Origin of the sequence: Chryseobacterium indologenes, assembly GCF_002025665.1 — a bacterium.
In the GTDB taxonomy this organism is placed as follows: domain Bacteria; phylum Bacteroidota; class Bacteroidia; order Flavobacteriales; family Weeksellaceae; genus Chryseobacterium; species Chryseobacterium metallicongregator.
Map to the genome: position 1 here is coordinate 634,386 of NZ_CP018786.1, position 57,390 is coordinate 691,775.

The window sequence follows — 57,390 nt, forward strand, 5'->3', positions numbered from 1 at the left end:
CAGACATCCTTTATTTTTCATAGTTTATTTTTTTAAATTTTTTGTGCTAACCAAATATACAAATTATGTGCTAATTTTGTAAAAAATTATTTGAATGACAACAATAGTGGTGGCAATGGGAGAGAAAAACGAAATTGGTTTTGAAAACCAGTTGCTTTGGCATCTTCCCAAAGATCTAAAACATTTTAAAGATATTACTTCAGGGCATCCGGTTATTATGGGGAGAAAGACCTATGAAAGTATTGGAAAAGCTCTTCCGAACCGTACCAACATTGTAGTGTCAAGAAAGAAAGACTGGTTTGAAGAAGGAATTCTTATTGTGGGAAGCATCAAAGAGGCTTTGAAATTTGCTAAAAAGATTGATGAGGAAGTTTTCGTTATCGGTGGCGGAAATATCTACGAACAGACTATGGATATGGTGGACAGGCTTGAAGTGACTTTAGTTAAAGCAGATCTTCAGGCGGATACATTCTTTCCGAAAATAGATCCGAAAATCTGGAAAAAGACCAACGAAATCTGCCATGAGAAAGATGAAAAGAATGGCTATGATTTCTGTTTCCAGACGTTTGAAAAAATTAAGAGTGAATAGTTATAGGAATTCTAGCCTTTAACTTCTAGCTTCTAATCTCTAATTTATTATCTTTGCACTTCTAAAATTTAATAATGAATAAATACATAAAAATTGCAGTAGCAGCACTTCTTATCCTGTTAGGACTTTATATGATGATTTTCACAAGAAATCTGGGATGGGGTATTGTTGTTTTTCTTTTGGCTGCATTTCCCATTTTACTATTCTTTAAAAATGAGTATATCTTATTGGCATTCTGGCAATTGAGAAAACAAAATATGGAGAAAGCTGGTGAGTGGTTATCAAAAATAACAGATTATAAAGGACAGCTTCATAAAACTCAATACGGATATTTTCACTATTTATCAGGACTGACACAAGCTCAGGATCACCCTGCTAAAGTAGAACCTTTCATGAAGAAAGCGTTGGAGTATGGTTTAAATATGAAACACGACAGAGCAATGGCTACGTTGAATCTTGCAGCAGCAGCTATTTCCAAAGGAAGAAAACAGGAAGGGCAGAAGTTGTTGGAAGAGGCAAAAAGATTAGACAGTGCAGGAATGATGACGGATCAGATCAAAATGATGAAAGATCAGTTGAAAATGCCGACTATGCAGAAGCACATGCATAACCCGAATATGAGAAACAGAGGGAAATTCTTCTAAAAAAAAAGCACCTGAAAAGGTGCTTTTTTTATGTCTTAAATATAAAATTTACATTTCCGAATTATTATGGTCATAACCATAAAATTTAGGCATCTGCCAGTGATATTTTACAGCAAGTGTCCGTATAGCAACAATAAGGAGAATAGTGAGAATCTGTACAAAAGTATAAGATAGTACAGAATATTTGGTCATCAACAGAAAAACTGCTCCGCCCACAATACATGCCGTGGCATAAATTTCCTTTCTGAAAATTAATGGAATTCTATTGAGTAATATATCCCGGATAATCCCTCCGAAACAGCCTGTAATAGTTCCTAATGCAATACAAATCATAGGATGAATTCCTGCATTTAATCCTTTCTGAACTCCGATAATAGTAAATAGTCCAAGCCCGAAGCTGTCGAAGATAAATAAAGTGACTTTAAAATTCTTTTCAAGAGATTTGAATATCATGGAAAAAATACTGGTCACCAGAATCAGGGTACACATCAGAATATCATGCATCCAGAATACAGGGATATCCAGCAACAGATCTCTTACAGTTCCTCCTCCCACAGAAGTTACAAATGCAATAATAAGCACTCCGAACGGATCAAGCCGTTTCTGCATTGCTGCAAAACTTCCGGACATGGAAAAGGCAATGGTCCCCAGGACTTCTATGGCAAAATTGAACTGTTCGTGCATATATGATGAGTATGAATGATAAGTAATGAGCAATGAGTAATAAAAATTATGCCATTTAAATTTGCGATAATTTAAACTTATACGTAGTCATAACTTTTACAAGTTCTTCACATTCTGTTTTTAAATGTAAAATTTTTTCCGGACTTACATATTCTAATTCTTCAATAATTTCAAGCCAAAGTTGAGTTTCATCAATTTCTTCGACTACTATGCACATTTTAGCAAATTTTTCTTTCTCCGATCTCGCTCTGGATACAGCTCTGTAATTGGCTGCCACAGAAGTTGCAGATCTGATAATTTGTTTCTTATTATTGAAATATCATCAGAATAGGGTAATGAAGAAAGTATTCTAATGATAGCAATAGAAAAGTTTTTCTTTCTTTCCCTGAAAATTTGATTAAAATCTACTCTATCAAAATTACTCATTACTTATTGCTCATTACTTATATTTACCTTTCCACTCTTACTGAGTCCGGAACCATCAGTTCGTATTCGCCACCGTGGTTAATAACTTCCCTTACAATGCTGCTGCTGATGAATGATTTTCCTGATGAAGTCAGTAAGAATACAGTTTCCAGTTTTTTGTGAGCTAACGTTCTGTTGGTATGGGCAATCGCTTTTTCAAATTCAAAATCTGCCGGGTTTCTCAATCCTCTGATGATGTACTGAGCATTTTTTTCAAAACAGTAATCTACCGTTAAGCCTTCGAAGGAGTCTACTTCCACATTGGGAAATTCTGCAACAGAGTTTTGAATAAATTCCATTCTTTTTTCAAGAGGGAACATATATTTTTTCTGAGAGTTTTGTCCGATAGCGATGATTAATTTATCAAATAGCGGTGCCGCTCTTTCTATAATGTCGTAATGTCCTAATGTAATCGGGTCAAAAGACCCTGGAAAAACAGCAATTTTCATGTTGTACGAGTTATGATTTTGAGTAGTGCATTATCAGTTAAAAGCTATATATTTCTTATTTCTAACCTCTAATTTCTAACTTCTATATTTACTTATTAAGTGCTTTTTCTACTTCATTTCCACAAAGATCCATGATGGAAATTCCATAATGTCTTGCCTGCTGAGGAAGGATACTTGCAGGAGAGAATCCTGGGTTGGTATTCATTTCAAGCATGTAAGGAATTCCGTTCATCAGAATATATTCACTTCTTGAAAAACCACTCATTCCTAATGAATTGTAAGCTCTTTTGGCAATTTCTTCCACTCTTTTGGTGGTTTCTTCGTCAATTCTTGCCGGTGTAATTTCTTCAGAAGCTCCTTCGTATTTTGCTTCATAATCGAAAAACTCATTAGTAGGAACAATTTCTGTAATTCCTAACACAATAGTTTCTCCTTTAAAATCAATAACGCCTACAGAAACTTCCATACCATCAAGGAAGCTTTCAATCAGGATTTCATTATCTTCTTTGAATGCAATTTCAGTAGCCGCAATCAGTTCTGATTTTTCTTTTACTTTGGAAATTCCCAGCGAAGATCCGGACTGATTAGGTTTTACAAACAGAGGAAGATTAAGTTCTGATACAATCTCATCCACATTGATGTCTTCACCTTTTCTTAAATAAATACTTTTTGCAGAAGGAATTCCATATTTAGATAATACGGCAAGAGTGTCTTTTTTATTGAAAGTAAGGGCACTCTGGTAAAAATCACAACCTGTATATTTTTGACCAATGGCATCCCAGTATGCCTGAAGAATTCCATTTTCCCCCGGAGTTCCGTGGATAATATTGAAACAAACATCAAATTTTAAGACTTCTCCATTATCTAAAGTCACAGAAAAATCTCCTCTGTTGATGGCATATTTTTTATCATTTTCTCCTAAAAAATACCATTCATCTTTAAGGACTACTACTTTATATACGTCATAGAGATTTCTGTCCAGAGAATCATAAATCAATTGTCCGCTTTTTAAAGAAACAACATATTCATCAGAATAGCCTCCCATTACTACGGCAACACTTTTTTTATTCATAACCATATAGTATCAATTAAGGCAAATTTAATCATTTTATACAATGCAATATGGGAAATCGGCAAATTTTAAAATCAAAAATGAATTGTGTTAAATAAAAAGTCCATTCTAAAATTATTAGCTATATTTGCGGTTATAATTAAAGTATTTTTAAGTATGCTTAAATCACTTTTCAATTGGAAAGTTTTACTGAATTTAGTAGTAGCCATCGGTGTTTTCGTGGGGCTTGTATGGCTTACATTTCGCTGGTTGGAGTACCATACTAACCACGGTCAGGAAATTCCTGTTCCCAATATTGTAAATAAATCGGTACATGATGCCGTTAAAATATTAGATGATACAGGACTGGAATATGAAGTAGACAGTGCCAATTACGACCCGAAATACAGACCATTCCAGGTGTTGCAGGTATATCCTGCACCAGGTTCCCGTGTGAAAGACGGAAGAACGGTAACGCTTAAAGTAAATCCGAGAACATGGGCTCCTATTGCAGTGCCAAATGTTATCAATAAATATTCAGGGCTGGCATTCCAGAGATTGGATCAGGTAGGTCTTAAAATTGGTGATACCATTTATGAGCCGAGTATTCAGAAAGATGCTCTTTTAAGAATATTATATAAAGGAAATGCTGTAAACCCGGGAACTCGTTTGCCAAGATTTTCTACGATTGATGTAGTGGTAGGATCCGGGCCCATGAGAAATATTTCTATTCCTAATGTAGTAGGACTTACGGTAAAAGAGGCGAGAGCTGTCATTGCCAAAAGTATGTTTGAAGTAGGATTGGTAGAACATGAAGATGGAAGTAAAGATGAGTCTGATATTATCTATTATCAGGATCCTGCTTCCGGAGATGTTCGTGATCAGGGAATGCAGATCGACCTTTGGGCAAGTAAGAAAACTCCGGCAGAATTAAGAGCAAAAGTAGAGCAGTTGAATTCTATTTATCGTATGAAAGTAGATACATCACTTCCTCCGGTTCGATATGAAGAAGTACACAGTGAGCCAAGTTATGAAGCTCCCGTAGTACCCGCTCCAGCGCCTAAAAGAGAAACTCCAAAGCCGGAAGTTCCGAAAACTGAAACTCCTAAAACTCAGACTACAGCAGCTAAACCAGTGGCTACCACTGTTGAAAAACCTAAAACGTCTGCAGGAAACGGTACTCATGCTACAGGAAGTACAGCCAAACCGGCTGCAACAACACAACAACCTGCGCAAAAGCCAAAAGCTAAGAAGGTTGTCGTAGAATAAAATCAGATTAATATCAAAAATACAGGCTTCAACTGCAAAATGTTGAGGCCTTTTGTGTAAAAAATATAAAACAATGTCAGAAGATAACGACGATTTTTTAGATGAAGAATTACTAGATTCCAACAGTATTGAAAACATCGATATTGATGAGGAAAATAAAGGTTTGTATGAACATCTTAATATCACTGTTGACAGCAAGCAGGAACCATTAAGAATTGATAAGTTCCTTTTAATTTACAGACAGAATTCTTCAAGGAATAAAATTTCACAGACCTGCAGAGCCGGAAATGTGATAGTGAACGGAACAGCGGTGAAGCAGAATTACCGTGTAAAACCGGGAGATCAGATCTCTGTACTGCTTACACATCCTCCGAGAGAAAATGTTATTATTCCGCAGGATATTCCTGTGAATATTATTTATGAAGATGATGACCTTGTTGTAGTGGATAAAGAAGCGGGAATGGTGGTACACCCAGGATTTGGAAACTGGGACGGAACATTGGTGAACGCACTGGCTTTCCACTTTGAAAAGAATGGTGAGAAATCCGATCTTGACAGAGTAGGGCTTGTTCACAGAATTGATAAAGATACATCAGGACTATTAGTAATTGCCAAGAATGAATATGCATTAAGCTTCCTGGCAAAACAATTCTTTAACCGAACTACGAAAAGGCTGTATTGGGCTTTTGTGTGGGGAAATATGCAGGATGAAGAGGGTACAATCAGAGGGCATATCGGAAGGCATCCTAAAAACAGAATGCAGATGTCTGTTTATGAAGACGGCAGCCAGGGAAAACATGCGGTGACCCACTATAAGGTCTTGGAAAGATTTAAATACATGACATGGGTAGAGTGTAAACTGGAGACGGGAAGAACACACCAGATCAGAGCGCATTTCAGACATGTAGGGCATACTTTGTTTAATGATGAAAGATATGAAGGACATACGCCTTTAAGAGGGGTAAATCTTCCAAAATACAAGCAATTTATTAAAAATGTTTTTGAAATTTTGCCAAGACATGCCCTTCATGCACATACCCTCGGATTTATACACCCAACAACAAAAAAGGAATTATATTTTGAGAGCCCAATGCCCAAAGATATGGCGGATGCTGTAAAAAAATGGAGAAATTATTTGGAAAACTAAAAATATATTGAGATTTTTTTTATATTTGTTGAATTGAAATCAAGATTTGTTATGAGAAAACTATATGCTATCGTATGTTTAGCTCTTTTGTCAAATGCATACAAAGCACAAGAATCACTACCATACTATCAGCAATATCTTTTGGATGGTGAGTTCCTGTTCAACCCAGCTCAATACGGAAAAACAGATTACGTACAGCTCAACGCCAATTATCAACAACAATTTTCAAAATTCAGTAATTCTCCGAATGTTCAGTCAATCGGGATGAATGCGAATATCTTTGATAGAGTAGGTGCTGGTATTTCCGTGTTCAGAGACAGTAATGGACCGATCTCTGCGGGTGGTATCACGGCTGGTGCTTCATATTTTATTCCGCTGAGTAGTGAAGGAGACAGAAAAGACCAGTTCTCTTTCGGTACAAGTGTTAACTTCTATAACATGAATTTTGATTATTCAAAAATTAATACTGAAGAAGGAGGTGACCCATTATTGAGAGGTGAAGAAAGTAACATCTTTATGGTGTATGCAAACTTTGGTTTGGCAGCTACCTACAGAGGTTTATTCGGGGGTGTTTCCGTAAATGATATCGCATTAAGTAATGATGCTTCTATCGTAAACAACTACGAACCTTCTCCAATTAAATTCTTCTTAAACTTAGGATATAACTGGAACATTGCTGATAACATTACATTAGCACCGTCAGCATTGATCAACCTTAATACCAATTCAACGAGAATGGTCGACTGGAACTTGATGGCGACATTCTCTAATGATATCAACGCATTCTCTTTCGGGGTGAGCTACAGAACGGTTCAGAACAGATTTGACAATCAGAACCTGAGTATCTCTCCAATTGTAAAAGTAAGATTCAACAAATTCATGATTGGAGCTACTTATAACCTTGGATTATCTGATATCCAGAGCTATGGTGGAAACAGCTTCATGATTGGTCTGGGTTATAACTTCGACAACTTCATTAATGCTAGAGGATTTAGATACTAATTAATTTAAATTAAATAAATTTGAGCTCTGAAATTTTTCAGAGCTTTTTTTATGATATATATTCACATTCCGTTCTGTAAACAAAAATGCAGTTATTGTAACTTTCATTTTTCAACATCCCTGAATTTCAAGGATGAAATGCTTCGTGCCATGAAAACTGAAATAGCCCTGAGAAAAGATGAGCTGCAGAACAGAACCCTGAAGTCCCTGTATTTTGGAGGAGGAACTCCCTCTATTCTTTCTGTAGATGAAATCAGTTCTTTAATAGATGAAGTATTACGGTATTTCAGTTTTGAAAAGGATATTGAAGTTACGCTGGAAGCCAATCCTGATGATTTAAATAAAAACTTTTTAAAACAACTTTCCGGAACCCCTGTGAACAGACTTTCCATTGGTACCCAAAGTTTTTTTGAAGAAGATTTAAAACTGATGAACAGGGCTCACTCTGCTTCCGAAGCAGAAAGTTCCATTAAACGAGCACAGGATTTCGGCTTTGAGAACCTTAGTATTGATCTGATCTATGGTTCACCCACTTCCAATCTTGAGATCTGGAAAGAAAACCTGAATAAGACAATTGCTTTAGAAGTTCCTCACATTTCATCTTATGCATTGACGGTAGAGCCTAAAACATCTCTGGAAAACTGGATTTCAAAAGGGAAAATAAAAAGTCCTATAGAAGAAGAGCAAAATAAAGAATTCTATTACCTGTCCGACTTTTTGAAAGACAATGGTTTTGAGCATTATGAAGTATCCAATTTTGCCAAACCTGGTTTCTACTCACGGCACAATTCTGCTTACTGGAAATACAATGAATATCTTGGAATAGGGCCATCAGCACATTCTTATAACGGATTTGATGTCCGAAGCTGGAACGTAGCCAATAATCAGCAGTACATTAAAAAACTGAATAATAAATTGCTGGCCAAAGAGGAAGAGATTCTTTCCCAGGAAGATCAGTTTAATGAAATGATTATGATTGGTCTGCGCACCATCTGGGGAGTAGATCTGGAAAGTTTAAAAAGTAAATTTTCAGAAAGAATGCTGGAGCATTTTCAGAGAGAGAGCAAGTCCAAAATTGAAGACGGTATTTTAATCATTGAAAATAATCATTTAAAAATTCCTGAAAAACATTGGTTTATGGCAGACGGAATTGCTTCGGATTTGTTTATTGTATAATAGCTGGATGTATACAGGATGCCATAAAATTCACTATTTTTGTATAAAATTTCAACTCATTTGAAAACGAAAAAACAAGATTATTCACATCTTTCACCAAGCCAGCCTATCGGAATTTTTGACAGCGGAGTGGGAGGTCTTACCGTTGCCAAAGAAATCAAAAGACTTCTGCCTAATGAAGATCTGATTTACTTTGGAGATACAAAGCACCTTCCTTACGGAGAAAAATCTAAGGAAGCCATTATTGAATATTCTACAAAGATCACCAATTTTCTGTTGGAGCAGAACTGTAAAGCTATTGTGATTGCCTGTAATACAGCAACGGCTAATGCTTTAAATGAAGTTATGCAGTCTGTTGCGGGAAAAGTTCCTGTAATTGACGTTATTAATCCTGTGGCAGAAAAAGTATCTTATGAAATCCATAATAATGTAGGGGTTATTGCGACCAAAGCTACTGTGAATTCAGGATTATATAAAAAGAGTATCCGAAAGCATAATAAATGGATCAAAGTGGATGAATTGGCAACGCCATTGCTGGTTCCTGCTATTGAAGAAGGATTTAAAAACCATCCGATTACCCATGCTATTATTTATAATTATTTAAGTAACAGTAAATTAAAAAATATTGAAACACTGATTCTGGGATGTACTCATTATCCTCTTTTAATTGACGAGATCAAGCAGTATTATGGTAACCGGGTTCGTGTGATTGACTCTCCGAATATTGTAGCCAATCATCTGAAGATTATTCTGGATAAGTACAATCTTTTAAATGATAACAATCCCAAGCCGAATTATCACTTCTATCTTTCAGACCTTACCAAAAATTTTGAAAAGATCTCTAAGAAGTTCTTCGGAAAAACAATTGATTTAGAATTAAAAGTATTATAAACAAGAAAGTCTGCCTCGTATGGAGGCAGACTTTTTTATTTGTTACATGTTGTCATTACAAAATCATGTTTTTAAGACACAAAGATTTATTTTTTGTAAAACCTTATACTTCATTTAGTTCCCACAGATTTCACAGATTCCACAGATAATAATGCTTTTAAAATTAAAAGGTGACTAAAAATCTGTGTCCTCTGTGGGGAAATAATGTGCAATTTCATTGGTGTTTGCTGTGAAAGAGATCGTGAATTCGTGTTTAAAATTACGCTTCTACAATTACTTTTTCAGCATTCAGTCTTTTCTTCGGATTGAATTTAGGCTGATTGGCATCTGCTTCATCTCTTTCCCCGATGGCTACAGCAAATAACGTCTCGTATTTTTCATTATTCAGAACAGCATCATATCCTTCAGGTTCAATGCCTTCCATTGGAGTAGAATCTATTCCTATTGCTGCGCATGCAGATAAAAGTACTCCTAAAGATAAATATACCTGATGGCCAAGCCATGATTTTATCGCATCTTCTCCCTTAGGTTTTACCATAGTTCGGTAATAATTAACAGAACCTTCTGGAAGGTTTTCTTCAATTTGCTTTTCAAAGTTTTCTACGTTTTTGATCACCTGAAAGACAATTATATGACTGCTATCTAAAACTTTTTCTTTATTAAAATAAGACTTATCACCTAATTGTTTTTTCAGTTCAGGATCATTCACGAAAATAAAATTCCATGGCTGACTGTTGATGGAGGAAGGACTTAAATTTAAGATCTCCTGAAGCGTTGCAATTTGTTCTTCACTGATTTTTCCCTGTGGATTATACTTTTTTACAGTATACCTGTTTTTCATTTGGTCTAAAAAGTTCATAATTTTATACTATCATTTTTATAGTTACAAAAGTAATTTAAGTTTCTTAACTTTGCAATAACGGTAAAAAAGGATAGTATAAAATGTATACAATAGATAATAAATCGTATCCCTGCTGTACAAGCGTCACGATGAAATTTATAGGAGGGAAGTGGAAAGCAGTAATTTTACATCATCTTATTGGTGGGGCTAAGCGTTATAACGAGATAAGAAAGTCTATTCCTACCATTACGGAAAGAACATTGAGTTTACAGCTAAAACAATTGGAAGAAGACGGAATTGTGGACAGAAAAGTTTTTACGGAAAAACCTCCTTTAGTGGTAGAATACGAATTAACAGACTTTGGAAAGACACTATTACCCGTTTTAGAAGCAATAACAAAATGGGGTGAAAAATCGCCTGTAATATCAAAAAAAATAATCAGGAATTAGAGTTCCTGATTATCTTCTTTATTCGGTTCAAAAAAACTGAAACTTACGTTTCCGTATTTTCGGGTATCTATTAAATTGGGATGGTCGAGCTTCATACGACTTTGGTGCTCTACTATCAGAACCCCGTTTTCCTTCAGGTATTTATTGTTTAAAACCAGAGAAATGAGCTCGTGGTATTTTTTCTCTTCCATTTCAAAAGGAGCATCAGAGAAAACAATTTCAAAAGATTTTTTATTTCTGAATTTTTTAAGCCAGTCAAAGACATCTCCTCTCTGTACATTGATCTGAAGTGCCATATCAAGTTCAGAGGCAGTAGAGTTGATAAATGCGGTATGCTTTGGATTCAGTTCCACAGAAGTAACATTCTGACATCCTCTGGAAGCAAATTCAAAGGTGATAGAGCCAATTCCTGCAAAAAGATCAAGTACGGAAATCGACTGCATATCATATTTGTTTTCCAGAATGCTGAATAAAGCCTCTTTCGCAAAATCGGTGGTAGGTCTTACTTCAAAGTTTTTAGGAGCTGCAATTTTTTTGGCTTTCCATTTGCCTGATATAATTCTGAACATACTGAAATTATTATTGACAGCGAAATTACTAAATGTTGACAAATAAAAAAGAACCAATACGTAATTATTTTTTATTTCGGGAGAATGCCTATTTTTGCGCCTTGAAAAATAATAATCATGAATAAATCATTTTACACATTTTTGTTCAGTGTCGTTCTAAGTTTAACATTATCTGCACAGAATAATTTTGAAAAAGGCTATGTAATCAATAGCACTGGAGAGAAAATTGAAGGGTTGATAAAGAATCTTGATTGGAAAGACTCTCCTTCTCAGATTACCTTTAAACAGGAAAATAACCTTTCTGTTAAAACATATGCCATTGACAACATTAAAAGTTTTGAGATTGAAGGCAAAGTGAAATATGTAAAAGCCGAAGTGAATGTTGATATGTCCAGCGATGACATCAATGCTTTAACAGAGGATGAAAAACCTCATTTTACTAAAAAGACAGTGCTTCTTAAAACGGTTATCGAAGGGAAATATACGCTGTACAAATATGCCAGTGAGTATCTTGAGCGCTTTTTCTATCAAAAAGAAGATGGAATAGAACCTCTGATATTTAAAAGATACCAGATATCGAGTTCCCAGGTGGGAAAAAATAATACGTATCAAAATCAATTAAAAAGTCTATCGGATTGTGGTAATACTACTGGTTCCCAATTTTCAAATGTAGAATACAGAGAGAGCAGCTTAAAAAGTGTTTTTATTAAGTTGAATACTTGTGGAAATGAAGATTATAAAAGTTTTGATGAAAAAAGAACAAATAAAAAAATATTCCATTTGTCTGTAAGACCCGGAATTAATTTTTCATCTTTAGATATTAAGAATAAGGCACTTAATAATGTTTTTGATTCTGATTATGGAAGTCAAACTAATTTTAGAATGGGAGTTGAGGCAGAGTTTGTCCTGCCGTTCAATAATAGCAAATGGTCAATTATTGCAGAACCTACCTATCAATATTTTAAAGCAGATAAAGAAGTATTTACAAATACTATTTTGGGCGAAAAAGTATCAAATAAATCTTCGGTAAAGTACTCGTCTATTGAAATTCCTGTAGGAGTAAGATATTATGCATTTTTGAATGAAAAATCAAGGCTGTTTTTTAATGCGTCAGTGATATTTGATGTTCCAATGGGAGATTCAGAAGTGAAATATGAGATATATAACTATGCTAAGGAAAATTATAATGTTGAACCCGGAATGAATTTAGGCCTTGGAATAGGGTATAAATACAATGACAAATATAGTATTGAATTTAATGTACATACAAAAAGAGACCTGCTTAAGGTGGATCAGCAAGATACATCTTATCAAAACTTTTCAATTATCCTGGGATACACATTATTCTAGATATAAAAATAATGAAGACAAAAAAAGGTACTGCCAGCGCAGTACCTTTTTTAATTTAATATAAAATTCTTATTGGGAATATTGTCAAAGACAATTTTCAGATTTTTAACAAATTTCTGAAGTTCAGAAATGAAAGTTTCATTTTCCGTGGTTTCGCCATAAGCATAAAAGCTGGTTTCATTGATTCCGAAACCTATTTTACTCAATGTAAACATGATGAAATAAAGAAAATCTACTTCTGAGTTGACATCCAGATTATTATAAAGAATAATTTTCTTATTATCAATCGCAAAAAACTCACATTGATTGTGATAAAGATTGATATGAATTTCCTTATTGGTTTTATTATTGATCGAACTTAGAAACTTTTCTCCGGAGAAATTAAAATGAACCGGTATTGCCAGCTCTTTTATTTTCTTATAGTAGTTTTTCGGGAAAGTATAATAAAACTGAATATTGAATTTTTTGTTGATAGAAAGCATCAGCTCTTCCTTCTCTCTGTCGGTAGGAGCGTTGAAAGCAATCAGATCAAATCCTGAATCATGCTCGGAAAAACCTTCCGGCATCAGGGTAAAATGATTCAATGCTGAAATCACATGGATTTCGTCATAGCGCTGCTTTATAAGAACTTCATCCAGCTTTTGGTCAATAAGATTGGCCGGTGTCTCTTCAGTAACGAAATAAGACTTTTCCTCCAGAATGTTTTTGTTTTTAACAATCTGGCAAATCAATCCGTCTTTGGTAAAAAGTAAATTAAGTACGTTCATATTTCAATTCCTGCAAATTTAGTGAAATTCTACCATTACCGCACCCGATTGATGGTGAAGTATTTCCTTATTATAAAAATCAATATTAACCTGGCTTTCCAATACATCCCGAACCATCCTCTGCAAAGTCCCGTCACCAATGCCGTGAACAATTTCCAGTCTCTTCAGGTTGTTTTTTCTGCAAAACTCAATCACTTCAATCAGTTTTTCCTTTTGAATAAACAATCTTTCAAAACTGTCATAATCATTAGGATTCTTTACCAAATTATGAAAATGAAGGTCTAAAACCAAATGATTTTTCTGATGTTTTTTAGAAATAATTTTTTTAGGTTCTGTTTTTCTTACGACTCTGATATTTTCATAAAGATCAGCATCTTTAGGAACCAGTTTTTCTTTGTGGTATTGATGAGTAAAACCATATTCATCTTTAAAAAAGACAAAATTTCCTTTCACGGAAGTAATTACTCCGCTTAAATCTTCATCTACTACCGAAACCTTATCGCCGATCTTCATAATTTTTAAGACTTATCTGAACCCAATGTTTCTGCAAAGGTAGAAAGTAAAATGGATGAACACAAACTCTCAAATTCTCAAATCCTCTCACCCCGTCAGGCTCTTGGTCCCAGTTCAATGACCTCCAGATCTTTAATTTCTTCACCGTCTACCACAAATCGCATCATAGTTCTTACTTTATGCCAGCCCTGTTTACCACAAGCTCCTGGGTTCAGATGAAGAAGACTGTTTTTCTCGTCATACATTGCTTTTAGAATATGAGAGTGTCCTGAAATAAATAATTTCGGAGCTTTTTCTGCAATTTCTTTTTTTGTAAGTGGAGTATATTTTCCCGGATAACCTCCGATGTGGATCATCAGAACTTCCAGTTTTTCACAAAAGAAACGGTTCACTTCCGGAAATTCAGCCTGAATTTTAGCATTATCAATATTTCCGTAAACTCCTTTTAATGGTTTTATTTTTTCCAGCTGTTCAATCACATCCATACTTCCGAAATCTCCGCAATGCCATACTTCATCAGCCTGAGAAGCATATTCCAGAATTCTGTCATCAATATAAGAATGAGAGTCGGAAAGGAGAAGGACTTTGGTCATTATCTAATTGTTCTTTCAGTAATATTTTCATTGTATTTATCTTTGAAAATGGCTACACGGTCGGGATTCAGTTCTCCGTCATGATTAATGACTCTTTCTTTCAATAACCATTTCACCAGCTTTTCCATCCCTTTTTTGGAATTCATAAAATTGGCAATTTTAGCAATATCAGTAGATTCTACCTTTACCTTTTCTGTCAGAAAATTCAGGATAAAATAATCATCACTTACATAACTTGGCGTTTCATTATCCATATATCTGTAAAGAAGAACTTCCTCATCATCTTTCATGGAGAAAAATGAATATTGTGCTACATTGATCTTTTCAGCTTTCAGGATTTGTTTTCCATCCAGTAAAACTTTATCGTCTTTGATGGTTACATCCTGAGAAAAGTATAAATTACAGCTTATCATCAATAAGAAGAAAGTCAATAATCTGTTAACTGTCATTTTACTATTTTTTAAGACTGCAAATATAAAGAAGCTTTTATCAATTCACAGGAGATCCTAATCAGTAATATTTTTTGTTTTTCTGATAGAATCCATTTTCTTTTCAATATCTGCACTGAAAACCTTTTTTAATTTCAGTTGATTTTCTGTAAGTTTTGAAATAACAAAAGTACCGGTCATATTGGTATTAGACGGGAAAACTAATGTCACTGTAGAATCAGAAGCTTTTCTCCAGCTCCCGATATAACGGTCTGGCTTTTCATTTTTTTTATTTGCAGGTTCTTCTAAGGAATCATATCTTAAGGTAGATTTAATCAGATTTCCTGTGATTTTTCCATTTTTCTGAAATCTTATTCCTTCTCTTCTTGCCTCAAAACCATCCTGTTTTTCATAGGTATAAATATAGGTATCCATTTTACTAAGATTCCAGGTCTGTAAAAGCAAAGGATTGGAAGTTCTGTCCTGGGCTTTACCACTGATTGCGAAAAAAGAGAAAATACAGATACAAATAGGCTTTTTCATGAATACTGCTGATTTATCGTAAAGTTTTAGCACGGCTAAAATTAGCATGCGTAATATTTAGTAAATTTGGGAAAATTAAAATAAACAATGAAACAGAAACTTTCTTTTTTCATTTTTCTTTTGACCGTTGGATTGGCCAATGCGCAGGTAGAAGAAAAAAAACTGGATGAACTGATCCAAAATACCCTGAAAACCTTTGATGTACCGGGAATGTCAGTAGGAATTGTGAAAGATGGAAAAATGATCTATTCCAAAGGGTTTGGTGTACGTTCTCTTACAACAAAGCAGCCGATGGATGACAATACGCTAGTTGGGATTGCTTCCAACTCAAAAGGCTTTACCTGCACAGCATTAGCCATTTTAGCAGATGAAGGAAAGCTGAACTGGGATGATAAAGTTTCAAAATATATTCCTGAGTTTCAAATGTACGATCCTTACGTTTCGCAAAATGTTACCATTAAAGATCTTATCACACATAGAGCAGGATTAGGACTAGGACAGGGAGATCTTATGTTTTTTCCGGAAGGAGGAAATTTAACCGTTAATGATATTGTGCATAATGTGAGATATCTTAAACCGGAAAATCCTTTCAGAACAAAATTGGATTATAACAATATCATGTTTATTGTGGCTGGGGAAGTGATTCACAGAGTTTCCGGATTAAGCTGGGCAGAATTTATTGAGCAAAGAATTATGAAGCCTGTAGGAATGACTTCAAGCTTCGGAAGCTATAACAGAGCAAAAGCTACAGCAAACAAAATTGATGCACATGCTCCTGTAGACGGAAAAGCAATTGCTGTTCCTCACGACTGGAATGAGACTGCCAATGCTGCTGGAGGAATCATGAGTAATATCAAAGATATGACAACCTGGGCAGAATGTCTATTGAATAATTTTACCACTAAAGATGGGAAAAAACTGGTTTCTGATAAGAATGTTCAACAACTTTGGAGTCTGCAGATTCCGGATAGAGTAGCTGCAAAAAATCCGTATGATACAAGTTTTTACGGATATGGTTTAGGATGGTTTCTGAGTGATGTTAAAGGACACAAACAGGTACAGCATACAGGAGGATTGATCGGAACTGTTACTCAGTTTACCTTAATTCCGGATATGAAGCTGGGAATCGTAGTATTGACCAATCAACAGTCAGGAGCGGCTTTCAATACAATTACCAATACGGTGAAAGATTCTTACCTTGGGGTAGCAGACAGAAACTGGCTGAAAACATACGGCGACAGAATGTCTAAAATGGAGGCTGAATTCAACAAACAGAAAAAAGATGCCTTTGCAAAATCTGAAGTATTCAAAAAAGAAAAATCACTTCAGCCAAAAGCAGAACAGTTCACAGGAACATACAATGATGCCTGGTTTGGTGATGTGGAAATTGTTCAGCAGGGAAATACCTACAGAATCTCATGCAAAAACTCTCCAAGATTAAAAGGCGAGTTACTTCCTTATTCCAACAATTCCTTCATTATCAAATGGGATGACAGAAGCTATGATGCAGATGCTTATATTATTTTCAATTATGATGAAAACGGAAAAGCAGAATCTGCTAGATTGAAAGCAATCTCTGATGTGACAGATTTCAGTTTTGATTTTGATGATCTGGATTTGAAGAGAAAATAAAAAATGAAATCGCAAAAGATATTCAATAGAAACGGGCTTTAGCCCGTTTTTTTCATTTTTACCACGATAATGGCTTTAGCCGAAGCTAGCCACCCCGTCAAAAAATAAATTTTTTGCCACCCCCTCCAATGGAGGGGAATATGCAGCCGGTACAACAAATATTGGTTTATTTTACAAGATTCAGATCCTGATTGGCTAAAGTAAGTTCTGTGTTAAGATGTAGCTTTTCAAAGAAATTTTTCAGCTCAAGAAGTCTTTTCTTATTGTCATAATGGATACTTGAATTCAGTTTTCTCTGGCAGAGCGAGCAGGCTCTGGCAAGATGATAATCTGTTTCGGGTAATGAATTAGTGCCGTTCATCGCACAGTTGGCATTCAGACAATGACTAATTCCAAACATATGGCCAATCTCATGTGAACTGATTTTTATTAGTCTTAAAAGACTTTCATTAAAATTAGAATCTGTTAATTGACCTCCGGCAAATCTGTACATCGAGGTTACTCCCACGCCATCCTCATATGAAGCCAGTCCGAAAACGTAGTTCCATTCCGGTTTTGGAAAAAGATCTTGCTCTGTGATTCCCATCAGTACCAATGCATCTTTCGGTTTCTTTTTAATCAGAATACTGTCTAAAACATATCCTGCAAGAATCTGTTCCTGTCCTTCTTTTGAAATTCTTTTAACCTTTTCAGGAAATATTGTGTTGGGTAAAACAGGAAGTACCTTTGTTTCCAGCTGAAAATAGGTTTTCAGATATTGTTGGGCAAGTGCTATTTCTTTTTTCTGAAGTTCATCAAATTGTCCGATCGGCTGCAGATAAATGGTGTTCTTTCCAGGCTCAGGTTTTATCTTTTTTAATTTCTGAAAATCTTCCAATGTCTGGAAATGTTCATTATGATTATACCGCCAGCTTCCGGGTTTGGGAGAAGAGGAAAGCTTTATATCATTCAGTGCAATAGATTCATAGTAGGTTTTCTTCTGTTTCTGACATGAGAAAAGAAGGATTAATAGGGGTACATAAAAAAATAAAGAGATGAAGTTATATCTTCCCTGGCTCATAAAAGAAGAGTAGTTTCTTTTTAGCACCGTCGAATTCTGCCCAGGATTCACAGTCTACTTCAAAACCGGCAACTCCGCAAGTGGGAAAATGGAAAATATCCTCAGAAATGGAATTGGCAAAATTGGAAATTCCATTATTGTGAGAGAAGAACGCAACTGAATTCAGGTTGTCATCCAGATCATAAATTACAGATTCAAAGCTTCTTTCCGAAGGGTTATATAGTTTTTCATCAGTAGAACAGTTCAGCTGATAGGCCTGATTAAAGATTTTACAGGTATTCAGTGCACGAACCGCGGGGCTCGATACAAAATGGTCTATAGAAATATTATTGCTTTTCAGGAATCTGGACATGTGCATAGCATCCTCCAAACCTTTGTCTGCCAAAGGTCTGTCAAAGTCCTCCGTTTCCTCCGGCCAGTCGCTTTTTGCATGTCTAACGAGGATGAGTTTCTTCATATAATTGTTTTTTGGAAGATTAAAATTATAAAAAAAATAATGGAATAAAACATGATTTATATAAAAAAACTGCGTTATGAATAAAATCAGTAAATTTTACTAAATTTGCAAACTTATGGGACAAATCCTTGCAATAGACTACGGAAAGGCTCGTTGTGGTATCGCTGCAACCGATGATATGCAGATTATAGCCAGTGGACTGGAGACTGTAGAGAACCGTTTTTTAATGGAATTTTTGAAAAAATATTTCAATGAAAACAAGGTAGATGAAGTGGTAGTTGGGCTTCCCATAGATTTGAAAGGAAATGTTTCAGAAGTGGAAACCGATATTTTAAAATTCATAGAAGAATTTAAAAAAGAATTTTCGGATATTGCAGTTCACCGTTTTGATGAAAGGTTTACCTCCAAAATGGCTTCATTTTTTATTTCCCAAAGTGGAAAAAACAAGAAAAAGAGGCAGGAAAAAGGATTAATAGATAAAGTAAGTGCAACAATTATATTGCAGAATTTTTTAGAACAAAGATTAAGATGATATTACCGATAAGAGCTTTTGGGGATCCTGTTTTGAGAAAAGTAGGAAAAGATATAGACAAAGATTATCCCGAATTACAGGAACTGATAGATAACATGTTCGAAACCATGTACAGCGCAAATGGCATAGGTCTTGCAGCGCCACAGATTGGTTTGGATATCCGTCTGTTTGTAATAGATGTAACGCCTCTTGCAGAAGATGAGGATTATGAAGATATTAAAGACGAGTTGGCGGAGTTCAAAAAAGTATTCATTAATGCACAGATTCTTGAAGAATCAGGGGAAGAATGGAAGTTCAATGAGGGCTGTCTTTCTATTCCTGATGTAAGAGAAGATGTGAAAAGAAAGGGTACAATCGTTATTGAATATTATGACGAAAATTTTGTGAAACATACAGAAACTTTTTCCGATATTAGAGCCCGCGTAATTCAGCATGAATATGACCACATTGAAGGAGTTCTGTTTACCGACCATCTGAGTGCTCTGAAGAAGAAACTCGTAAAAGGTAAGCTGACTAAAATCTCTCAGGGGGATGTGAACATCGGTTACAAAATGAGATTTCCAAAATAATTAAATAAGGATTAAAACGAATAATAAAAAGCAAAAAGCTAGTGCTGATTGCAGAATTTACAAAAAATAAAATTATGCTGTTAGAAAAAATAATTTCAATTTCTGGAAAACCAGGACTTTTCAAATTAGTTTCTCAATTAAGAAACGGATTCATCATTGAAGATGTTACCAACAAGAAAAAAGTAAGCATTGGAAACTCAAGCCAGGTAAGTTTATTGGACAATATTGCCATGTTTACATTTGAGAAAGAAGTTCCTTTGTTTGAAGTATTTGAAAATATTGCTAAAAACAACGACTATAAGGAAACAATTTCTCACAAATCTTCTGATGCAGATTTGAAAGATTTTATGCTGGAATCACTTCCTAACTATGATACAGAAAGAGTATATTCTTCTGACATTAAGAAATTGGCTCAGTGGTACAACATCCTTCATAAAGCAGGATATATCACTCCGGATAGCTTTGTAAAAGCAGAGCCTGAAACTTTGGAAGGTGAGCCGGCTGAAGAAGTAAGCATTGAAAAAGAAGCTAAAAAAGCTCCAAAAGCAGAAAAACCAGCTGCTCCAAAAGTAAAAGCTACTTCCGCTGCAAAATCAGCTCCTAAGAGTACACACAGAAAACAAGGATAATTCATTTTTGAATTAAAAATACAAAACCTTGTCTGGAATTTCCGGACAAGGTTTTTTGTTTTTTATTAGGGAGCAGGAAGCAGATGTTAGGTAGCAGGGAGCAAGGATCAGCAAAATTTTCTGCTGAGTTCAAGCTTCGTCTTTATCTTTATCTTTAAACCTTAAACCTTAAACCTTAAACCTCGAATCTCACTAACCCCGTATCTCGTATCCTATTAACCATAAACGTCCAAATTTTCACTTCAAACCTCTACCACAGACCCAAAATAACCCTTACATTTGTATAAGATTGAATTTGCCATTATTTATGAATACGAAACAAGAGAAACTGGAGGCCTTCGGAAGATTACTGGATATTATGGATGATTTACGTGAAAAATGTCCATGGGATCAGAAACAGACATTACAGTCCCTTCGCCATCTTACCCTTGAAGAAACCTACGAACTTTCAGATGCTATTTTACAGGAAGATTTACAGGAAGTAAAAAAAGAATTGGGTGATGTTTTACTTCACTTGGTTTTTTATGCTAAAATAGGTTCGGAAAAAGAAAGTTTTGACATTGCAGATGTTATCAATTCCCTTAATGAAAAGCTGATCTTCCGTCATCCTCATATTTACGGAGATGTTGAGGTGAAAGATGAAGAAGAAGTGAAACAGAACTGGGAAAAATTAAAATTAAAAGAAGGAAACAAATCTATTTTGGGTGGAGTACCGAAAAGCCTTCCAAGTCTGGTAAAAGCCTATAGAATTCAGGATAAGGTGAAAGGGATCGGTTTTGAGTTTCATGATGCAGAAGATGCATGGAAGAAAGTAGATGAGGAGATTCAGGAGTTTCATGCTGAGACTGATCTTGATAAAAAAGAACAGGAACTTGGCGATGTATTTTTCTCACTGATCAATTATGCCAGAATTTCAGGAATCAATCCGGATTCTGCGCTGGAGAGAACCAATCTTAAGTTTATTTCAAGATTTCAAAAGATGGAAGGGCTTGCTGAAGAGCAGGATTTAAAGTTGGCAGATATGTCTCTGGAAGAAATGGATGTCCTTTGGGAAAAGGCAAAAAAACATTCATAACTTCTGATTGGAACAATTAATGCTTCTTACATTCAATTAAAAAAATAAAAATATACCTATGTTACGTTTTCTTATTTTACCTGCTTTGCTTTTATTGAGCTGTAATCCGAAAGCTCAGAATTCTCCCACTAATGAGGACGAATTAAAAGTTCAGTTTTCCTTACCTAAAAAGTTGAAGGAAGTTTCCGGAATTACTTTGTCAAAAGATAAGAAAACGATCTGGGCAATAGAAGACAGAGGAAATAAAAATGCAATATACGGACTGAGTGATAAAGGTGATATGCTGGCAAAGATACCTGTGGAAAGTACTGAAAATACAGACTGGGAAGATATCATATCAGATACTCAGGGAAATATTTATATTGGGGATTTTGGTAATAATGATAATAACAGGCAGGACCTTGCTATCTTAAAAACAGATTTGAAAGACAGCAGACAAAGTACTACCAGGGTTGTTCAGACTACGAAATTCCATTATCAGGGACAGACGGAATTTCCTCCAAAAAAATCAAATCTTTTGTATGATTGTGAGGCGTTTGTTGAAATGAATGGTAACTTTTATTTATTTACCAAAAACAGGAGCAAAGGTTTTGACGGGACTTTCCTTGTATTCCAGGTGCCTAATAAAGAAGGTGATTTTGAAGCAAAGCTAATAGGAACACTGAAACTTCAGGGTGGATATAATGATGCTGCCATTACTTCAGCTACCATCAACAGTACGAAGGATAAGATTGTATTGCTGACCCATAAAAATGTTCACGTCCTTACCGGATTTACTGCTAATGATTTCAGCTCTGCTAAAATTCAGAAAATTCCATTGAATCATAATTCGCAAAAAGAAGCTATTGTTTTTCTTGATGATAAAACAGTAATGATTGCAGATGAGAAAGGGAAGAATGAAGGTGGAAATGTGTATATTTTTTCTTTAAATTAAATTTTTTATTTTTATAAAAATAAACTAACTAACTAACTAACTAACCATGAAAAAATTGTTTTACATTTCACTTGTGCTGAGTTTGTTTTCCTGCAGCAACAGTGATGACACAACCGAAGATACGCCATCTCCAATTGTACATACAGAAAAAGCTTATGTATATAATACGGATGGTGTAGGAACAGTACCTAACCCTAAAGAATACTATGAGTTTACTTATGAAAACGGAAATTTAGTCAATGTTAAAGGAAGATTTTTGCCAGTATTCTTTCAAATGTTTAACATGTTTTTCTCCGATTTAACTACTCAATTATCTTATAATGATAACAAAATAAAGGTAAGTGTTTTAGAATTTGCTGGCATTTCCAAACATGATGAATATCTGTATTACATGGAAAATAACAGACCCCAAAAAGTTGAATATTATTATGTTAATAAAGACACAGGGAATTCTCCCATAGTATATACAAAAACTTACACCTATGGGCAGGATAGAGTAGAAAAGACGTCTATAAAATTTAATAATGCAGCTAATACTGAATATGCTACAACATATTATTATGACGACAAAAATAACCTTACCAAATCTGAGATGCTTGAAACAGGAAATGGGGTAACTTATCAACGAACCACTACTACTTATTCTGATTTTGATAATGCTGCAAATCCATTCAAAAAACTTTATCTCATTAATGATGTTTTCTATGAGAAAAGCTTATCTGCTAATAATTTCAGAACAAAAGAATCTGTTGTTGAAAGATTAAATCCTAATAGCACTGTTCCCCCAAAAATATCGAAAAGAATTTGGACCTATAAATATGATGTCAACGGACAAGTACTCTTATACTTCCCTGTACCATAAATGAATAAATAAAACCCCAAAGAGAAATCTGTGGGGTTTTTGAATATATGAAATGTTAATGAAGTGATTGACGTTTGTATTGTTTACGGAGTCAGATATGAGATATGAATATTTCCGCTGGATAATCTGAAATCCTGAGTATAGCGGCAGCGTATTCTGAAGGTTTCTCCTGTATTAAAAAAGTTAATGGAAGAAAGATTATGATTCAATCCCGTTGTACGTTCTCCATGGCCCGTAGATATGCCTGCTAGCGTTGTGAGTGTGGGGGAAACTTTTTGTATGTATGAATTAGCTGTTCCTGCAGTTTGTCCTGATGGATTTAAATTGAGATCATAGGTGGCATAAGGAACAATATTATAAAATCCCGGTTTTACAACTGTGAAAAGACCTGTTGTTGAATTATAAGTTAAATAAGCCGTATCAATTTTATTACTCACATTGAAAATATAGGTTTGTGAATAATTCTCATGAGTACTAACCGGAGTAGAATGGGTACCTGTATAACTTCCGCTTGCCGGACTGATGTTTGTTTTGTTTCCTACATACACCACCTTTAGAAAGTTTTCAGATTCAATCGTTTTCCAAACCGGGGCATTTCCCGCTCCGTTGGACATTAAGACCTCGCCTTTGTTTCCTGAATTTCCCTTTGTTCTGTCATCTCCTCCTACATTCAGATCTTTAACTACCTGAAGTGAACCGTTGACATGCAGAGTATGTTGTGGAGTTGGAGTTTTGATCCCTACCTGTGCATTTAAGTGTATGAACATGACAAATAATGCCATATACAGTAGCTTTTTTTTCATCATTTGTTGATTTTTTGTTGCCACAAATATAAAATGTTTTTAAAATGTCAATTTTTTGAAAAATTGATAAACATATTGAACTATGTCTGGTTTTGACTTATGTAGCTGAAAATATGGCTTTTAATTAAAAGCCATATTTATTTTATCAGTAAAAAATGTGAGTTGAAAATTTGAATTGTTAAATTTTATTTAAATTGATTTTTTTTCGAATATTCAATTTTAAACAAATTAATCAACTGTTAATCAGTGCGTTGTAGTGTTTTTAAAAAAGTAAATTTCTTTTGTCTTGAAAAACTTAGAACTTCATACCCACTCCGGCAGAAATCCTTCCTCCGTCTGAACCATAGAAATAATTCAATCTTGCAGACATCATTTCCACAATACTCAGCCATACTCCTGCACCGGCAGATTGATGCCATTTTCTGGAATTTTCATTGTCGTTCCATACACGGCCGATATCATATCCGATAAGAATTCCCATGTTTGCCGGAACAATATTATTTCTAACCCTTCCAAAATCCCATCGGATTTCCGAGTTATTGGTAAAATATGATCTTCCTGAGAATCTTTCATTTCTGAAGGCTCTCATTCCATTATTGCCTCCAATAGCTGCAGCCTGGTAGAATTCAAAATTATTATTATTAATCCACATGACATTACTTGAATTGGCGAATACAAATGTTCCCTTTTTATCAATTCTGTGGTCAATGGCAAGCTTTCCTTTTACGGTTACGAAATTCTTGTTAAAATCAGAAAGCGTTGCTTTCCAGTCTGCATTCAACATAAATTCCAATCCAAGAGTAGGGAAGGCCGCATTATCTGCATTTTTATATCCGAACGTATAATTTGCTCCCACAAACTGCTGACTGTTGAATACGCCTGGTCTCACATCCGGTGACTGGTTGATGAAGCGGTCAGCTTTTCTCTGTACTTTATTATCTTCAAAAGTCAATTGAAACTGGTGGCTGAGGTTCATCCAGCTCTTTTGAGAAATGGAAGGAGCAAAGTTGAACTTGGAAATTCTGGCTCTGTTGTATTCCCTTTCTGTATCTTCCTTGTCATACTCACTTTCATTGGAAAGCCCAAAGAAGTTTTGAGAGAATCTTGGGGTTGTATAAAATGCATCAAGGTTGATATCCCAACCTGAGATCGCTTTTTTAAATACACCTTTGTACGTAAGACTAAACCCTGCAGTAGCAGTATAAAAATTAGCTTTTAAGCTGTGCCTTTGGGTAAAAGGATCACGAATGAAATTATTCACAGTATAATTGGCCAGAACCCCCACAATGACTCCATCGTCCGGGTTGTAATCCAGGTTTGGATATCCGGCAACCGAATTATATTTCGGGTGTTTATAATTATAACTGTTGATATCATAATCATCAGTTATATTCTTGGTTGCATTTCCTGCATTATAGGTATTCTTCTGAGATTTAAAATCATAAATCTTCACTTTTCTTCCATCCGCAACGTTATAGGTATCGTGGTTATATCCTCCAATCAGTCTGATGGTCATTTTAGGATTTCCACTACCTGTTACTACGTAGGTATCATCATCTTCCAGTCCGTAGATCCATAATTCTTTAGTTTTTGAATCATGATAAGTCTTTTCAAAAACCAATTCATTCTGATCTTTATTTTTACCCAACTTATATTGCTGTACCAGTACGGAGTGTCCGTTTTTGGTGATCACAAACTTATCAGGATTTACCGTTCCAGCCAGAGGAACTTTTTTCTGCAATACATCATAATACTGTGCAGCGTAGCTCTGAAGTTTTGTTTTTCTGATTTTCAGTTTTCTCTGGATTTCGGCAATGGTGTCATCCTGTACTTCTTTCGGAAGATTATGGAAAGCATCATCAATATCTGCATCAGTCAGGTGTTCCTGTATGTATTTTGCCTGAGTTTCCCATTCACTTTGATCAGCTCCTTTTAAAAATACAAGATCCATAGGATAAGGTTCCATCGCAAGCCATTTCACACTGCTGATATCTTCTGTAAAGGTTTTCATGTGACGGATGGCAGGAACATTCATAATAATCCTGAAGGCTGCACCGTCATATTTACTGAATGCCTGATCTCTGTCTTTTGGAATGGGTTTATAAATCACTTTATCATCTTCTTCATATTGTGCCCATTTCCATTGGTCTGAGTGTCTGTCCCAATCACCGATAAGCATATCAAATAATCTTGCTCTGATGTAAGATTCTCTGTCGACAGAATATTTACTGCTTTTGTTGAGGTTTTTTAATACATCATCTGTAGAAACGATATCATTTGCATGATCAAGAGAAGCCAATGTTTTGGGATCAGAAGAAAAACGTTCTTCAATCATATACATTTCATCTCCGTAATTCTCATTGTACCTTCCCAAAGCTTGTTGTTTGGGGATATAGTATAGTTTTGGATTACTATGGAAAATATTGAGCTTTTCCGACATATTTCCAATAGTAAACGGAGTAAATGGATGATTGGTGGTATAAAAATCCAGCAGGAATTTTTCAGGATATGAATCTGCAAGCTCTTCTCCTAATGTACTTTTCTGAAAAGCCATATTGTTTAAGAAACGAATTGCACTTTTTTTCACCCCTCGCATTACAAACTCCTGCCCGTCTGCAGACTTCAGCCGCAAACTGTTAGATTGGTTTCCTCCACCTTCTCTAAAAGGAATATACCCTCCGTTCAATTCTGAAAGGTTAGCTGTGGGAGCTTCAATGGGAATTCCATAATATCTTCTGTAATGATCTCCCCAAAGCCACCGGTAAAACTTTCTTTTTTCGGTAAGCTGCACCGGGTAAATGGTTGAAGAGAACTTTGCAGGAAAAGAATTAGGGAAATTATTGACAAATACATCAGGTTTGGAAATCACAGAAATATGAGTCAGTTTTTGAAGTTGAGCATCTTTGGTAGAAAAATACTCCACATCTGTACTTTCATCTTTTCTGAAATTTAAAACAGCAAAACCGCTGCCTCCGTAGGAAAAGTCTGTTTTTTCTACAATGGTTGCCGGATCTGTTTTAGAACCTGCGCCACTGACGATCTGTCTCAGGTTTCCATCTTCGTGATATTGCAGGTTATGATCATGTCCGGAAACGAAAATAATATTTTCTTTATCCTGAACAATGCTTTTCAGCCTGTTGGCCAGATCTGCATAATGTTGGTTATTGATATCTTCAGGACTGGCTCCTGAAGAACTTCTTAAAATATTGATTACACTTGCTACCACAGGAACAGGAACTTTACTCTTTAATGGAAAGAGATGAGATTTTGCAGAATTAAAACCTGCATGGGTTCCACTGCTGATGATAGGATGATGTAAAGCAACAATTATTCTTTTACCCTGATTTTTAATGATAAGATCTTTAAACTCTGTAAAAAAATCTTCACGGGTTTTGATATTACAGTTTTTATTGATTCCCGGATAATTATCCCAATTGGCAATCACCCATTCTGTATCGATTGCGATAAGCTTGATATCTTTAGAAACGTTAATATCATCAATAGGGCAGCCGTTTTTAGGAAGAAAAGCTTTTTTATCATCAAGATATTTTTTAACCAGCCCTTCCTGGGTATTCAATCCCTCAATTCCATTGTACCAGTCATGATTTCCGGGAATTACGAGTGTTTTTCCTTTGAAATTTTTGGTAATGGCAAGCTGGTTTTCCAGTTTCTGTTTTGCCTGGGCATAGTCTTTATCTGTTTCTTTGGGCATTCCATTGGGATAGATATTATCTCCCAGAAAGATGAGCATAGAGTTACTGTTGGCAGAATCCAGCTTACTTTTCAGTAAATTCAGAGTTTTTTGGGCCTGAGGTTCATCTGCATTTCCTGCATCTCCAATCAGAAAAAGTTTAAAATCATTTTCGGATTTTATTTCGGAATCTTTTACTTCAAATAAGTTTTTGCCCTTTTGTACGTTATAGGTAGCACAGGAATAAAGGACTCCTGCGGACATTACTGTTCTAAGAACAATAGAAGTATTTTTTAGATGAGTTTTAAAGGATAAATTCATAAATTTACATTAACAAAATTTCAGGGATGAGCATTTTACAAAAAGCTAAAAATTATGTTGAAATCTTATTCAAAGATAAGTTATCTTCGGTATATTTTTATCATAATTTTATCCATACTGCCTATACAGTTAATAAGGCTGAGGAAATCATGAAAAACACACCTGTTTCTGAAGAGGATCAGGAGAAGGTACTCGTTGCATTATGGTTTCATGATACAGGGTATATAGAATGTGCCCTGAACCATGAGGAAAGGAGCGTGGAGGTGATGAAAGCCTTTTTACACCAGGAAAACTATCCGGAAGCTTATATTGCAGATGTTGAAAAACTGATTCTGGCTACGAAAATACAATATGAACCTCAGAATTTACTGGAGAAAATTGTAAAAGATGCCGATTTCAGCCATTTTGCCGGCCATGATTACAGTGATATTTCCGATGCTTTGAGAAAAGAATGGGAACTTACCAATGTAAGATGTTTTTCCAATGAAGAATGGAATGCCGGAAATCTGGACATGCTGAAAAATAAGCATACTTTTTATACAGATTACGCCAAAGAAAACTGGGAACCGCTGAAAAAGAAAAATATTAAAAAGATCGAAAAGAAGCTGGAAAAAGAAGAAGAGAAAAAGGAAAGTAAAAAGGAGGTTTCAGAAGGCAAAAAAGAAAAAGAAAAATCGGACAGAAGTGTAGATACTTTATTCAGAGTAACGCTGAATAATCATACAAGATTAAGTGATATTGCAGACAGTAAAGCCAATATTCTTTTATCAGTAAACGCCATTATTATTTCGGTTTGTCTTTCTGTATTGGTTCCAAAGCTGGATGCTCCTAAGAATTCTCACCTGATTCTTCCAAGCTTCATATTATTGCTGTCTAGCGTACTGACAATCATATTTGCTATTTTATCCACAAAACCGAATGTAACAAAGTCAACATTCACTTCTCAGGATATTGCCAACAGAAAAGTAAACCTGCTTTTCTTCGGAAACTTTCAGCAGATGTTGTTTGACGATTATAATAATGCGATGAAAGACCTTATTAAAGATAGGGATTATATCTACGATTCTATGGTGAAAGATCTGTATTATCTTGGGAAAGTTCTTAACAGGAAATATAAGCTTTTATCCATTACCTATAAGATCTTTATGGCAGGAATTATTATTTCCGTTTTATCTTTCGGGGTGGCTTTTCTTAGTCTTTAATTAAAAATATAGACACAAATGATTGTCAGACAACGTACGAATTGGCTGAAAATGTTATTTATATGGAGAGGTTCCGTATTAAAAAAAATTGTTGTTCAGCTTTCCATCATCACGCTGTTTTCCCTGGCAATCTATTTTTTCAAAGGGAGAATCTTTGATTATAAAGTGCATCTTAATCCTACCATTTTTACATTGATAGGATTGGCATTGGCTATATTTATGGGTTTCTGTAATTCAGCGAGCTATGATCGCTTCTGGGAAGGCAGGAAACTTTGGGGATTACTTGTGATTGAGACCAGATCTTTGACGAGACAGATTTTATCCTTAGTGGATGATACTTCTCCTCAAGCTAAAGAGGAAAAAGCAAGAATCATTAAGCTGATCTCTGCATTCTCCTGGTCACTGAACTTTCAGCTAAGAGATAAAACAGGTACAGAACATCTTGAAAGACTGCTTTCGCCCGAACAATTGGAACAGGTGAAGAATAAAAAATTCATTCCCAATATTATTCTTGGATTTATTGCAGACTGGCTTAACGAACAGAATAAAAAAAGAAATATAGATACGATTGTCATGACTTCCATGGATCATCAGCTGAACCAGTTTTCTAATATTTCCGGTGGGTGTGAGAGAATTTACAATACACCATTACCCTTTGCTTATAGTGTTTTGCTGCATCGCACCGTTTATCTATATTGTTTCTGGCTTCCTTTCGGACTGGTAGATTCTTTGGGATGGATGATGCCTTTGATCGTTTTGCTGATCAGCTACACCTTTATTGCTCTTGATGCTATTATTCAGGAAATTGGAGAACCTTTTGGTGAAGAAGAAAATGATCTTGCCCTGAACAGCATCTGCCGTACGATTGAATTTTCTATTTTTGAACAGGCCGGAATTCCACAGGGTGAACTTAAGAAACCGGATACTTATTTTATAGATTAGAATAGACCATCGTTGAATGTTGTATGAAGAAAATTATTTTGATGCTGATGCTATTATCTTTCCTTTCTAGCTGTGGATTAAGGAAGGTTTCATTAGTTCATTATATATCGACACTAGAGCATATAAAAATACTTCCACCTACACCAGAAGAAAGAAAAGCAATTGATTCATTACAATCTGTGGCTTTGGCAACATTGGAAAAGTGTCAAAAAGAAAATAGTAATTGTATTGATGATATAGAAAAATTTAAACCTACTGGGGCCACTTTTAAAGGAGGAGTAAACAATTTCCGTAAAATTTTATTTGAGAATTTTAAGATCCATGGAAATGCTCAAAAAGGTGAAAACAGACTTCGTATCACCATAGGAAAACAAAATACGATTGAAAAAGTTGATTTTCTAAGCTATACAGATGAGGCTTCCAAGAAAGAAATTGAACGTTTATTTCAATCAAAAGAACTCAATAACTGGTATTCTGCTAAAGTCTATAGATATCCAATAAAGCAAGAGTTTGAAATCAGTATTTTTATTGAAGAGAAACCATAAATAATCATCCTGAATGTACGTTTAGGATTTTTCTATTCCTCGGGAAGTGTAAAAGAAACCCTTAATGCCAGCAATCCCGTAATTCCCTGAAGATCTTCTACTCTTAAAAATTCTATATCATTTTGTAGAACTCCTTTTTTCTGGAGTTTAGAAATGTAGTCAAGATATTCCTTCTGATTTTCCATTCCGAAATAGACGATGGTGATTTTTCCGGGTGCAGTGATGCGTTCTGAAGAATCTTTCACGTGTGCTTTATCCAGACGCTTTTTGATGATTTCGTAATAAGAATTGTAAGCTCCATCAACATCAAAGCGTTTTTCATCCATTCTGAAACGGATGTCTATTTTTTCATTATACACAAAGATCAGTGAAGCAATATCAAGCGGTACCGGAAGATACTTTTTGAACGACTGAAATTCAAGTTCCATTTTACAGATGGTTTTCAGCTGCCAGTATCTCAGTTTGTGAACTACTTTCGAAGTATAGTGTAGTTCAGGAGCTATGGTAGAACCACTGTACAGATTGTGTTCCACACCGTCTGACTTAAATCTTTCATAGTAATGTGGGAAAATTTCCTGTGCTTTTACCTGGCTTTCATCCAGCATATCTGCCAGTTTTCGGTTGACCAGGGTGATAGAATCATCAAGGTTTTTCCTGTGGTGATAAAACAGATCCGTAGAAGTAAAGATGTGTGAAAAATAGTCTTTGATTTTCGTTTTTATTTCTCTCGAAGTTCTAACTTCCAGTTTTCCTTGTAAAAAAGGATGAATTTCTTCCCTTAATAATCTCTGGAAACGCTGTTCCGTATCAGCTTTGATCTCGTTGTTGATTTCATTCTCAAAAACATCAAGTGCCAGTACAAATTTTTCTGAATCGGAATTGGTGAGTACCAAAACTTCATTCAGCCATTCAATTTGTTGGTTAAGATCCTGCAGCATCAGGTTAAAACGCTTTTCCGAAGAAGAACGGATATCTGAAACGCCAAACAAAGGAGTGAGATTTTTAAAGGCAATCTGCTTTAAAGTATATATTTTTTTTCCGAGCGATGCTGTAAAATATTTTTCTGCTTCATTTCTGAACTTCCACACCACACTGTCGTGGATGGTTGTATATTCACGCTGGATAATGGCTTCTATCTGATAGTTTTTTTCAAAGTAGAATCTGTTCAGAGAGAAAAGAACCATATCGGTGAAAAACTCCAGTTTTTTAAGTTTTAAACCATTGAAACTTCCGGCAATAGGAGAGGTGAATTCCATGATAGCAAGGAGCTCACCATCTTTCATGATTGGGATTACCATGAAGCTGTTGACATTATTATCCTTTAATATACTGAAGGAAGGAAGCTCTTTGACATTTTCATCGAGATTGTTGACATTGGAAACAACAACTGGTTTTGAATTATGATTTAAATTATTAAAAGTACTCTTTCGGGTATCTTCATCAAATGCATTGATCCAGAAATCCAGGATATGATTGGTGAGAAGACTCTCATAAATTGGGAGCTTATCCAGTTTTTGTTCCTTTTTGTTAAAAGTCATCAGGCCGAAACTAAGCTCTGAAACATCAAAATAGGATTTAAAAATTTCCGTCAGATTTTCATTGGGATTCATATTTTCCGGATCAATTTCAATCATGCTTGATTTCAGATCGGAAAGGGCTACTTCAGAGGTACAGTCTACCAGTGAAATGATAGTAAATCCTTTCAATATCCAGGATTGAGACGGGAAATATTTTTTCCACATTTTAAAGTCATCCAGGTTTTCCAGCAACATATCTAAAACATCGTCGGACGGAATTTTGGCATCTTCTGTGGGAGTAATTTCCGTAAAATCTGAATTGACCGTAATTTTATAATGTTTCATGATTCCCTGCTTATTGGGGATATCATAATAAAACGGGATGGTACTTTTAATATCTTTTTTGAAGTAGCTCTGAAGAATCAGACAGCAACAGAATACATAAAATTCATTATCTGAAATATTCCTTAGCTCTATTTCGAAATCTTTTCCCGCATCTTTCAGAATATCTTTAAACCTTTCGGTATAGTTGAAGGTAATATTGGAAAGCGGAATACTTGCTGCTTTTATTTCGTTTCTGGTGAGGCCTGTTGGAAAAAGATCGGCAAGAAGCAATCTGATGAGGTCTTCATGTTTTTCAAGAAGGGTCGTGTCCTGAAATCCTTCTCTAAGGTCTTTAAAATTTCTGGTGCTCTCTAGTAAAGACTCAGCATAGTTCACCCTGTATTCCAATCTGTCATTATACCGGATATGTTCCAGAACATCCAAATATTTTTTGAATGATATATAAACCTGAAAGGGAGAGTCTTTTTTATAGAGATTAGCCAAGAGCTGAAAAATTTAAAGTAAAGTTATGAAAAAATCACTATTTATAAATTTGTTATTAATTGTTGAAAATAGCCTTTTCTATCACTTTATTTTTGTTTTTATAGTGAAATTATTAAAAAGAATATTGAATTTAGTGAATCTCTGTTTCTTTTTATAAAAATATCTGGCTTTTTTAAATGGTAATACAGTTTTAATAAAATAAAAACTTCCATTGACTATAGAAAAGTTTTTATAGTTAAAAATGTCGACAATGGCGAAAAAGAAGGAAAAATCGTCTAAATGTTACTAACCGAAATATATTTTATTACGTATTACTCATTCTTTATTCTACTTTTATGAATATAACCTTTTTTGCCATCCTTTGTTTCCACAAGCCACCAATCTCCATTTTGATCTAAAAGCTTTACCTGTTCACCTGATTTTATTTTTTGTAAAACTTCTGAAGTGGTATTTTTATCTTTTCTTAGATTGGTATATCCATCAGGATCACTAATTACTTTATTGTCGTCCGAACCATTGAATATTTCTAAGTTTTCACAAAAGACTTTTAATCTTTCGTTGCCATAATAGCTATTGTGTTCTAACTTTCTAATAAAATCTTTGTTTTTTTTGATAAAGCTCTGAACATCTCCAATATCACCTACATTTAATGATTTTTCACATAAAAAAGCAATACTTTTATCACCCTCTGCATAATCGATCTGATTTTTATACATCATATTGAGAATTTCTCCCAATGAATCATATCCGTTTCCTTCTTTGGCTTCAGAGAGTAATTCCTTTGTTTTGCCTTTATAAACAATTTGTTCAATATCATCCACTATACCTTTTCTAAGTACAAATTGTTGATTTTTATTTTTTCTTCCGAAAATTAATTCATGGAAGGATGTTATGTTTGAAAAATCGAAATCTTTGAAAGCAAAATCTACAAGATCTTTATCTTCATTATATCCATAATATAAAACCAGATCTTTTGTAAGATAAGGATCTCTCATTTTCAGGATTTTTAACGACGTTTTATCTTTATAAATAATAAATTTATTATACTGATATAAAATATCTGGCGTGATAGAATATTTAGCATCAGAATCGCTATCCTGTACTAATATAAATGCTTTACTTTTTATAGCAACTTCTGGAAAATCCGAAATTCTCAGGGAGACAATCCTATTGGTATATTCATCAATATTTACCCCGTAAACTTCTGATATTCTTTTGGAAAATAATTCAGAATCAGGAAATTTATAATTGAAGTTTTCTAAAGATTTAGCTCCATAATTAATAATATCTGGTGAAAGATTATCATAATTGAACTTAGTGTTATCACCTTCTTCAACCAGGTTATAGGGAGCTTTATTTTGTGAATTCATTTGTTTGTTCGTTTTATTTTGTCCACAGGATAATGTGAATATTAATAATACTATTTGTGGCAGATTCTTATTCATTACTAATTTATTTTAAATTCCTGTCCATTTTGTGGTTCCATATGCTGGGTTATCCCATTGTGATTCTTTTACTTGACGCGGCTCAACAATAAAATGTACAGGTCTATTATCTCCTAAATTTAAATCGGATATTTCTTTAACAAAGTTTTTAACAGGTGTTGTATCTTTTCCAGAATTGAATGTGAAACAACCTACTGAAAAGCGTGGGCAATAATGATGCAGGGCAACTCCTCCTCTTGCCCCATCGGGTCCATTTATTCCATTTTCATCACCTGCAGATTTTGATTCAGAATCAATTACATAAACTAAATATTTTTGACTATCTAAACCTGGTACTAGGAAGTATTCACCAGGTGGAATTTCATTATATTTTCCAAATCTTTTATCAGAATGTTTAAAGGTTTCATTTGAAGATTTGGAATAAGTTTGATGTGTATCTCTACTTAAGTATGTTGTATAGTCGGGATTAGGTAGTTTATTTTCACCTTTAAGCCTTTTAAAAGTTGCTAAGGTAATATCTTTGTAAACTGTTGTCTTGTACATGATCCAATATATATTTTGTGTGGGATCTTTTTCACTTTTTTTATCCGTTCCAGACACTAAAATTACGGTCCCTTTTTCATTGGACGTTGATTTGTTCTTGCCTAGTGTACATTCATTTACTTTTAAATGAGAAACACTTTTTTTAAAGAAATCAGTTGCGACATCTAGATTTTTTAAACCTACATTTATTTTTTTTCTAACAGGTCTTACATTTTTTACATCATTAACCATTAAAGCAGAATTACTCAGCCCTTTACCTTTCCAGTCTGCTAATGCACTGAGAACAGCATATTTTGGTTCTGTGGGCATATCATAATAAGTAACAAAATCAAATAAATCTACATCTTTTATAGTTTTTTGTTTTCTGTTTTCTTCAAATTCAAATTTATCAAAATGCTTTATCCTTTTTTCCGAAGATATTAATTCGTTGTAGATTTTTGCGGGAACATATTCTTTAATCAAGCCCATTGCAGATTTGTAATTACCTTTGCCCGTTAACTGAATCAAGCCTTTTCCCCGGAAGTTAAAGCCATCTCTGCTGGCTTCATTTCCATTACCGTTACCAAATCCGTTTTCAGCTGCATATAAAAAACTGAATAACTTTTTTTGATCGGGTCTTTCGTTACAGAATTCTTCGATCTGTCCTCTTTTATCCAATAATTTACCGCGATCCCCAAAAGTACCACTACGGATATTTCTTGGAATATATTTTACATTTCCTTCTGCCATTTCTTTTTCTCTAAAATGGGTTTCTGCTGCAATTTGAGCTAGAAAATGAGCTTTTTTTGCACACGTATTTATTCCAAAATCTAATTTATATTTATTAATCCAATTAACACAATCCATTCTGAAAGTTTTGTCACTTTCCCCAAATATTTCTTTTATTTCATCCCACGTAAAATCTTTTTCACACCTCGGACATTTCCCTTCAGAATTTTGCTGATTAGGATCCTGTCCCACATTGGTGGCGGTCTCGGGGTTTTCTGGTGGAGGATTGATGCCATTTCCTTTTACCGCAATGATCTGATTCAGGACCTGAACTGTTTGTGGGCTGAAAGTGGAAATATTATTATGTTTAACTACCAAATAGTATTCATGTTCTCCTCCATCTATCATAAAAGATATTCCACTTCCCTGAGCTTTTTTCATCATCAATTCAGTAAGGACTATATTTTCATCATTTACTCCATTAGCATTAACTGTAATTTCTTTTTCATAAAGTAGTGTATTTTCGTCTCTGTTGTGTCCGGTGTCTGCTGTTGTGTCTCGTTCCCAAACCTGTAAAAGCAGCTTTTCTTTAAACATATTCTGCGTTTTTATTTCAGCAACTATGGTCTGACCATATTTAGGTTTTATTGTAATCTTATTTTTATTGCTGCCAAGGAGCGTTAATGATATAATTTTAGGTGTTCCTTTCCTGGGTTTTATGTAAATAATGGTATTGCGCTTTTTTTCAGGAGAATTCAGATAACCCTCTACAAAGAATTCCTGTCCAAGAGCTTTTTCTTCAAAAGTAAATGTCGCCGTTGCCCCTTTCTTTTTGATATTGGTAGAAGTATAACTTCCATTATTTCTTTTTCTGAAGAGTTCCCAAGTGACATTATTCCCATTTCGTTGGCTGGCAGGAGTTTCCTTATACCATTCTGTAACTGAATAGGATGCCGGAACACCAATTTGTGGATTTGTGGGGCCTGTTATTTTTGCTACACCTTTTTTTGACATTGCCTTATAATTTTAATGTGCATAACTATTTTCATTATCAATCTCTTCTTTCAGCTCATCAATGTTCACTACGGGATTATAAATATGCTGTTCCTGAGAATCAGCATTGGCAATCTGCGTTTTGCTGATTCCGTTTTGTTGCCCATGCTTCAGGACCGTAATTTTTCCGCCGGTAGTGCACATCAATTCAGAAATTTCTGTTAGACAGCTTTTCCCCATTACCTTCACTTTTTCATAGGTTTTCTGCCATTTTCCTGCAGGAGCATAGGTACAAGGTAGATATCCTCCAGAACTCGGCTTGAGTTTACATTTACCGAAAGGTTGTACAGATGGATCGAATTGTAAATCATCTTCTGTTACAGCCAGATAATCATCTTGATCTTCTGCATTATTCCAGTAATGTTTTTGATGACTTGTCACTTTAAATCTTGGAAATTTGAACCCCTGATTACATTGGCACATACCTTTTTGAATAACGAAATATTTTCCATCATGTTCATTGGTGCCCTTATTTTCCTCTTCAGTCTTCTTAGTCTCTTTTTGATTTTTTGAAGAAGTATTGCCTAACTCTCCCGCAGATGAATCTTCGTTTGAACTTTTATTATTATCAGGATGAGTTTTAGTATTGGTTTTCTGTACATCAGAATTGTTATCTTCGTTCGGTCTGATGATTTTATCATTGGTTAAAAACTGTAGGTCTTCAGGAATACAAATTTGTTTCCCTGCCTTTAATTCTCCATGTATAATAGCATTTTGGGGGCACGAAAGATTGTGAAAAGTTTTTAAATAGTTTTCATCTTTTATATTGAACTTTTGGGCAATATTGGCAAAAGTATCATTGTCCTTTGCGATATAAATTTTCATTTGTTTTTTGTGTTTTTATATTTAAATAGTGTTTATAAAATAATTCATTCCTATGACAGATAAGTACTGAGGCACTTACTTCAACTAATTGTTTAGTAAGTTTATCCGTGAAATAATGTATATATATGCTGGCATTTATATTTTCTTCCTGTTTTTCATTTTCAAAACGAGATCCTTTTATTAATTCCTGAAGACTGCAATTCTCTGCAATTATTCCTTTAATGACTGTTTCAACATATTCTATATTTTCATGAAAATATTCGGCATTAAAATCAAATTTCAATGGAAAAGAATTGTGGTATATTTTGAAACATTCTACCCACCTTGATTTTCTGCTAAACCAATTCATATTGGGAAATAATATTTTATTTAATAAGGTAGAGCTTATCTGTTTTAGAAAATATTTTTCATTTGAGATATTTTCATAAAATAAATCAATATAGGCTTTTGAAGGCGCACCTGTAAAAAAATCTCCGATCGCTGTTTGATTATCTTTAAATTTTTGTACTAAAGTTTCATGATCAGCAAATAAAGATATTTTCCCATCAGGGGATATAATAAAGGGAATAGGAGAAACTGTTTCCATACAAGCTAGCGCAAGTGAGGATATTTTGTCAACCGGTGTGCTGTTATTTTTTTTGACATCTTTTTGTCTCGTTGTGGCAATAACCTGATCTGCTTTCTGCTCTATTTCAATATTAACTTTATAATTAAATGTTAGTTCACTTTTATTGAATTGCTGTATATTTTCTGTGATATTATATTCATCAGCGTGAAACGAAGCTAAATCCTGGACTGAAGGAAGTCTTTTTTGTAATAGGTCTTCATGTTCTTCTTTTGAAATATAGGCTATAGGTATCAAAATAAACTCGACTCCCCTCAGGCTGTCAAACCACAACTTATCCATCTTCCCACAGTTTTGATTATGAAACTCTTTTAGGTCGTGTTTGTTCATATTCATACGAAATGCAATAGAGTTGAGGCTATCACTTGGCTTTACTTTATATTTGATAAAATCTTTTTTCATCATCAATTTTATTTCAAATAATGTAAATCTATAAAATTTTGAAAAGATAAACTGTAGTAATTCTACGATAAGTGATAAATAGATTTTAAAGTTATTATATCAACAAAAAAACCTCCCATTAAATGGAAGGTTTTAATATCATTTATAATAAGGTCGTTTTACAACCCGAACATTCTTGCAAACATATCCGGGAATATCCCAAGGATAACGATCAGGACAATAACAACTACTCCAATGATGTTGTAAGTAAGGGTTACTTTCTCTGATGATTTGAATGTTGATTCTTTAAAGAAGAACATCGCAATGATCAGTCTTAAATAGTAAGCAATAGATAAGGCAGAACCTAAGACTGCTACCAATACTAAGAAAGCCGCACCGTTCATAGCCTGGGAGAATAAAGCAAATTTCCCCATGAAACCAGCTGTTAACGGAACTCCTGCCATGGAAAGCATAGAGATCGTAGCTGCTGTTGCCAGTAAAGGTTCAGTTTTTGCCAATCCTTTGAAGGCTCCGAAAGAAGTTTCTCTCTTTAATTTCTCTACCCAGATCAGACACATGAAAACTCCTACTGTAGATAAAGAATAAGCAAACAAATAGAAGGCAAGGTTATAAGTAGAAAGGCTTGTCATTCCGAAGAATACCAATCCGATATATCCTGCGTGAGATACTGAAGAGTATGCCAACATTCTTTTTGCATTCGTCTGAGCAAGACCCATAACGTTTGCCAAAAGTAATGTAATGATTAAGAATACTCCTAAAACATTGATCCACTCATGAGTTACCCCAGCAAAACCAAGCGTCATTAATCTGAACAGAGCAAAGAATCCGGAGATCTTTACCACACTCGCCATGAAAGCTGTGATTAATGAAGGAGAACCTGCATATACATCAGGACTCCACATGTGGAAAGGTGCCAAAGCTACCTTAAATGCCAATGCACAAAGAATCAGTAATACTCCTAAGATGAACATTACATTCCCTGAATTAGCAACCCCGAAATCGTGGATCTTGTAAAGATCAAAACTTCCTGCACTTCCGTAGATGAACGCAATACCGAACAGTAAGAAACCTGTTGCGAATGCACCCATAAGGAAATATTTAATAGAAGCTTCGTTAGATCTAAGATCTGTTTTATTAGCTCCAGCCATTACATATAATGGAATAGAAAGAATCTCAACTCCTAAGAACATCGTCACCAGGTTCTGGTATCCGAAAAGGATGATCCCTCCACATAATGCAAATAGCATCAATGCATATAATTCTGACTGGTGGCTTCTGTGATTGCTGAAAGCAAAACCTCCCAGAAAGAATAACAATAAAGTTGTTACGATTGATATTTTAGTGAATAATGCAGTATTGTCACTGTACTCATACATATGCTTGTAATGATCGAAAAACGAACATTCCGGCATAAAACTTACGTACAATGCGATGATTAATCCCAAAATCCCAATGTATCTTGCGAATTTTCCTTGTTCAAAAACTCCTGAAAATAACGCAATAACTGCCGTTAGGAAAACAATAATTAAAACACTCATTTCTTAAAATATCAAATTAACTTACCATTGATTGGTAGATAAACTTCACCGAACTACTCACCATGTCGATTACCGGTTGTGGGAAAATACCTAGTAAAATCACAAAAACCGCTAAACTTGCCAATACAGAAAATTCTACCCCTGATAAATCTTTTGCTGTACTTAAAACGGCTTCATCTCCTTCTCCAAACATTGCTTTTCCGTAGAATCTCAATAAATACACCGCACAAAGAATTACCGTAAGACCAGCAATTACTGCTGCTGTTCCGTTAAAATCATATACTGATTTCAACAAAATAAATTCCCCGATGAATCCATTCGTTAATGGAACTCCCATTGAACCTAATATAATGATCAAGAACAATACAGCAAACTTAGGAGCTACTTTAGCTAAACCACCCATTTGTCTGATGTCTCTTGATTTAAATCTCTTGTATAAAATATCACAACAGTAGAATAAACCTACTACGTTGATACCGTGGGCAAATGTCTGTACCAATGCTCCTTCAGCTCCTTCCACATTGAAAGTCCCTCTCAAAGTAACTACTGCAGAAGCAAAGATCCCTGCTACCATTAATCCTACGTGAGAGAAAGAAGAATACGCAATGATTCTCTTCATATCCGTCTGGATGATAGCGATCAAAGCACCGTGAACAATTCCTACAATAGCAAGAATAATTACGATTTGTCCGGAAATTCCTGCAATCGGAAGTGGAGTGATTGGAAGTAAATAACGCATTACCCCATATACAGCCATCTTCAGCATGATCCCTGATAACAACATCGATCCCTGAGTAGGAGAGTAGGTATAGGTATCAGGCTGCCATGTATGGAAAGGGAATACCGGTAATTTCACTGCAAATGCAAAGAAAATAAACCAGAATACCACAGTCTGCTGTACTTCATTCAGTTGTGCATTGTATAAATCTGTTAAAGCGAATGATGCAGAGTGGTTGTACACATAGATCAATCCGGCTAACATAAATAACGATCCAACGAATGTATATACGAAGAATTTCGTAGTGAATTCAAACCTTTTATTCTCTTGTCCCCAAAGTCCGGCAATGAACCAAATTGGAATCAAAGTTACTTCCCAGAAAATGTAGAATAACAATCCGTCTAAAGAAGTGAACACTCCTACAAGTCCGAACTGCATCAACAGAATCAATCCGTAGAATGTATTTCTGTAGTTTACACTTTCGTTGAAAGATGATAAAATAATGATTGGAGCCAGAATATTGGTCAATAATAAAAGAAGCATGCTCATTCCATCGATACCGAAGTGAAGAGAGCTCTTCATAAATTGTGACCATGGATAATTGATCTCATGCTGCAATACGCTGTCTACTGTCGGAGTAAAATCAAAATCCGAAAGTACGTAAAACGTAAGGAGCATTTGTACCAATGCAATTCCAAGCGCCAAATATTTGCTGGAATTATTCTTCCAGGCAAAAACTAATCCCGAACCTACTAGAGGTAATAGTAATAATGTTAATAATAAACAAGACATTATTATTGTAATAAAAAGTTAACAATTAATATAATTCCCACAGCTAAAGACATGATAAGGATATATGTCTCTACATTTCCGTTCTGTACACGCTTCATAGCTTTTCCGCTGTCTTCAGCACCATCACCTACAAAGTTTACAAAACGGTCTAAGATACCCTTATCAAACATTTTTCCTCCGCGTCCTAATCCTTCAACAGTTTTTACAATCAATGCGTTGTAAAGTTCGTCAACGTATAATTTCTTAGCAGAAAGCTTTTCCCATCCGGTATAGTTTTCCTCTGCAACAGCCATCTTTTTCTTACTTACGTAAGTGTTTCTAACGATGAACCATACAGTGAAGAACATCAGGATTGTTGCTGCTAATAATATCATTTCAGTATTGAAAGGTACTCCTGAAAGAGTAGCTTCCATCTGGCTGTAGCTTTGTTCCGTAAGTACCGGCTTTAACCATTCCATCAGTTTAGCATAGTGCCCGTGACCGATGAAGTGTGGCAGGTTGATGAAACCTCCAATTACAGAAAGAATAGCCAATACGATCAATGGTAATGTCATATTTGACGGGCTTTCATGTAAGTGGTGTTTTTGTTCTTCAGTACCTCTGAATTCTCCGTGGAATGTCAGGTAGTATAGTCTGAACATATAAGTTGCAGTCATTGCCGCTAAAACAAATAAGATTACCCAGTAAATAGGGTTTTTAGCGAAAGCTGCTACTAAAATTTCGTCTTTAGAGATCATCCCTGATAATAAAGGGAAACCTGAGATAGCTAATGTTCCGATCAGGAATGTAGCGTGCGTAAGAGGAATATATTTTTTAAGACCTCCCATGAAACGCATATCCTGTTCGTTGCTCATTGCGTGGATTACAGAACCTGCACCCAGGAATAATAAAGCCTTAAAGAATGCGTGCGTCATTACGTGGAACATTGCTGTTGTATACGCTCCAAGACCTAAAGCAATGAACATAAATCCAAGTTGTGAAACTGTAGAATATGCCAATACTTTTTTGATGTCGTTCTGACGTAGCGCATAGAATCCTGCCAAAGCAGCTGTTAAGAATCCGATGAATAAAATTCCTCCCTGTACAGTAGGTGCCAAAGTAAATAAGAAGTTAGATCTTACTACTAAGTAAATACCAGCTGTTACCATCGTTGCCGCGTGGATCAACGCTGATACAGGAGTAGGTCCGGCCATCGCATCCGGTAACCATGTATATAATGGAACCTGAGCAGATTTACCGGTAGCACCGATGAATAAACTCGCTGTGATAAAGATAATCACTGTTCCGTCTAATTCAAATTTTGAAGCGTTTTCTGCTACAGAAAGATAATCTACAGCATTGGTCTGTGAAGCAATCATGAAAATACCGATCAATAACGCAAGGTCACCAATTCTGTTCATGATGAAAGCTTTTCTTGCTGCTTTACCGTATTCTTCGTTAGTGTACCAGAATCCAATCAACAGGTAAGAACAAAGACCTACACCTTCCCATCCGATGAACAGGATAAGGTAGTTGCTTCCCATTACCAAAAGTAACATGGAGAAGATGAAAAGATTCAGATAAGTAAAGAACTTGTAGAACCCTTTATCATGACTCATATATCCGATAGAGTATAAGTGGATCAGTGAACCGATACCCGTAATGATCATTACCATCATTAAAGAAAGCTGATCAATCTGGAATCCAAAATTGATTTGAACTCCATTTACTCTAAACCATTCAAAAGCTTTTACAATAACAGGCTGGCTTTCAGAATTGAAATTCATGAAAATACTTACCGCAATACAGAAAGATCCAAAAACCATCAAAGTAGCCAAAGATCCTACCAATATTTTTGGAAGATTTTTTCCGAATAGCCCGTTAATAAGAAACCCTAAAAGTGGTAAAAGTACTATTGCATATACTAGATTCTCCATTCTTATCCTCTTAATTTATTAAATATACTCACATCTACAGAACGGGTGTTTCTATATAGCATAGCAATAATTGCCAGACCTACTGCTACTTCAGCAGCAGCTACCACCATAATGAAGAAAACTAAAAGCTGCCCGTCGCCATTGCCTTTATATGCTGAAAAAGCTGCCAATAAAAGGTTTACAGAATTCAGCATAAGCTCTACACAGCCCAGAATCACAATAGCATTTTTTCTAAGCAATACTCCCATTACTCCCAAACAGAACAATACTGATGAAAGAATGATGAAGTACTCCAAAGGGATGCTTTGTATAAATGTATTTACTTCTCCCATAATTTTATAAATCTTTTTTACCGATTAATACCGCGCCTACAATACCTGCCAGAATTAGGATGGAAGCAAGCTCAAACGGTAAAACATATTCATTAAACAAAAGTCTACCCAGATTTTTCGTAAGACCAATACCTCTGTCTACATTTTCAACAACAATGTGTTTGTCTTGTACTCCTCTGAAAACTCCTAATACACCTACCAAAAGAAGACCTGCCGTAAAAACTCCAACAAATTTTAAAGTATTGTTCTTTTTACTTTCGTCTTGCTTATTAAGGTTAAGCATCATTAAGATGTAAAGGAAAAGTACCATGATAGCACCTGCGTACACTATAATCTGGATAATTGCCAGGAACTGTGCATTGAGAAGAATGTACATTCCTGCAATTGAAAACATCGTAACAATTAATGACAAAATAGCATAAAGAGGATTTCTTGCAAATACAAAGTAAACAGCACTTGCCACTGCTAAAAACGCCACCAAGAAAAATAAAAACTGATCCATTATTTTACCGCATTTTTTTGTTTCTCGGATTGTCTTGTCGTGATATCAATCCTTTCATTTATTTTTTCAACTAATTTATCTTTTCCGTAAATGAAAGAACCTCTGTTGGTTTCTACGTCTACCAATCTGTCAGTAAGATAGATGGCAGATTTAGGGCAAGCTTCTTCACACATACCACAAAAAATACATCTTAGCATATTGATTTCATATACTGAAGCGTATTTCTCTTCTCTGTAAAGACCTCTTTCCTCTTTAGTTCTTTCAGCAGCAGTCATCGTAATGGCTTCTGCAGGACAAGCTACCGCACAAAGTCCACAAGCTGTACATCTTTCTCTGCCTTCTTCGTCTCTTTTCAAAACGTGCTGACCTCTCCAGATGGTGGTTCTTGGTTTCTGTACTTCCGGATACGAATATACTGCGGGAGCACCCTTTATCACGGTTCTTACAGCATGCTTAAATGTAATCCCCATCCCTGTAAAGATGGCAGGAAGGTAGATTTTTTCAGCAAGGGTCATTTCTTTATTGGAAACAACTTTTGATCTGTTTGTAAGTTTCATTTAATTATAGATATTAGATGTTAGACATTAGATTTTAGACTAATCTTGTCTGTTATCTTAATTATTTAATATTGATGATTGAATATGATATGCTAAAGATAAAACTTTGATTTCATTATCAAATTTTCAAATCAGCTCATTTTCAAATTTTCTTAGTTTGCAAATGCTAAAATTACAGCTCCTGTAATTAATAGGTTTACCAATGCCATTGGGATTAATGTTTTCCATCCTAAGTGCATTAACTGGTCATATCTGAATCTTGGAAGTGTCCATCTGATCCACATAAAAATAAGAATTCCGATTACTGTTTTTGTAAGGAATGCTACGATACTTAAGATACCTGCAGTGTTCTCACCCCAGTTCTGAGTTACCCATTCAATACCAGGATAGTTATAACCTCCAAAGAAAAGAACGACCATAAAAGCATTGGAAATAAACATGTTCACATATTCTCCGAACATATATAATCCTAACTTCATGGAAGAGTATTCTGTAGAGTACCCTGTTACCAATTCAGATTCACATTCAGGTAAATCAAACGGGTGTCTGTTGGTTTCTGCCAAAGCAGCTACAAAGAAAACAAGGAATGCAATCGGCTGGTAGAAAATGTTCCAGTTTAATCCTGAAACCCAAGGAATAACTCCCCATAATTTTCCGGTAGTCTGACTTTCAGTAATTTCTTTTAAATCCAAACTTCCTGACATCATAATGATAGAAAGAAGTGCTAATCCCATCGCCAATTCATAAGAAATCATCTGAGAAGAAGCACGGATAGCACCTAATAATGAGTATTTGTTGTTCGAAGCCCAACCTCCGATCATAATTCCGTAAACCCCGATGGAAGCCATTCCGATGATGAAAAGTACACCAACATCAATGTTAGCAACCTGAAGATCAAAAGAAGTACCTGCAATATTTAAACTTTTACCCCAAGGAATCACAGCTCCTGTAATCAATGAAATAAACATTACCAAAGCTGGCCCTAATACGAAAAGGAATCTTTCTGCATTGGCAGGCGTAAAGTCTTCTTTAAAGAAGAATTTTCCACCGTCAGCAAGAGGCTGCAGCAATCCGAAAGGTCCTGCTCTGTTAGGACCAATTCTATCCTGCATGATAGAGGCTACTTTTCTTTCTGCCCATGTAGAGTAGGCTGCAATCGTAAGCGATAGCAGGAAAAGTGCTAGTACAAGTATAAGTTTAAATGTAAGTAAATCCATTTTTATTTTTATAGATGTTAAAGGTTAGAAGATGGGAGCTGGAAGATGAAAGTTATAGTAATCACATCAACAGAGGCTCTCATTTTCAAATTACCTCATTTTCAAATTTTATTTTTCGTCTTTTTCACTGATTTCTTTAGCCATCGGATTGTCTAAAACTCTTAGCTCATCTTTAGGCTTTTCGTAGTGGTTCAATGAAATTACAGAATGTCTGTCGATATGTCTAGGACCTTCGATGTTCCAGTCTGATAAAGCTTTTCTTTCGAAACGACATGTATCACAGATGAATTCTTCAACTTCACCCCACTGGTCTTTTCTTGCCGTAACTCTTACAATTTCGTCTCCTTTAAACCATACTACAGCTTTTCCAGAACATTTATCACATTTACAAGTAGCATTCATAGGTTTTGTAAACCAAACTCTGCTTGCAAAACGAGCTGTTCTGTCTGTTAATGCTCCTACAGGACAAACGTCGATAACGTTTCCGATGAAGTCATTATCTAAAGCTTTATTTAAATACGTTGAAATTTCAGCGTGATCTCCTCTGAAAAGGATACCGTGTTCTCTTGTTTCTGTAAGCTGATTGGCTGTCAGTACGCATCTTGCGCAAAGAATACAACGGTTCATATTTAATTTGATGTTTGGTCCAAGATCATCAGCTTCGTAAGTATTTCTTTCGAATTCTGTTCTTGTATTTTCCACACCATGCTCATATCCTAAGTCCTGAAGATGACATTCTCCTGCCTGGTCGCAGATAGGGCAGTCCAGCGGGTGGTTTACCAATAGGAATTCGGTAACCGCTTTTCTTCCTTCCTGAGCTTTCTCAGAAGTAAGATTTTTTACTTCCATACCGTCCATTACATTAGTTCTGCAGCTTGCTACTAATTTTGGCATAGGACGAGGATCTGCTTCGGATCCTTTAGAAACTTCTACCAGACAAGTTCTACATCTTCCTCCACTGGTTTCCAACTTGCTGTAGTAGCACATTGCAGGAGGTACAGATTTACCACCGATTTGTCTTGCAGCTTCCAGAATAGAAGTACCAGGCAAAACTTCTGTAGTCTGTCCGTCTATAGTTATTTTGAATTTTTTAACTTCTTCGCTCATATGATATGCTTTAAGCTTTATGCGTTAAGCAATAGGCTTTGTTATTTATATTTCTTTGTATTAAATGTATATCCAATTCCTCCCAGAATCTGTCCGAAAACAAAATCCTGACGTGCTTTGTCCGGCTTATTATTCAACGTGGTTTTAATGTCCCACATATTAATATAACCGGCTTTTCCTTCTAATCTCAGCATCCAGTTTTTCCAGAATACTAAGTTAAGACTGGACCTGATATCAGTTCCCATCCCTGCAACGTGAAAACGGTCACTTCTTTCATTACCAAAAAGCTTTACATTACTTTTCGGAAACATAAATCCGATTCCGGCTCCATAAGACCATACTAAATCTATATTTTTCTTATGAACAAGATTTTTGTATTTCTCAAGACCTAAGTTTTCATAATTAAGTCCATCAGTATGTTCGAAAGTAAGGAACTTCTCATCTGCAAGGTTAACCTGCCCGTTTTGAACCATCGCTGCATATTCAGGATCTGAAATATGTCCTTTGAAACCGACAGTCTGGTTCTGATCCATTACATATTTCATATGGTCTATCCCTAATACCAATGCTAAATTGTCTTTAATGAAATATCCTATTCTGAAATTATACTGTGTTACAGTAAACCAGCTTGGATCAAAATAGACAATTCCGAATTTTGTAGGTCGGTCTTGTGCAGTTACGTTATTCAATTGAAAATCGTATCCGTTTCCGGTAAAATGAATGTCAGAATTACTATAAGCAGCTCTGTTCCATCCATAAAATACGAAAACCTGACCTTTTTTGCTTAGTGGTAAAGGCTTTTCCTTTTTCTCAGCTTTAATCTGCTCTTTCTCACTCACTAAATATGACAAATCCTCTTCTACGGATCTGTTATAAGTTGCAGTATCACTCTTCTTGTTCTGTGCAAATACAAGATTCGACATCATTAAGCCGACAACCAATAATTTTTTCATCTTACCTACGCATTCTTTTCAACAGCCGGGATAGGATCTGCATAATGTGCCAATCCATAATTTTGTGTCTGAGACAATTCAGGGTTTTTCACGTGCCACTCAAATTCATCTCTGAAGTGACGGATTGCTGCTGCAACCGGCCAAGCTGCTGCATCACCCAACGGACAAATCGTGTTTCCTTCGATTTTTCTCTGGATATCCCAAAGCAGATCGATATCTTCCATTTTTCCTTCTCCTTTCTCGATTTTCTTTAAAATCTTGTACATCCATCCCGTTCCTTCACGGCAAGGAGTACATTGTCCACAGCTTTCGTGATTGTAGAATCTCGCTAAAGTCATTGTATGATCTACAATACACTGGTCTTCATCCAAAACGATGAAACCTCCTGAACCCATCATAGTACCGGTAGCAAAACCACCATCTGCCAATGATTCATAGTTCATATATCTTGGCTCTCCGTTCACTGTTCTCAACAATAAATTAGCCGGAACAATCGGAACAGAACTTCCTCCAGGAATACAAGCCTTTAATTTTTTACCATCTTTAATACCACCACAATATTCATCAGAGTAGATGAATTCTTCTACAGTGATCGTCATATCGATTTCGTATACACCTGGTTTGTTGATGTTTCCACAAGCCGAAATCAATTTCGTTCCTGTAGATCTTCCAACACCAATTTTAGCGTATTCAGCACCTGTAATATCAATGATCGGAACAATTGCCGCAATAGATTCAACGTTGTTTACCACCGTTGGTCTCTCCCAAAGACCTTTTACAGCCGGGAATGGCGGTTTTAATCTTGGGTTACCTCTTTTTCCTTCAAGGGATTCAAGCAATGCAGTTTCTTCACCGCAGATATATGCTCCACCACCTCTCTGCACATAGATTTCAAGATCGAAACCAGTTCCTAAAATATTTTTACCTAAAAATCCTGCTGCTTTGGCTTCTTCAATAGCTTCTTCAAGGATATCCGGAATCCATGAATATTCTCCACGGATGTAGATATAAGAAGTATTGGAACCTAAACAGTAAGAAGAAATTAGCATTCCCTCAATCAATAAATGAGGAAGAAACTCCATCAGATATCTGTCCTTGAATGTTCCAGGTTCAGATTCATCCGCATTCACAACAAGGTGTCTTGGAACACCTTCAGGCTTAGCCAAAAAGCTCCATTTCATTCCTGTCGGGAATCCAGCTCCACCACGACCTCTTAGTCCTGAAGCTTTTACTTCTTCAAGAATTTCGTCAGGAGTCATTTTCAAGGCTTTTTCAGCTGCAGTGTAACCTCCCTGTTTGCGGTAAGTCCCAAAGTAGCGAATACCTTCTATATGTGCGTCTTTAAGTAAAAGTTTTTTACTCATTGTTATTTGCTTATTGCAATCGGCTTTTGGCTTCTTGCATTAATTATGATTAAACGTTAAGTGAATAATTTAAAATCTAAAATTTAGAATTTAAAATTTCTATTAGTCTAAAGCAACTTGTCCCTGTCTGCAAAGATCAAGGATTTCATCTACTTTTTCTATCGTTAAATTTTCATGAAAGAACTTTCCTAACTGTAGCATTGGTGCATATCCACATGCTCCAAGACATTCAGCAGGCTTTAATGTGAACATACCGTCTTCAGTAGTTTCTCCATCCTTAATGTTCAGTTTGGTTCTGATATGGTCAAGGATTTTTTCGCTTCCACAAACCATACAAGGTCCTGTTCTGCAAACTTCCAAAACATATTTACCCACCGGCTTCATATTAAACATGGTATAGAAAGTAGCCACTTCATATACTTCGATCGGTTGGATACTTAATAGTCCGGCAACATAATCCATCACAGGAACATCTAACCATCCTCCGAATTCTTTCTGTGCCAGGTGAAGTACAGGAAGAAGAGCAGATTTCTGTCTTCCTTCAGGATATCTTGCGATAATTTTGTGTACCTGTGCTAAACTTTCCGGTTTAAAAGCTATTGTTTCGCTCATTTTTGAAATTTTAGATTTTAGATTTTAAATTCTAAACGAATAACGGTCTAAAATCAATTTATAATTTATAATTCAAAATTTATAATTCCAGTTATGCGTCTAATTCTCCCGCAATAATATTCATACTACACATCGTTACAATGGCATCTGAAATTACAGAACCTGTAATCATTTCAGGGTATGCCTGATAGTAGATGAAGCATGGTCTTCTGAAGTGAAGTCTGTAAGGACTTCTTCCTCCGTCACTCACAAGATAGAAACCTAATTCTCCGTTTCCACCTTCTACAGCATGATAAACTTCTCCTTTAGGGACATCAGTTTCACCCATTACAATTTTGAAATGGTAGATTAATGCTTCCATTTTCTGATATACATCTGCCTTTTCAGGAAGATAGAAATCAGGAACATCCGCGTGGAATGGCCCTTCCGGAAGATTTTCGTATGCTTGTTTGATAATTTTGATTGATTCCCAGATTTCCTGTTGACGAACCATGAAACGGTCGTAAGTATCTCCTGAAGTTCCTACAGGAATAATGAAGTCGAAATCTTCGTATGAGGAATAAGGCTGTGCAACTCTTACATCGTAATCTACACCTGCTGCACGTAAATTTGGACCTGTGAAACCGTAGCTTAATGCTCTCTCGGCAGAAATTGCTCCTGTACCAATGGTTCTGTCCATAAAAATTCTGTTTCTTTCTAATAGTGTACAGAATTCTTTGAATCTTGGTGGGAAAGTTTTTAAGAAGTCTTTCAGCAACTCATGAAACTTAGGAGTGAAATCTCTTTCAAAACCTCCTATTCTTCCCATATTGGTTGTCATTCTGGCTCCGCAGATCTGTTCATACATATCATAAATACGTTCTCTTTCGATGAACATATAAGTAAGACCTGTAATGGCTCCTGAGTCCATTCCGGTTACCCCGTTACAGATCAGGTGGTCACCGATTCTGGCTAGCTCCATCAAGATAACACGCATATAGTCTACACGTTTTGGAACTTCCACGCCAATCAGCTTCTCTACTGTCATGTGCCAACCTAAGTTATTGATGGGTGCAGAACAGTAATTCATACGGTCTGTAAGGGTAGTGATCTGAGAATAGTTTCTTCTTTCAGAAATTTTCTCAAATGCTCTGTGGATGTATCCTACTGTTTGCTCTGCGTGAAGGATTCTTTCTCCGTCCATCGTTAAGATATTCTGGAAAATCCCGTGCGTAGCAGGGTGGGTAGGTCCAAGATTCAGGGTATATAATTGTCCGTCAATCTGTTCCTTACTTTCGTACTGGTTTAGTATATTAGATAATGAGTTATCTTTCATAATTTAAATGCTTTAGGCTATAGGCTCTAGGCTTTAAGCATATCGCTTACTGCTTACTGCTTATTGCATTATTTTTTATCTTCCGAACATGCTATCGTTCTTGTCGGTTCTTGTACCGTCTTCAAGGCGATATTCCTTCAACATTGGGTGGTATCCAAGATCTTCCATATTTAAAATAGGTCTGAGATCCGGGTGTCCTTTAAATTTAATCCCATAGAAATCATACGTTTCTCTTTCCATCCAGTTGGCTCCTGCATATAGCTCTACAAGAGAGTCTACTTCAATATTTTCTCTGGACATAAAGATTTTCAGACGTAATCTGAAATTAGCCATCATATTATGCAAATGGTAGACAACACCAATTTCCTTTTCAGGGAATTCAGGATAATGAATACCACAGATATCCGTAAGGAAATTAAATTCCAGTGATGAATCTTTCAGATAGTGAATGATTTTCTTAATATCTTCTTTCTTCACTTCAATCGTCAGCATTCCATAAGGTTCTGAGCTTGAAATGACAGATTCCGGAAATTCTCTTGTGATGGCTTCTAATACAAATTCGTTTGTCATTTCCGTTTAGTTGCTTATGTTGTAAGAATCTAATAATTTCTGATATTCAGGCATGTCTCTTCTTCTGATGCTTTCGCTTTCCGCAAGAGCCTGTACCTGCATTACGCCTTCAATGATCTGTTCAGGTCTTGGAGGACATCCAGGAACGTAAACGTCTACCGGAATAATTTTATCAATTCCCTGAAGTACAGAATACGTATCAAAAATACCACCGCTGGAAGCACAAGCTCCAACTGCTACAACCCATTTCGGCTCAGCCATCTGAGTGTAAACTTCTTTCAGGACTGGTCCTAATTTCTTTGATATAGTTCCGCAAACCATCAGCATATCTGCTTGTCTTGGAGAGAAAGAGTTTCTTTCCATACCAAATCTTGAAGCATCATAAGTCGGGTTCAGGGTAGCCATAAACTCGATACCACAACAAGAGGTTGCAAAGGGTAACGGCCAAAGTGAAAACTTTCTTGCCATCCCGATTACACTGCTCAGTTTTGTTGCGAAAAACCCTTCTCCTTCATAGCCTTCGGGAGCAGGTGCATCTGTTCTTATTACTGGTTTTTTATCTGACATTTTTAGTAAATATTTAAAGATTAAAATATTTAAAGATTAAAAACAAGACCTTTACAATCTTTAAATTACTTAAATAAAATCAATCTTTTAATGTTAAAATTTATTTATCCCAATCCAGTGCGCCTCGTTTCCAGACATAGAAAAACGCTACGAAGAAGATCGCAACGAATGTAAGCACGGCAAGGAAACCTTCCATACCGAATTCTCTGAAGTTGACAGCGTAAGGATAAAAGAATACGATTTCAATATCGAATAGTACGAACAATACCGCAGTCAGGAAGTACTTGATAGAAAACGGTGTTCTTGCGTTTCCTTCTACAGGAACTCCACATTCCCAGCTTTGGTTTTTTACAGAGTTTCCTTTTTTCTGCTGTGGACCTAAGAAATGTGCTCCAAGCAAAGAAACAGCTACAAATCCTACTGCTACACCAGCCTGGATAAGGATTGGAATATAACTTTCAGGTAAATTCATTTTTGCATTATTATCTCAATTTGCAAATTTAGCGAATAAACAAGAAAGCATGAAATTTATCAGCTTAAAAGTCGGATTAAAATGAGCTAAATCGGTAATTTAGAATCAATAAAAATTAGCTTTTTATGATTATTTTTTTGTGGTGTTTTTCCCCTTTTTTTGTAGTAACTCTGGAAAAATTATATCCCATCATGTACATTGCGGATATTTTGAATTTATTTATTAGGGAATAAAAGCAAGCGATTAAAGGCCCTCTTGGGTTATGTTTATCACTTATTTTTTCATTTTTTTCAAAAGAGTGTAAGCCATAAAGGAAATATATCCAAAAAGAATACTGGCAAAAAGAATATTAATTACTGTATTGGTTTTGTCATCGGGCGACTGAAAAAAAATGTTATAACCGATAAATCCGGCAATTAAAATAGCAAATATAATAAGCTGTGGTTTCATAAAGTTCAAAGTTTGGGTGTGAGTTTACGTTTTACAAAATGCAGTATCAATTATTTGAGTTCCATTGAATACGTTCTTCTTCTTTTATGATTCACCGGATTGTAATCCTGCCACAACAGCTGAATACTTTTGTTTTCTTCCAGTTCCGGATTGGTTTCAAGGTATTTAACACCCTTTTTTCTGAATATGTCCCAGATTTCTTTGAAAATAATTGACGTTACTCCTCTTCTCTGATAATCCGGATGAATTCCGATCAGGTAGAAGTTTGCTCTGTCATTTTTCTTTCCTGCCTGTAAGAAATGCCACCAGCCAAAAGGAAGCAGTTTTCCACCGGACTTCTGCAGGGCTTTGGAATAAGAAGGCATTGTAATAGCGAAAGAGATCAGATTATTGTGCTCATCAGCAATACAAACAATGAAATCTTTATCAATAAGTTTGAAATATTTCTCTTTGTAGGTTTTGCGCTGTTCATCTGAAATTGGAGTATACGTAGAAAGATGTTTGTAAGTCTCATCCAGAAGATCAAACATAGGATCTACATACTGAATAATCTCTTCTTTGTTTTTGAATTTTAAAACTTTCAGCTTGTATTTTTCAGAAATAAGCTGATTAAATTTATGAATTTTGTCCGGTAATGTTTCAGGGAAGATGATTTCAAACTCTACCCATTCCTTTTCCTTAGTCAATCCCAGGTTCTCAAGATGTGTTGGGTAGTAATCACTATTGTAAATTCCTATCATTGTTGCCAGCTGGTCAAAACCTTTGATCAGCATTCCTGCCTTGTCAAGATTGGTGAAGCCCATTGGACCTTCAATCTTGTCAATATTTTTTTCTTTGGCATAATCAACCGCTTTTTGAATCAATGCCTTTGAAACTTCAGCATCATCAATAAAGTCGATCCATCCAAAACGTACTTTTTTAATGCCTAACTCTCTCTCTTCTTTGTGGTTGATCAGAACTGCAATTCTTCCTACAATCTTGTTATTCTTATAAGCCAGAAACTGTTTGGCTTCTGAATATTGAAGCGCAGGATTTTCATCCGCATTCCAAATGTTGATTTCGTCATTGATAAAGGACGGAACATAGTAGGGATTGTTTTTATACAAATCCATCGGAAACCTTACGAATTGCTTGAGCTGACCCGCTGTTTTTACTTCAATAATTGAAACTGTAGACATGTTTTTTGAGAGGAATTAAAGGACAAATATAAATAATAATATCTTATACTTTGGCACAGTTTTTATATGATTATGGGTAAAATTAAACACAAAATTTATATAAAATGGTGGGTTATTATATCATTATTGGTATTTCAATGTTGGTGAGCTGGTGGGTTTCGTCCAGATTGAAATCGAAATTTGAATATTATTCCAATGTACACCTTCGAAATGGTCTTTCGGGGAAAGAAGTAGCGGAAAAGATGTTGAGAGACAACGGAATAAATGATGTTCAGGTCATATCAGTACCCGGACAGTTGACGGACCACTATAATCCGGCAGATAAAACAGTAAACCTTTCTGAAGGCGTTTATATGCAGAGAAACGCAGCAGCAGCGGCAGTAGCAGCTCACGAATGCGGACATGCAGTACAACATGCGGTAGGATATTCTATGTTGAATTTACGTTCAAAACTGGTTCCTATTGTGAATATAAGTTCCAATCTGATGCAGTTTGTCCTTATTGCGGGTATCGCGGTAATGGCTGCATCCAGAACAATTGAGAATCCAAATGGAAATACAACTGTGCTGGCAATCGGAGTTGCAATGTTTGCGATGACCACACTTTTTGCTTTTGTAACACTTCCAGTGGAATACGATGCGAGTAACAGAGCGATGAAGTGGCTTAAAGATACCGGAACGGTAACTGCAGAAGAATTTGTTGGAGTACAGGATAGTTTGAAATGGGCTGCAAGAACTTATGTGGTAGCCGCATTAGGTTCTCTGGCACAACTTCTTTACTGGGGATCTTTGCTTCTTGGTGGAAGAAGGGATTAATCATTAAATTCAAATGAAACATATTGCATCTCGGAAAGCTTTTCTGAGATGCTTTCTTTTTGTGCCAGTTTCAAGGATGCGGTGAGAATACAGTTTTCATCAGCATCGAAATTCAAAACTTTAGCATCAAATTTAGAAAGTAGGGTGAAAATAGTATTCTGCTGATTGAAGTTAAATTGAATTTCTACTTCTGTTTCTAATTCTCTGGTAATAATACTTGTTTCCTCCAATGTAATCTTCGCAGATTCTTTATAAGTTTTTACAAGTCCGGAAACTCCCAGTTTGGTTCCTCCATAATAACGGACAACAATGACAAGAACATTCGTGATTTCATTAGCCAAAAGCTGGTTGTAAATAGGTAAACCGGCACTTCCGGAAGGTTCACCATCATCATTGGCGCGATAGTTTTCCCCATTTAATCCCATTCTGAAAGCATAGCAGTGATGAGTAGCTTTCGGATGTTCTTCCCTTATCTTTTCCAGCGCACTCTTTAATTCTTTTTCATTGGTTACCGGGTAAGCAAATCCGATAAACTTGCTTCCTTTTTCTTTTAAAAGTGTATTTTCTATGGGTTTTTCTATGGTTTTGTATTCAAACGTCATCAGAGTAGCTGCTTTGTTTTGCAAAAATATTAAATAAATCCTAGTAGTTAATTAAAGAAGCTGCCAGATTTCTGACAGCTTCCCAATTTTATGTATTGCAACTTTTATTATTTCTATCCGCAATAATCCAGCGGAAGTAAACAAATGTAGTTTGTAGGGCCACAGAAGTCTGTAGGACAGAAATCTCTACATCTTGTAAGGTCTCCATTAGGCAAAGTACAGTTTACAAAAGCTCCGCCTTGAATTGATTTTAAACCGATTCTTGATACTTTTTTCAAATTTTTCATGATATTAGTTTTTTGTTTTATATTAAAATTTAACAAGGGAATGTTCCATCGGCCCAAGGTGGTGGACAACTCATGCTGGAAGGTGTTGCACAGCAATGCTGTAATGAAGGAGGGTAAAATGAGCAGCATTCCGGAGCGATACCTCCCTGAACTGTTTTCAGCTCCTGTCTTGAAACTTTCTTTAAATTTTTCATAGTAATTTTGATTTGTAAGACTAATGTAAAGAAATTATTTCATTTTACGGTGATAAAAAATATTATTTTGCTTTAAAAAATGAAACAGTATTATCTCTGAAATTTTCAATTGTAGCAGGAATTTGATCGAATTCCGGGGCTTTTGTCCCATTTTCTAATATCAAATTCTCATTTTTAATTACAATGGCTTCGTCCCAAAGATTAGCATTGATAAACTGCTGCAGAGTAAAACGGCCGCCTTCAATAATGACAGACTGGATTTGTTCTTTATACAATACCTCCATAAGTTCCTGCAGAAAATGAGCCTTGTGGATTTGAATAAATTGAATGTGTTCTTCAGTACTTTCTTTCACGGAATTTAAAACCAATGTTCTTGCTTCACTGTTGTAAATATTGAAACTGGCAGGAACTTTTAAGTCAAAATCAATCAGAATTCTGACAGGATTTACGCCTTCAGTATTTCTAACGGTAAGACTTGGGTTGTCATTCAAAGCGGTTTGCGTGCCTACTAAAATGGCATGCTCGTCAGCTCTTAACTGGTGAACAAACTGGTTCACTAATGTATTGGAAACGGCTGTCGGTTTAAAATCTTTATCCAAAAATCCATCATCGGATTCTGCCCATTTTAAAATGATATATGGTCTTTTCTTTTCGTGGTAGGTGAAAAACCTTTTGTTAAGTTCAATGCATTCTTTTTCAAGAATTCCTGATA

The 57,390-nt window shown here is 35.5% G+C and carries 62 protein-coding genes (2 of these 62 running past the window's edge); 20 read left to right on the forward strand and 42 right to left on the reverse strand.

All coding sequences use genetic code 11. From position 1 onward, the window contains the following. Positions 1-21 carry the 5' end (the start) of a LemA family protein gene (locus BUE84_RS02835; protein WP_034693337.1) on the reverse strand. Its footprint begins 585 nt before the window's first position, so only the first 21 of its 606 coding nucleotides appear in the window; it begins with the start codon at positions 19-21; the stop codon falls past the left edge of the window. A gap of 73 nt (positions 22-94) precedes the next feature. On the opposite strand from BUE84_RS02835, the gene BUE84_RS02840 reads away from it, so the two are divergent. Next, complete coding sequence (locus BUE84_RS02840) at positions 95-589, forward strand: dihydrofolate reductase (RefSeq protein WP_079240414.1); 495 nt, start codon at positions 95-97, stop codon at positions 587-589. A 74-nt stretch (positions 590-663) separates the two neighbouring features. Continuing rightward, positions 664-1,233 carry a hypothetical protein gene (locus BUE84_RS02845; RefSeq protein WP_079240415.1) on the forward strand — a complete coding sequence of 190 codons (570 nt, stop codon included), beginning with the start codon at positions 664-666 and terminating at the stop codon, positions 1,231-1,233. Positions 1,234-1,281: 48 nt separating this feature from the next. Here BUE84_RS02845 and BUE84_RS02850 read toward each other — a convergent pair whose 3' ends face one another. The 4 genes from BUE84_RS02850 to BUE84_RS02865 form a co-directional block, all read right to left on the reverse strand. After that, positions 1,282-1,917, reverse strand: a complete 636-nt coding sequence (locus tag BUE84_RS02850; protein ID WP_047428487.1) for a trimeric intracellular cation channel family protein — start codon at positions 1,915-1,917, stop codon at positions 1,282-1,284. Positions 1,918-1,972: 55 nt separating this feature from the next. Continuing rightward, the gene (locus BUE84_RS24745; RefSeq protein WP_238594350.1) at positions 1,973-2,194 is read right to left on the reverse strand and encodes a four helix bundle protein; all 222 of its coding nucleotides are present in this window, start codon (positions 2,192-2,194) and stop codon (positions 1,973-1,975) included. Positions 2,195-2,366: 172 nt separating this feature from the next. Continuing rightward, entirely contained in the window at positions 2,367-2,831 is a 465-nt protein-coding gene (gene coaD, locus BUE84_RS02860) for a pantetheine-phosphate adenylyltransferase (RefSeq protein ID WP_034693345.1), read from the reverse strand. A gap of 88 nt (positions 2,832-2,919) precedes the next feature. Then, positions 2,920-3,903 carry a D-alanine--D-alanine ligase gene (locus tag BUE84_RS02865; RefSeq protein ID WP_079240416.1) on the reverse strand — a complete coding sequence of 328 codons (984 nt, stop codon included), beginning with the start codon at positions 3,901-3,903 and terminating at the stop codon, positions 2,920-2,922. A gap of 156 nt (positions 3,904-4,059) precedes the next feature. Between BUE84_RS02865 and BUE84_RS02870 the strand changes: the two genes are divergently transcribed. The 5 genes from BUE84_RS02870 (at position 4,060) to murI (ending at position 9,367) form a co-directional block, all read left to right on the forward strand. After that, positions 4,060-5,151 carry a PASTA domain-containing protein gene (locus BUE84_RS02870; protein WP_079240417.1) on the forward strand — a complete coding sequence of 364 codons (1,092 nt, stop codon included), beginning with the start codon at positions 4,060-4,062 and terminating at the stop codon, positions 5,149-5,151. A gap of 73 nt (positions 5,152-5,224) precedes the next feature. Then, on the forward strand, positions 5,225-6,298 hold the full coding sequence (locus tag BUE84_RS02875) for an RluA family pseudouridine synthase (protein ID WP_185117009.1): 1,074 nt from the start codon (positions 5,225-5,227) through the stop codon (positions 6,296-6,298). A gap of 51 nt (positions 6,299-6,349) precedes the next feature. Next, positions 6,350-7,300 (forward strand): PorP/SprF family type IX secretion system membrane protein, encoded by a 951-nt coding sequence (locus BUE84_RS02880; RefSeq protein WP_034693352.1) that lies wholly within the window; start codon positions 6,350-6,352, stop codon positions 7,298-7,300. Between the two features lie 51 nt (positions 7,301-7,351). Then, on the forward strand, positions 7,352-8,476 hold the full coding sequence (gene hemW, locus BUE84_RS02885; protein WP_079240418.1) for a radical SAM family heme chaperone HemW: 1,125 nt from the start codon (positions 7,352-7,354) through the stop codon (positions 8,474-8,476). 60 nt (positions 8,477-8,536) lie between these two features. Continuing rightward, positions 8,537-9,367, forward strand: coding sequence for a glutamate racemase (gene murI, locus BUE84_RS02890; RefSeq protein WP_079240419.1), 831 nt, complete (start codon positions 8,537-8,539; stop codon positions 9,365-9,367). A gap of 259 nt (positions 9,368-9,626) precedes the next feature. Here the strand turns inward: murI and BUE84_RS02895 are convergent, their stop codons facing one another. After that, a complete protein-coding gene (locus tag BUE84_RS02895) occupies positions 9,627-10,226 on the reverse strand; it encodes a nitroreductase family protein (protein WP_079240420.1) in 600 nt (199 codons plus the stop codon). A gap of 83 nt (positions 10,227-10,309) precedes the next feature. Here BUE84_RS02895 and BUE84_RS02900 point away from each other — a divergent pair, with 83 nt between their 5' ends. Then, positions 10,310-10,657 carry a winged helix-turn-helix transcriptional regulator gene (locus BUE84_RS02900; RefSeq protein WP_079240421.1) on the forward strand — a complete coding sequence of 116 codons (348 nt, stop codon included), beginning with the start codon at positions 10,310-10,312 and terminating at the stop codon, positions 10,655-10,657. Here the strand turns inward: BUE84_RS02900 and BUE84_RS02905 are convergent. Beyond that, entirely contained in the window at positions 10,654-11,226 is a 573-nt protein-coding gene (locus tag BUE84_RS02905) for an RsmD family RNA methyltransferase (protein WP_079240422.1), read from the reverse strand. The two genes, BUE84_RS02900 and BUE84_RS02905, sit on opposite strands and share 4 nt — an antisense overlap. Positions 11,227-11,343: 117 nt before the next feature. On the opposite strand from BUE84_RS02905, the gene BUE84_RS02910 reads away from it, so the two are divergent. Further along, a complete protein-coding gene (locus BUE84_RS02910) occupies positions 11,344-12,576 on the forward strand; it encodes an outer membrane beta-barrel protein (RefSeq protein WP_079240423.1) in 1,233 nt (410 codons plus the stop codon). 50 nt (positions 12,577-12,626) lie between these two features. Here BUE84_RS02910 and BUE84_RS02915 read toward each other — a convergent pair whose 3' ends face one another. From BUE84_RS02915 to BUE84_RS02935, 5 genes are all read right to left on the reverse strand, one after another. Beyond that, positions 12,627-13,343, reverse strand: coding sequence for a DUF3822 family protein (locus tag BUE84_RS02915; RefSeq protein WP_079240424.1), 717 nt, complete (start codon positions 13,341-13,343; stop codon positions 12,627-12,629). Between the two features lie 18 nt (positions 13,344-13,361). After that, complete coding sequence (locus tag BUE84_RS02920; RefSeq protein ID WP_079240425.1) at positions 13,362-13,856, reverse strand: Smr/MutS family protein; 495 nt, start codon at positions 13,854-13,856, stop codon at positions 13,362-13,364. A 95-nt stretch (positions 13,857-13,951) separates the two neighbouring features. Continuing rightward, positions 13,952-14,449, reverse strand: coding sequence for a metallophosphoesterase family protein (locus tag BUE84_RS02925; protein WP_079240426.1), 498 nt, complete (start codon positions 14,447-14,449; stop codon positions 13,952-13,954). Beyond that, positions 14,449-14,898, reverse strand: coding sequence for a hypothetical protein (locus BUE84_RS02930; RefSeq protein ID WP_079240427.1), 450 nt, complete (start codon positions 14,896-14,898; stop codon positions 14,449-14,451). The genes BUE84_RS02925 and BUE84_RS02930 overlap by 1 nt, the downstream gene beginning before the upstream one ends. 57 nt (positions 14,899-14,955) lie before the next feature. Then, the gene (locus BUE84_RS02935) at positions 14,956-15,420 is read right to left on the reverse strand and encodes a hypothetical protein (RefSeq protein ID WP_145953200.1); all 465 of its coding nucleotides are present in this window, start codon (positions 15,418-15,420) and stop codon (positions 14,956-14,958) included. 87 nt (positions 15,421-15,507) lie between these two features. On the opposite strand from BUE84_RS02935, the gene BUE84_RS02940 reads away from it, so the two are divergent. Beyond that, positions 15,508-17,052 carry a serine hydrolase gene (locus tag BUE84_RS02940; protein WP_079240429.1) on the forward strand — a complete coding sequence of 515 codons (1,545 nt, stop codon included), beginning with the start codon at positions 15,508-15,510 and terminating at the stop codon, positions 17,050-17,052. A gap of 166 nt (positions 17,053-17,218) precedes the next feature. Here BUE84_RS02940 and BUE84_RS02945 read toward each other — a convergent pair whose 3' ends face one another. Next, positions 17,219-18,112 (reverse strand): archaemetzincin, encoded by an 894-nt coding sequence (locus BUE84_RS02945; protein WP_079240430.1) that lies wholly within the window; start codon positions 18,110-18,112, stop codon positions 17,219-17,221. Then, a complete protein-coding gene (locus BUE84_RS02950; protein WP_079240431.1) occupies positions 18,093-18,569 on the reverse strand; it encodes a SixA phosphatase family protein in 477 nt (158 codons plus the stop codon). Before BUE84_RS02950 ends, BUE84_RS02945 begins: the two co-directional genes overlap by 20 nt. A gap of 115 nt (positions 18,570-18,684) precedes the next feature. Between BUE84_RS02950 and ruvX the strand changes: the two genes are divergently transcribed. From ruvX to BUE84_RS02980, 6 genes are all read left to right on the forward strand, one after another. Further along, complete coding sequence (gene ruvX / locus BUE84_RS02955; RefSeq protein ID WP_062675601.1) at positions 18,685-19,101, forward strand: Holliday junction resolvase RuvX; 417 nt, start codon at positions 18,685-18,687, stop codon at positions 19,099-19,101. Beyond that, positions 19,098-19,670, forward strand: a complete 573-nt coding sequence (def, locus tag BUE84_RS02960; protein WP_034693378.1) for a peptide deformylase — start codon at positions 19,098-19,100, stop codon at positions 19,668-19,670. Before ruvX ends, def begins: the two co-directional genes overlap by 4 nt. Before the next feature lie 74 nt (positions 19,671-19,744). Then, positions 19,745-20,299 carry a DUF5606 domain-containing protein gene (locus BUE84_RS02965; RefSeq protein ID WP_034693379.1) on the forward strand — a complete coding sequence of 185 codons (555 nt, stop codon included), beginning with the start codon at positions 19,745-19,747 and terminating at the stop codon, positions 20,297-20,299. A gap of 307 nt (positions 20,300-20,606) precedes the next feature. Then, positions 20,607-21,374, forward strand: a complete 768-nt coding sequence (gene mazG, locus BUE84_RS02970) for a nucleoside triphosphate pyrophosphohydrolase (protein WP_079240432.1) — start codon at positions 20,607-20,609, stop codon at positions 21,372-21,374. Between the two features lie 58 nt (positions 21,375-21,432). Continuing rightward, positions 21,433-22,308 carry an SdiA-regulated domain-containing protein gene (locus BUE84_RS02975; RefSeq protein ID WP_079240433.1) on the forward strand — a complete coding sequence of 292 codons (876 nt, stop codon included), beginning with the start codon at positions 21,433-21,435 and terminating at the stop codon, positions 22,306-22,308. Positions 22,309-22,354: 46 nt separating this feature from the next. After that, the gene (locus BUE84_RS02980) at positions 22,355-23,170 is read left to right on the forward strand and encodes a hypothetical protein (RefSeq protein WP_079240434.1); all 816 of its coding nucleotides are present in this window, start codon (positions 22,355-22,357) and stop codon (positions 23,168-23,170) included. An 83-nt stretch (positions 23,171-23,253) separates the two neighbouring features. Here BUE84_RS02980 and BUE84_RS02985 read toward each other — a convergent pair whose 3' ends face one another. Then, positions 23,254-23,976: a hypothetical protein gene (locus tag BUE84_RS02985; RefSeq protein WP_079240435.1), complete on the reverse strand. Its 723-nt coding sequence runs from the start codon at positions 23,974-23,976 to the stop codon at positions 23,254-23,256. A 292-nt stretch (positions 23,977-24,268) separates the two neighbouring features. After that, on the reverse strand, positions 24,269-27,985 hold the full coding sequence (locus tag BUE84_RS02990; protein WP_079240436.1) for a metallophosphoesterase: 3,717 nt from the start codon (positions 27,983-27,985) through the stop codon (positions 24,269-24,271). A gap of 26 nt (positions 27,986-28,011) precedes the next feature. Here BUE84_RS02990 and BUE84_RS02995 point away from each other — a divergent pair, with 26 nt between their 5' ends. The 3 genes from BUE84_RS02995 to BUE84_RS03005 are packed head-to-tail and all read left to right on the forward strand — an operon-like array spanning position 28,012 to position 30,674. After that, complete coding sequence (locus BUE84_RS02995; protein WP_079240437.1) at positions 28,012-29,187, forward strand: Pycsar system effector family protein; 1,176 nt, start codon at positions 28,012-28,014, stop codon at positions 29,185-29,187. 51 nt (positions 29,188-29,238) lie between these two features. After that, the gene (locus BUE84_RS03000) at positions 29,239-30,129 is read left to right on the forward strand and encodes a bestrophin family ion channel (RefSeq protein ID WP_238594351.1); all 891 of its coding nucleotides are present in this window, start codon (positions 29,239-29,241) and stop codon (positions 30,127-30,129) included. A 23-nt stretch (positions 30,130-30,152) separates the two neighbouring features. Continuing rightward, positions 30,153-30,674, forward strand: coding sequence for a hypothetical protein (locus tag BUE84_RS03005; RefSeq protein WP_079240439.1), 522 nt, complete (start codon positions 30,153-30,155; stop codon positions 30,672-30,674). A 32-nt stretch (positions 30,675-30,706) separates the two neighbouring features. On the opposite strand, the gene BUE84_RS03010 is transcribed toward BUE84_RS03005, so the two are convergent. From BUE84_RS03010 to BUE84_RS03110, 22 genes are all read right to left on the reverse strand, one after another. Continuing rightward, positions 30,707-33,019 (reverse strand): GAF domain-containing protein, encoded by a 2,313-nt coding sequence (locus BUE84_RS03010; RefSeq protein WP_079240440.1) that lies wholly within the window; start codon positions 33,017-33,019, stop codon positions 30,707-30,709. A 311-nt stretch (positions 33,020-33,330) separates the two neighbouring features. Beyond that, positions 33,331-34,389 (reverse strand): SH3 domain-containing protein, encoded by a 1,059-nt coding sequence (locus tag BUE84_RS03015; protein ID WP_158521338.1) that lies wholly within the window; start codon positions 34,387-34,389, stop codon positions 33,331-33,333. Positions 34,390-34,476: 87 nt separating this feature from the next. Beyond that, on the reverse strand, positions 34,477-36,312 hold the full coding sequence (locus BUE84_RS24615; protein ID WP_185117010.1) for a hypothetical protein: 1,836 nt from the start codon (positions 36,310-36,312) through the stop codon (positions 34,477-34,479). 429 nt (positions 36,313-36,741) lie between these two features. Continuing rightward, positions 36,742-37,593, reverse strand: coding sequence for a DUF4280 domain-containing protein (locus BUE84_RS03025; protein ID WP_079240443.1), 852 nt, complete (start codon positions 37,591-37,593; stop codon positions 36,742-36,744). Then, positions 37,565-38,623, reverse strand: a complete 1,059-nt coding sequence (locus BUE84_RS03030; RefSeq protein ID WP_079240444.1) for a hypothetical protein — start codon at positions 38,621-38,623, stop codon at positions 37,565-37,567. Before BUE84_RS03030 ends, BUE84_RS03025 begins: the two co-directional genes overlap by 29 nt. Before the next feature lie 155 nt (positions 38,624-38,778). Next, positions 38,779-40,158 carry an NADH-quinone oxidoreductase subunit N gene (locus BUE84_RS03035; RefSeq protein ID WP_079240445.1) on the reverse strand — a complete coding sequence of 460 codons (1,380 nt, stop codon included), beginning with the start codon at positions 40,156-40,158 and terminating at the stop codon, positions 38,779-38,781. Between the two features lie 16 nt (positions 40,159-40,174). Next, entirely contained in the window at positions 40,175-41,668 is a 1,494-nt protein-coding gene (locus BUE84_RS03040) for a NuoM family protein (protein ID WP_079240446.1), read from the reverse strand. Between the two features lie 2 nt (positions 41,669-41,670). Then, complete coding sequence (gene nuoL, locus BUE84_RS03045; RefSeq protein ID WP_079240447.1) at positions 41,671-43,584, reverse strand: NADH-quinone oxidoreductase subunit L; 1,914 nt, start codon at positions 43,582-43,584, stop codon at positions 41,671-41,673. A 2-nt stretch (positions 43,585-43,586) separates the two neighbouring features. Beyond that, positions 43,587-43,916 carry an NADH-quinone oxidoreductase subunit NuoK gene (gene nuoK, locus BUE84_RS03050; protein ID WP_047494345.1) on the reverse strand — a complete coding sequence of 110 codons (330 nt, stop codon included), beginning with the start codon at positions 43,914-43,916 and terminating at the stop codon, positions 43,587-43,589. Positions 43,917-43,920: 4 nt separating this feature from the next. After that, the gene (locus tag BUE84_RS03055) at positions 43,921-44,418 is read right to left on the reverse strand and encodes an NADH-quinone oxidoreductase subunit J (RefSeq protein WP_079240448.1); all 498 of its coding nucleotides are present in this window, start codon (positions 44,416-44,418) and stop codon (positions 43,921-43,923) included. Then, a complete protein-coding gene (locus BUE84_RS03060) occupies positions 44,418-44,975 on the reverse strand; it encodes a NuoI/complex I 23 kDa subunit family protein (RefSeq protein WP_034693420.1) in 558 nt (185 codons plus the stop codon). Before BUE84_RS03060 ends, BUE84_RS03055 begins: the two co-directional genes overlap by 1 nt. Positions 44,976-45,127: 152 nt before the next feature. After that, entirely contained in the window at positions 45,128-46,192 is a 1,065-nt protein-coding gene (nuoH, locus tag BUE84_RS03065; RefSeq protein ID WP_079240449.1) for an NADH-quinone oxidoreductase subunit NuoH, read from the reverse strand. A gap of 108 nt (positions 46,193-46,300) precedes the next feature. Next, positions 46,301-47,299, reverse strand: a complete 999-nt coding sequence (locus tag BUE84_RS03070) for a 2Fe-2S iron-sulfur cluster-binding protein (RefSeq protein ID WP_034693425.1) — start codon at positions 47,297-47,299, stop codon at positions 46,301-46,303. Between the two features lie 41 nt (positions 47,300-47,340). Next, a complete protein-coding gene (locus BUE84_RS03075) occupies positions 47,341-48,252 on the reverse strand; it encodes a hypothetical protein (RefSeq protein ID WP_185117011.1) in 912 nt (303 codons plus the stop codon). Positions 48,253-48,257: 5 nt separating this feature from the next. After that, positions 48,258-49,616: an NADH-quinone oxidoreductase subunit NuoF gene (gene nuoF, locus BUE84_RS03080; RefSeq protein WP_079240450.1), complete on the reverse strand. Its 1,359-nt coding sequence runs from the start codon at positions 49,614-49,616 to the stop codon at positions 48,258-48,260. Positions 49,617-49,718: 102 nt separating this feature from the next. Then, the gene (nuoE, locus tag BUE84_RS03085) at positions 49,719-50,228 is read right to left on the reverse strand and encodes a complex I 24 kDa subunit family protein (protein WP_034693429.1); all 510 of its coding nucleotides are present in this window, start codon (positions 50,226-50,228) and stop codon (positions 49,719-49,721) included. 91 nt (positions 50,229-50,319) lie between these two features. Next, the gene (gene nuoD, locus BUE84_RS03090) at positions 50,320-51,543 is read right to left on the reverse strand and encodes an NADH dehydrogenase (quinone) subunit D (protein ID WP_034693431.1); all 1,224 of its coding nucleotides are present in this window, start codon (positions 51,541-51,543) and stop codon (positions 50,320-50,322) included. Between the two features lie 75 nt (positions 51,544-51,618). Further along, entirely contained in the window at positions 51,619-52,113 is a 495-nt protein-coding gene (locus tag BUE84_RS03095; RefSeq protein ID WP_034693433.1) for an NADH-quinone oxidoreductase subunit C, read from the reverse strand. A 6-nt stretch (positions 52,114-52,119) separates the two neighbouring features. Continuing rightward, positions 52,120-52,680 (reverse strand): NADH-quinone oxidoreductase subunit B, encoded by a 561-nt coding sequence (locus BUE84_RS03100; RefSeq protein ID WP_002983540.1) that lies wholly within the window; start codon positions 52,678-52,680, stop codon positions 52,120-52,122. A 100-nt stretch (positions 52,681-52,780) separates the two neighbouring features. Next, entirely contained in the window at positions 52,781-53,152 is a 372-nt protein-coding gene (locus BUE84_RS03105; protein WP_034693436.1) for an NADH-quinone oxidoreductase subunit A, read from the reverse strand. 273 nt (positions 53,153-53,425) lie between these two features. Further along, entirely contained in the window at positions 53,426-53,602 is a 177-nt protein-coding gene (locus BUE84_RS24535; protein WP_167348785.1) for a hypothetical protein, read from the reverse strand. Between the two features lie 50 nt (positions 53,603-53,652). Then, complete coding sequence (locus BUE84_RS03110; RefSeq protein ID WP_079240451.1) at positions 53,653-54,780, reverse strand: GNAT family N-acetyltransferase; 1,128 nt, start codon at positions 54,778-54,780, stop codon at positions 53,653-53,655. 104 nt (positions 54,781-54,884) lie between these two features. On the opposite strand from BUE84_RS03110, the gene BUE84_RS03115 reads away from it, so the two are divergent. Then, positions 54,885-55,595, forward strand: a complete 711-nt coding sequence (locus tag BUE84_RS03115) for a zinc metallopeptidase (RefSeq protein WP_174525207.1) — start codon at positions 54,885-54,887, stop codon at positions 55,593-55,595. Here BUE84_RS03115 and BUE84_RS03120 read toward each other — a convergent pair. The 4 genes from BUE84_RS03120 to ribD form a co-directional block, all read right to left on the reverse strand. Continuing rightward, a complete protein-coding gene (locus tag BUE84_RS03120; RefSeq protein ID WP_079240452.1) occupies positions 55,592-56,197 on the reverse strand; it encodes an IMPACT family protein in 606 nt (201 codons plus the stop codon). The two genes, BUE84_RS03115 and BUE84_RS03120, sit on opposite strands and share 4 nt — an antisense overlap. 113 nt (positions 56,198-56,310) lie before the next feature. Continuing rightward, positions 56,311-56,484 (reverse strand): bacteriocin-like protein, encoded by a 174-nt coding sequence (locus tag BUE84_RS24325; RefSeq protein ID WP_157885786.1) that lies wholly within the window; start codon positions 56,482-56,484, stop codon positions 56,311-56,313. Positions 56,485-56,513: 29 nt separating this feature from the next. Beyond that, positions 56,514-56,678 carry a bacteriocin-like protein gene (locus BUE84_RS24330; protein WP_158521339.1) on the reverse strand — a complete coding sequence of 55 codons (165 nt, stop codon included), beginning with the start codon at positions 56,676-56,678 and terminating at the stop codon, positions 56,514-56,516. A 62-nt stretch (positions 56,679-56,740) separates the two neighbouring features. Beyond that, positions 56,741-57,390: the 3' portion of a bifunctional diaminohydroxyphosphoribosylaminopyrimidine deaminase/5-amino-6-(5-phosphoribosylamino)uracil reductase RibD gene (gene ribD / locus BUE84_RS03125; protein ID WP_079240453.1), read on the reverse strand. 376 nt of this gene lie beyond the right edge of the window; the window shows 650 of its 1,026 coding nt (coding positions 377-1,026); the start codon falls outside the window, past its right edge; its stop codon occupies positions 56,741-56,743.

Excerpts from the sequence above, each read along its gene's own strand:
- BUE84_RS02840 (WP_079240414.1), top strand. The coding sequence starts at position 95 with ATGACAACAATAGTGGTGGCAATGGGAGAGAAAAACGAAATTGGTTTT.
- BUE84_RS02845 (WP_079240415.1), top strand. The coding sequence starts at position 664 with ATGAATAAATACATAAAAATTGCAGTAGCAGCACTTCTTATCCTGTTA.
- BUE84_RS02850 (WP_047428487.1), bottom strand. The coding sequence starts at position 1,917 with ATGCACGAACAGTTCAATTTTGCCATAGAAGTCCTGGGGACCATTGCC.
- coaD (WP_034693345.1), bottom strand. The coding sequence starts at position 2,831 with ATGAAAATTGCTGTTTTTCCAGGGTCTTTTGACCCGATTACATTAGGA.
- BUE84_RS02865 (WP_079240416.1), bottom strand. The coding sequence starts at position 3,903 with ATGAATAAAAAAAGTGTTGCCGTAGTAATGGGAGGCTATTCTGATGAA.
- BUE84_RS02870 (WP_079240417.1), top strand. The coding sequence starts at position 4,060 with ATGCTTAAATCACTTTTCAATTGGAAAGTTTTACTGAATTTAGTAGTA.
- BUE84_RS02875 (WP_185117009.1), top strand. The coding sequence starts at position 5,225 with ATGTCAGAAGATAACGACGATTTTTTAGATGAAGAATTACTAGATTCC.
- BUE84_RS02880 (WP_034693352.1), top strand. The coding sequence starts at position 6,350 with ATGAGAAAACTATATGCTATCGTATGTTTAGCTCTTTTGTCAAATGCA.
- hemW (WP_079240418.1), top strand. The coding sequence starts at position 7,352 with ATGATATATATTCACATTCCGTTCTGTAAACAAAAATGCAGTTATTGT.
- BUE84_RS02895 (WP_079240420.1), bottom strand. The coding sequence starts at position 10,226 with ATGAACTTTTTAGACCAAATGAAAAACAGGTATACTGTAAAAAAGTAT.
- BUE84_RS02900 (WP_079240421.1), top strand. The coding sequence starts at position 10,310 with ATGTATACAATAGATAATAAATCGTATCCCTGCTGTACAAGCGTCACG.
- BUE84_RS02905 (WP_079240422.1), bottom strand. The coding sequence starts at position 11,226 with ATGTTCAGAATTATATCAGGCAAATGGAAAGCCAAAAAAATTGCAGCT.
- BUE84_RS02910 (WP_079240423.1), top strand. The coding sequence starts at position 11,344 with ATGAATAAATCATTTTACACATTTTTGTTCAGTGTCGTTCTAAGTTTA.
- BUE84_RS02915 (WP_079240424.1), bottom strand. The coding sequence starts at position 13,343 with ATGAACGTACTTAATTTACTTTTTACCAAAGACGGATTGATTTGCCAG.
- BUE84_RS02920 (WP_079240425.1), bottom strand. The coding sequence starts at position 13,856 with ATGAAGATCGGCGATAAGGTTTCGGTAGTAGATGAAGATTTAAGCGGA.
- BUE84_RS02925 (WP_079240426.1), bottom strand. The coding sequence starts at position 14,449 with ATGACCAAAGTCCTTCTCCTTTCCGACTCTCATTCTTATATTGATGAC.
- BUE84_RS02930 (WP_079240427.1), bottom strand. The coding sequence starts at position 14,898 with ATGACAGTTAACAGATTATTGACTTTCTTCTTATTGATGATAAGCTGT.
- BUE84_RS02935 (WP_145953200.1), bottom strand. The coding sequence starts at position 15,420 with ATGAAAAAGCCTATTTGTATCTGTATTTTCTCTTTTTTCGCAATCAGT.
- BUE84_RS02940 (WP_079240429.1), top strand. The coding sequence starts at position 15,508 with ATGAAACAGAAACTTTCTTTTTTCATTTTTCTTTTGACCGTTGGATTG.
- BUE84_RS02945 (WP_079240430.1), bottom strand. The coding sequence starts at position 18,112 with ATGAGCCAGGGAAGATATAACTTCATCTCTTTATTTTTTTATGTACCC.
- BUE84_RS02950 (WP_079240431.1), bottom strand. The coding sequence starts at position 18,569 with ATGAAGAAACTCATCCTCGTTAGACATGCAAAAAGCGACTGGCCGGAG.
- ruvX (WP_062675601.1), top strand. The coding sequence starts at position 18,685 with ATGGGACAAATCCTTGCAATAGACTACGGAAAGGCTCGTTGTGGTATC.
- def (WP_034693378.1), top strand. The coding sequence starts at position 19,098 with ATGATATTACCGATAAGAGCTTTTGGGGATCCTGTTTTGAGAAAAGTA.
- BUE84_RS02965 (WP_034693379.1), top strand. The coding sequence starts at position 19,745 with ATGCTGTTAGAAAAAATAATTTCAATTTCTGGAAAACCAGGACTTTTC.
- mazG (WP_079240432.1), top strand. The coding sequence starts at position 20,607 with ATGAATACGAAACAAGAGAAACTGGAGGCCTTCGGAAGATTACTGGAT.
- BUE84_RS02975 (WP_079240433.1), top strand. The coding sequence starts at position 21,433 with ATGTTACGTTTTCTTATTTTACCTGCTTTGCTTTTATTGAGCTGTAAT.
- BUE84_RS02980 (WP_079240434.1), top strand. The coding sequence starts at position 22,355 with ATGAAAAAATTGTTTTACATTTCACTTGTGCTGAGTTTGTTTTCCTGC.
- BUE84_RS02985 (WP_079240435.1), bottom strand. The coding sequence starts at position 23,976 with ATGATGAAAAAAAAGCTACTGTATATGGCATTATTTGTCATGTTCATA.
- BUE84_RS02990 (WP_079240436.1), bottom strand. The coding sequence starts at position 27,985 with ATGAATTTATCCTTTAAAACTCATCTAAAAAATACTTCTATTGTTCTT.
- BUE84_RS02995 (WP_079240437.1), top strand. The coding sequence starts at position 28,012 with ATGAGCATTTTACAAAAAGCTAAAAATTATGTTGAAATCTTATTCAAA.
- BUE84_RS03000 (WP_238594351.1), top strand. The coding sequence starts at position 29,239 with ATGTTATTTATATGGAGAGGTTCCGTATTAAAAAAAATTGTTGTTCAG.
- BUE84_RS03005 (WP_079240439.1), top strand. The coding sequence starts at position 30,153 with ATGAAGAAAATTATTTTGATGCTGATGCTATTATCTTTCCTTTCTAGC.
- BUE84_RS03015 (WP_158521338.1), bottom strand. The coding sequence starts at position 34,389 with ATGAATTCACAAAATAAAGCTCCCTATAACCTGGTTGAAGAAGGTGAT.
- BUE84_RS24615 (WP_185117010.1), bottom strand. The coding sequence starts at position 36,312 with ATGTTTAAAGAAAAGCTGCTTTTACAGGTTTGGGAACGAGACACAACA.
- BUE84_RS03025 (WP_079240443.1), bottom strand. The coding sequence starts at position 37,593 with ATGAAAATTTATATCGCAAAGGACAATGATACTTTTGCCAATATTGCC.
- BUE84_RS03030 (WP_079240444.1), bottom strand. The coding sequence starts at position 38,623 with ATGATGAAAAAAGATTTTATCAAATATAAAGTAAAGCCAAGTGATAGC.
- BUE84_RS03035 (WP_079240445.1), bottom strand. The coding sequence starts at position 40,158 with ATGAGTGTTTTAATTATTGTTTTCCTAACGGCAGTTATTGCGTTATTT.
- BUE84_RS03040 (WP_079240446.1), bottom strand. The coding sequence starts at position 41,668 with ATGTCTTGTTTATTATTAACATTATTACTATTACCTCTAGTAGGTTCG.
- nuoL (WP_079240447.1), bottom strand. The coding sequence starts at position 43,584 with ATGGAGAATCTAGTATATGCAATAGTACTTTTACCACTTTTAGGGTTT.
- nuoK (WP_047494345.1), bottom strand. The coding sequence starts at position 43,916 with ATGGGAGAAGTAAATACATTTATACAAAGCATCCCTTTGGAGTACTTC.
- BUE84_RS03055 (WP_079240448.1), bottom strand. The coding sequence starts at position 44,418 with ATGGATCAGTTTTTATTTTTCTTGGTGGCGTTTTTAGCAGTGGCAAGT.
- BUE84_RS03060 (WP_034693420.1), bottom strand. The coding sequence starts at position 44,975 with ATGAAACTTACAAACAGATCAAAAGTTGTTTCCAATAAAGAAATGACC.
- nuoH (WP_079240449.1), bottom strand. The coding sequence starts at position 46,192 with ATGGATTTACTTACATTTAAACTTATACTTGTACTAGCACTTTTCCTG.
- BUE84_RS03070 (WP_034693425.1), bottom strand. The coding sequence starts at position 47,299 with ATGAGCGAAGAAGTTAAAAAATTCAAAATAACTATAGACGGACAGACT.
- BUE84_RS03075 (WP_185117011.1), bottom strand. The coding sequence starts at position 48,252 with ATGAAAAAATTATTGGTTGTCGGCTTAATGATGTCGAATCTTGTATTT.
- nuoF (WP_079240450.1), bottom strand. The coding sequence starts at position 49,616 with ATGAGTAAAAAACTTTTACTTAAAGACGCACATATAGAAGGTATTCGC.
- nuoE (WP_034693429.1), bottom strand. The coding sequence starts at position 50,228 with ATGAGCGAAACAATAGCTTTTAAACCGGAAAGTTTAGCACAGGTACAC.
- nuoD (WP_034693431.1), bottom strand. The coding sequence starts at position 51,543 with ATGAAAGATAACTCATTATCTAATATACTAAACCAGTACGAAAGTAAG.
- BUE84_RS03095 (WP_034693433.1), bottom strand. The coding sequence starts at position 52,113 with ATGACAAACGAATTTGTATTAGAAGCCATCACAAGAGAATTTCCGGAA.
- BUE84_RS03100 (WP_002983540.1), bottom strand. The coding sequence starts at position 52,680 with ATGTCAGATAAAAAACCAGTAATAAGAACAGATGCACCTGCTCCCGAA.
- BUE84_RS03105 (WP_034693436.1), bottom strand. The coding sequence starts at position 53,152 with ATGAATTTACCTGAAAGTTATATTCCAATCCTTATCCAGGCTGGTGTA.
- BUE84_RS24535 (WP_167348785.1), bottom strand. The coding sequence starts at position 53,602 with ATGAAACCACAGCTTATTATATTTGCTATTTTAATTGCCGGATTTATC.
- BUE84_RS03110 (WP_079240451.1), bottom strand. The coding sequence starts at position 54,780 with ATGTCTACAGTTTCAATTATTGAAGTAAAAACAGCGGGTCAGCTCAAG.
- BUE84_RS03115 (WP_174525207.1), top strand. The coding sequence starts at position 54,885 with ATGGTGGGTTATTATATCATTATTGGTATTTCAATGTTGGTGAGCTGG.
- BUE84_RS03120 (WP_079240452.1), bottom strand. The coding sequence starts at position 56,197 with ATGACGTTTGAATACAAAACCATAGAAAAACCCATAGAAAATACACTT.
- BUE84_RS24325 (WP_157885786.1), bottom strand. The coding sequence starts at position 56,484 with ATGAAAAATTTGAAAAAAGTATCAAGAATCGGTTTAAAATCAATTCAA.
- BUE84_RS24330 (WP_158521339.1), bottom strand. The coding sequence starts at position 56,678 with ATGAAAAATTTAAAGAAAGTTTCAAGACAGGAGCTGAAAACAGTTCAG.